Here is a 57,098-nt window from a genome sequence, read left to right as displayed (position 1 = left end):
CGCCACCGTCGGCATGGTTGTCCTGATGCTCACCACGTCGATCGCGGTGCTCGCGTTCTTCCTGCGCGGGCGAGCAACGGGCTCACTGTGGACCACGCGTGTGGCGCCGGGCATCGCGGTGCTCGGCTTGCTGGGAAGTCTGTGGCTGGTGCTGTCGAACTTCACGCTGGTCACCGGCGGCAGCGCCACCTTGAGCACCATCTTGGCCGCGATCCCGTTCATCGGGCTGATTGTCGGTGCGCTCGCCTGGCGGCCGTCGAAGTCGCTGGCACCCTCGACGACCTGATTTCGGCCGCGGGGGCTGTCGAACCCGCCCTGCCGCACGGCCTCTGGCGTTGACGAGGCCGCGCGGTAGGACACCCGGGTCCTAGAAGTTCCAGTCCTCGTCTTCGGTGACGACGGCCTTGCCGATGACATAGCTGGAGCCCGAACCGGAGAAGAAGTCGTGGTTCTCGTCGGCGTTCGGCGACAGCGCCGACAGGATCGCCGGGTTGACCTCGGTCTCGTCGCGCGGGAACAGCGCCTCGAAGCCCATGTTCATCAACGCCTTGTTCGCGTTGTAGCGCAGGTACTTCTTGACGTCCTCGGTCAGCCCGACCGAGTCGTAGAGATCCTGGGTGTACTCAATCTCGTTCTCGTACAACGCGAACAGCAGCTCGTAGGCGTAGTCCTTGAGGTCCTGCTTGCGCTCGTCGGTCTGGACTGCGTAGCCCTTCTGGAACTTGTAGCCGATGTAGTACGCGTGCACGGCCTCGTCGCGGATGATCAGCCGGATCAGGTCGGCGGTGTTGGTGAGCTTGGCCCGGCTCGACCAGTACATCGGCAGGTAGAAGCCCGAGTAGAACAGGAACGCTTCGAGGAAGACCGAGGCGATCTTGCGCTTCAGTGGATCGTCGCCGCGGTAGTAGTCGAGGATGATCTGCGCCTTGCGCTGCAGGTTGACGTTCTCCTCCGACCAGCGGAACGCCTCGTCGATCTCGGCAGTCGAGCACAGCGTGGAGAAGATCGAGCTGTAGCTCTTGGCGTGCACCGACTCCATGAACGTGATGTTGGTCAGCACCGCTTCTTCGTGCGGGGTGAGCGCATCCGGGATCATGCTGACCGAGCCGACCGTGCTCTGGATGGTGTCCAGCAGCGTCAGACCGGTGAAGACGCGCATGGTGAGCTGCTTCTCGTCGGCGGTCAGCGTGCCCCACGACGGGATGTCGTTGGATACCGGCACCTTCTCCGGCAGCCAGAAGTTACCGGTCAAGCGATCCCAGACTTCCGCGTCCTTCTCGTCAATGACACGGTTCCAGTTGATCGCCGTCGCCCGGTCGATCAGCTTCGTTCCATCGCTCACCGAAACCCCACTTCACCACGCTGTTTGCCCCGTTTCCGGCTGACGCCCAAAACACTACCCCTGGGGTGTGACAACGCGCCGCAACACAACAACTTGTGTTGCCGCGGTGTCGAACCCACAGGTCCGACGCGCGTCGAGGCGGCGCTCGGCGTGTCGGCTCATCGCACCCCGGAGAAGCGGTATTCCGAGCGCTTCAGCGACCGGGTGGACAGCCAGTACTGCCACGTCATGCCGCTCCACAGCGTCCGGTTCTTCCCGTGCTCGTCGAGGTACCAGCTGCTGCAGCCGCCGGTGCTCCACACCGCGCCCTGCAGGTCGTCCTGCAGCTCGGCGTTGAAGGCGTTCTGGGCCGAGCGGGTCGGCGCCAGCGCCTGCGCCCCGGCCTTGTCGACGGCGCCGATCGCCTGGCCGACGTAGCGGATCTGCGACTCGATCATGAAGACCACCGAGTTGTGCCCCAGCCCGGTGTTCGGCCCGAGCAGGAAGAACAGGTTGGGCATGTCGGCGACGGTGATCCCGCGGTGCGCCTGCACACCCTCGCGGTTCCAGCGGTCCACCAGGTCCTCTCCGCCGGGGCCTTTGATGCCGACGTAGGTGTAGGAGTCCGTGACGTGGAAGCCGGTCGCGAACACGATGACGTCCACCGCGCGCTCGGTGCCGTCCTCGGTGACGATCCCGTGCGGGGTGATCCGGGCGATGCGATCGGTCACCAGTTCCGAATGGGGCTTAGCAATGGCACGGAAGTAGTTGTTGGAGAACAGGACTCGCTTGCAGCCGACCTGATACGACGGGGTCAGCCGACGGCGCAGCTCCCGATCGCGGACCTGGTGGCGGATGTTCCACGTGCCGGCCTTCTCGCCGAGCACCAACAGCTCGGGGCGCTTGGTCATCGCGAAGCCGAGGGCTTCCTGGAACCAGTAGATGCCGGTACGCAAAGCCGCCCGGGTGCCGGGCACCGTGCCGAACGCGTTGCGCATCCACTGCGGGATCGGGTTGTTGGAGCGCGGCAGCACCCACGCCGGAGTGCGCTGATAGAGCTGCAGTGCGCCGACTTTGTCGACGATCTCCGGGACGAGCTGAATCGCGCTGGCGCCGGTTCCGATGACGGCGACCTTCTTGCCGGTGAGGTCGACCCCGTGGTCCCACTGCGCCGAATGGAACGCCTCGCCTTCGAAGTCGGCGAGGCCCTCGAAATCGGGGATGGACGGGATGTGCAGCGCACCGGCGCCCGAGATCAGAAATTGTGCGATGTATTCGCGGCCGTCTTCGGTGAAGACATGCCAGCGGAACTCGGCGTCGTCCCAGTGGGCGCGTTCGACGCGGGCGCCGAAATGGATGTAGCGGCGCAGACCGTACTTCTCGGTCACACCCCGCAGGTAGTCGAGGATCTCCGGCTGTAGCGACCACATGTAGGTCCAGTCCGGCTTGGGCTCGAAGGAGAACGAATACAGGTGCGCCGGAATGTCGCAGGCGCAGCCCGGGTAGCTGTTGTCCCGCCAGGTGCCGCCGACGTCGTCGGCCTTCTCCAGGATCAGGAAGTCGACGCCGCGCCGCTGTAGTTCGATCCCCATTCCGAGCCCGGAGAAGCCGGTGCCGATGACGAGCGCCCGGGTGTGGACGGGCTCGGTGGTGGTGTCGGCGACGGTCGGTTCGGCAACGGTCATGCCACCAAAGTACCCAATACCGTCGGTATCGCCTAGATGTCCGGCGCTCAGCCGGCGGCGGCGCGGCGCTGCATGGCGTCGTGAATCGGGCGGTCCGGATCGAGGTTGACGCCCAGGACGTCAGCGGTGCCGTTGACGGTGCCGAGCATGATCGTGGTCAGGTGATTGATGAACTCGTCCGTCGGCATCCTGCGCTGGCTGTCCGGGTCGGGACCCAGCCACCAGTCGGTGGCCGCCGAGCACGCGCCGAACGCAGCCGCCGCGGCCAGTTGCAGCGCAGCGGGATCGAGCTGCATGCCACGCAGCTCGTTGTTGAACGTGTCGGCGAACGCCATGGTGATCTCGCGGCCCTCGTTGAGCGCGCGCTGCGTGGACTCCGATTGTTCCGGGAACCGCCCCTGCAGCATGAATCGCAGCACGTTGGGGTGCTGCTCGACCAGGTTGACGTACTCGGCCACGCCACGGCGGACGACCTCCCTCATCGGGTCGGTGGCGGCGTCGATGTTCGAGAAAATCGCGCTCCAGAGCATGTCGCGCAGCCGCTTGCCGATCGCCTGGAACAGGTCGGACTTGTCGGTGAAGTGCCGGTAGATCTTCGGCTTGGCGGTGCCGGCCTCTTCGGCGATCTCGCGCAGGCTCACCTCGGGGCCGTGCTTGTCGATCGACCGGAATGCGGCGTCGACGATCTCGGCGCGCACCTTCTTGCGGTGCTCCCGCCAGCGCTCACTGCGCGCGTCGACCTTGCCGGGCTCGGACCCCGACCGCGATCTGGACGCTCTGCGCACGTCAAGCACTGTACCCGCAGCGCAGGCTGACCAGGGCCGACCTTGGGTGACGACTATTACATCGGTCTGACGCGGGCCATCGCCGGGCAGAGCGGGTGGGCGATCTCCGATAGCATCGTCGCATCCGATTATCGAAGCGAGACGAGACGTAGTGACCGAGCGATTCGACCTGGTGGTAGCCGGCGGGGGGCCATCAGGATCCGCGGCCGCGTGGCAGGCCGCGCAGACCGGCGCGAAAGTGGTGGTGCTGGACAAGGCGCAGTTTCCGCGGGCCAAGCCCTGCGGTGACGGCCTGACCGCCCGCGCCGTGAGCTACCTGCAGAAGATGGGCTTGGCTGACGAGGTCAACACTTTCCACCGGGTCAACCGCGTGACGGTCTTCAGCCCGTCGCAGTGGGAGCTTTCGTTCCCCAAGCGCCCGGGGATGCCCGACCACGGCCACACCGTCAGTCGCGAGCATCTCGACACGTTGCTGCTCAAGCACGCCGAATCGGCGGGCGCGACGGTTCGCCAGGGCGCGGAGGTCGCCGGTCCGGAACTCGACGAGCGCGGCCGTGTCATCGGCGTCGTGCTAAAGAGCGGCGAGAAAGTCTTCGGCGACGCGGTGATCGCCGCCGACGGCGCCTACTCCCCGATCAAGCGCGCGCTGAAGATCGACTCCGAATACAACGGCTACTCGGCGATCGCGATTCGCTCCGAGATGCCTGCCAACCGGCCCGACTCGGACAGTCTCGACATCTATTTGAAGCTGGCGTTCCAGGGCGATCAGCTGCCCGGTTACGGCTGGGTGTTCCCGATGGGCAACGGTGTGTTCAACATCGGCCTCGGCTACGTCAACAGTTACAAGAACTGGCAGTCGATCAACGCCACCCAGTTTCTCGGTGATTTCCTGCGCACCCTTCCGCCTGAGTGGGAACTCCCGCCGATCGAGGAGCTCAAGAAGAACAAGAGCGTGCGGGCCTGGCGGTTGCCGATGGGCTTCACGGCGTGGCCGCCGTGGCGGCCCGGCGTGCTCTTCACCGGTGACTCTCTCGGCGCCGGAAAGCCGGCCTCCGGAGCGGGCATCTCGAAGGCCTTGGAGTCAGGCCTGGCCGCCGGCGAGTGCGCGATCGCGGCGCTGCAGAACGGCGGGCCCGACGACTTCACCAACTACGGGCAGCGCATGGAAGCCGCGTGGGGCCGGGAGTACAAGCGCGGCCGCTACTTCCACAAGCTGCTGGGGTACCCGCAGGTGGCCAACGCCGGGATCAAGCTGATCGACAACGCCCCCTTCCGGGACGCGATGCTCAAGGCGCTGTACAAGAAAGCCCAAGGACCGCAGCACAAGTACTGATTCCGTGGTGACGACGGCGGCCGGCCTCAGCGACGAGGAGCTGGCACGGATCGAGGGTGACTTCGGCTTCGAGTTTGCCGACGACCATCGAGCCTTTCTGTCTTCTGGTCTGCCCGTTGGAGATTCGTGGCCGGACTGGCGCTGCGCGCCGCGCCGAAGTCTGCACCAGCGATTGCGGCTGCCCGTCGACGGCATCCTGTTCGCTGTCGAATGGCGAGACTTCTGGGGTTACGGCTGGGGTGTGCGCCCGGCCCGGATGAAGGACGCGCTGCGCAGTGCGAACTACCACCTGGCGCGAGTGCCGCAACTGGTGCCGCTGCACGCGAACCACTACCTTCCCGCGGGGCGCGGCACGTCCGGGCACCCCGTGCTGTCGATCTATCAGACCGACGTGAGTTGTTGCGCCGCAGACATATTCGACTACATCAATCCTGATCCGTCCCGGGTGTCGACGCCGACGGTGCCGTTCTGGTCCGATCTGATCGGCTAGGCGCCTAGTGGATTGAGCTGATCCGCGGTGGCGTCGTCTGCTGCCGTCGAGACACTCAGCGCCTCGTAGCGTTCGTCGGCGGCAAGCAGATCACGGCCGGCAGCGGTGGCGTAACGGTAGGCATCGGGGCCGACGAGTAACCGAGCCGGCGGGGCATCCATGTCGACGATATCGAGAACCAGCGCAGCGACTTTCACCGGATCGCTGGCACCTAGGTGCGCAGACCGGCTCAGCTCAACGGCAGCCCCCACGGTTGCTTCGTACTCAGGGCGGACCGGTGCGATGCGCATCGACGAGCCCGACCAATCGGTGCGCATCCCGCCGGGTTCGAGCACGCTCACCTTGATTCCGAGCGGGGCGACCTCCTCGGCCAGGACCCCGGAGTAACCGGTGACCGCCCACTTGGACGACTGATAGGCGGCCAGCCCCGGCCGCGCCAATCGGCCACCGACCGAGGATATTTGGACGATATGGCCCGCACCCTGTCGACGCATGATGGGCAGCACGGCCTGGGTGAGCCGGACGACACCGAAGAAGTTCGCCTCGACCTGTGCGCGAAAGTCGTCGAAATCGACGTCTTCGGCGGCAGCCATATTGGCGTATCCGGCATTGTTGACCAGAACATCGAGGCGCCCCCACCGCTCGATCGCGGTTTCCACGGCGGCGCGGACCTGCTCGTCGTTGGTGACGTCCAGTTCGACGACGGCCAGACGCTCGGGTTCCCGAGCCGCGAGGTCGTCGAGCGACGTCGCGGAACGAACACCCGCGACGACGCGATGCCCGGCGGTCAGGGCCGCCTCGGCGATGGCGCGTCCGAGTCCGCGAGATGCTCCGGAGATGAGAATGACGTGCGACATGATGATGACCTTTCGTTGCAGTGGTGGGTTTCAGCTGACGTTGCGGATGGTGCCGCCGTCGACGCGTAGATCGGCGCCGCTGATGTAGTCGGCGTGCGCACTGGCGAGGAAGCACACGGCGGCCGCGATCTCCTCAGGCCGTCCGAGCCGGCCGATGTCGTTGGGGAACCACGTTGTCGCCGCGGCCTTTTCGATATCAGCCCACGTCGGTCCCCAGCCGTTGGCGGTAGCAGCCTGCAACACCATGTCTCGGGTGCTGTCGGTGAGGATCGCTCCCGGGGCGACGATGTTGGCTGTGACGCCGGTGCCGGACAAGTCCCGCGCGAGTGACACCGTCAGGTTGTGACGAGCGGCGAGGGTGGCGCTGTAGTGCGGCTGCTCCGCGACCGGTTGTAGGGCAAGACCGCCGCCGATCTGGATGACCCTGCCCCAGCCCCGTCGGCGCATGCCGGGGACCACGTGAGAAATCATCCGCACGACCGAGACGACGTTGATCTGGTGGATTCGTGTCCATTCCTCGGTGGAAAGGTCCGCCCAGGACGCACCGTCGTAGTAGCCGGCATTGTTGACCAGGATGTCGATGTCCCCGGCTGCCTGCGCAACGGCGGCAGCTCCCTCGTCGGTCGCGAGATCACCGAGTACGGCGACGGCATCGCCGTGGTCCGCGCGGATGGCGGCGACCACGGCGTCGGTTCGGTCGGCGTCGCGTCCGTGCACCACCACCGAGGCCCCCTCCGCGGCCAGCATCTCAGCGATCGCGCGGCCGAGTCCCGTGCTCGAGCCGGTGACCAGCGCCCGCTTGTTGGCCAATCCCAGATCCACAACGGCCTCCTTGTCTACACCTGTATACCAGCGACGTGTATACGAACGTAGACTTAGTCGGCTTAATTCCCGACGAGCGCAGCGATCATCGGTTCCAGCACGCGTGCGATATCGGCGGCCTTGCCCTTGCTGAGGGCGCGGGTCCCGACCACCCCGCGCATCATCAACATTCCGCCGATCACAGCGAGCAGGATCTCGCTGCGTAGTTTTCTATCGGGCGAGTCGAGTTGACGTGCCAAGCGCGCACCGACGTGGCGTTCAATGGCGGCCCGCACGATCGCCGTGGCGACCGGACTTGATGCCGATCTCACCATGATCAAGAACGGCTGCGGCGCTTCTTCATGGGGCCCGCTCTTTGCCACCAGCACCTTGACGATGTCGCCGACGAGGTCGTCAGACTGCTCACCGATGAACACTGGTGTGGCGAAAGATGTTTCGACCGCCTCAGCGAACAGCCCCTCCTTCGAGCCGAAGTATCTGTTCACCAACATGGCGGTGACACCAGCATCCTGTGCGATCTGGCGGACTCCGACGCCGTCATACCCCGCGCGGGCGAAGTTTTCGATCGCGGAGCGCAAGATCGCGTCGCGGGTCGCCGCCGCATTGCGCGTAGGTGGCGGGGATGTGGCCATGGGGATCTCCTCCGTTACTGCAGCGGGGAACTCGTAATTGGTTGAAGCGTTTGCGTGTGGGTCGCGACGATGAGCGCCGGGTCGAACTGCCGGTGGTCTTCGACGAAGTCATCACTGCTGCGATAACTCTCGGCCAGGGCGCGGGGATCGTCGCCCGAATAACCGACAAGCGCCATGACGCGGAACTCTCGCGCCGCAGGTTCGGTCCACACGCCATGCACGGTGATGCCGTACCGGCGCAACGTGCGAATGTGGCGTGGCCAAAACTCCGCAACGTAGCTCTCCAGAGCGGCCGCGTCAGCCAACGTATAGGTCCGCAACTCCATCACGCAGCAAGTCTACGGGTGTAGATCGACTAGATGTTGGATTCGTCCACAGGCACGCCGCTGGCCGGTGCCGCCGCACCGTCACCGTCATCCGCGGTGGGTAGGCCGTCGACGCCGAGGGTGTACGACGTCATCGATAAGGATCCGTAGGCGCACCCGTCAGTCAGCACCTCGGCTCGATCACCGCTCGCGGCAGCCAGTCCCGCGAAATAGAGTAGGGGCAGGAAATGATGCGGGGTCGGCACCGCGGCCGCGTAGTCACCGTGTTCGCGTAGCCGGACCGCGTCGCTGGGGTCGGCCAGCACCTGCGCCCGCGCGTCGTCATCGAACCGCTGGGCCCAATCAAAAGCTTTGTCTTCCAACGTCGGGTCCATGCCACCAAGATTGTGGACGACGTTGCCCGACCCCAGGATCAGCACACCGCGCTCGCGCAGCTTCGCCAGTTTGGCGCCCAGCGCCAGGTGATACTCCAGCGGCTTGTAGGCGTTGATGGCCAATTGCACGACGGGCACCGATGCCTCCGGGAAGGCATGCACGAGCACCGACCAGGTCCCGTGGTCGATCCCCCAGCTGTCGACGTGGGCGCCCACCCAGGTCGGCTCGACGACGTCGGCGATCTCGTCGGCAAGTTCCGGCAGACCCGGTGCCGGGTACTGCACATCGAAGAGTTCCGTGGGAAAGCCGTAGAAATCGTGGATGGTCCGCGGCACCGCCATCGCGGTGACCGCCGTGGCGTTGATGTACCAGTGCGCACTGACGACGAGGATCGCCCGCGGGCTGCCGAACGAGCCGAGCACCGACCGGCCGAACGCCCGCCATGCCGACGTGTAGCGGTTGAGCTCCAGGGCGTTCATCGGGCTGCCGTGCCCGATGAACGCGGCCGGCATCAGTGCGGACATAGGTCTAGTTAACCGCAGGGCGCAGCGTCACTCACTGTGGGTGAGCTGGTCGGCGAATGCCGCGCCCGCATCACCGGTGAGCTTGGCCGCGTCGAATCCGTAGCCGACACGGTCACCGCGGATCGCGCGCAACGGGTCCTCGAAGTCCCGGAAGTACCCCATGGCCCACGCGCCCTCTTGATAGCCGATCAGCTTCAGCAGATCATCATCGAGCTCACGGGCGACTTCCATTGGCACTGAGAGGAATTGGTTCTCCTCCTGACGGACCCAGCCGACACAGTAATTCACGTTGATGGCGCGGCGGACCTGATCACTGCGGTTCGCGGCACCGCTGTGCACGATCTTGCCGGAGTAGAGCAGCACCGAACCGCGCGACATCTCGGCCTGCAGGCACTCGTCGTCGCCGTAGTCCGTCGGCTTCTTGTCGCCGACCTGACTTCCCGGCACCACGCGGGTGGCGCCCATCTCGGCGGTGTAGTCGGTCATCGCCCACAAGGTGTTGCACTGCACGTGATAGTCGTCGGGGAATGGGTAGAAGTCGAAGGCGTTCTGGTCGCGGTGCAGCGACTGATCGGTTTCGCCCGGCTCGATCGAGATCACCTGGGTGAGCATCAGCTGAAATGCGCTGGCGTGGCCGAGAAAATCCTGGCACACACCGAGGATGGACGGGTTCTGAATCAGGGTGCGGCAGGCCGGCGAGCGGGCGATCAGCGCACCGGTGCGCCGGGTCTTGCGCCCGATCATCGCGTTGTAGCCCATCGGTGTCGCGTCGAGGTAGGGGGCCAGTTCGTCACCGATCGTGTCCATCACGGACTCCGGAACCAGGTTGTCGACGATCACGTAGCCGTCGCGGCGCAGATGGTCGGCAAGGTCCGCCGGGGAGGTGGTGGCCGGAACATGCGTGAGCACGGTCATGGCTCGAGTATCGCGGAGCAGATGTGTTGACCAGGTAAAAAGGCGTCACACGACGGTTAAGGCCGCCGCCGCTTGCCCGGCTTACTGGCGACCTTCCCGGCGGCAGCGCGGGCGGCTTGCTTGGCAAGCGTCTTCTCCCGCGCGGTGCGTTTCGGAGCCGGCTGCGCCTGCCCGCGTGACGAACTCGGCTTGCGTCCCCGCACTATCCCGGTGAACTCCTCGACCAACGCCGATGGTTGTCCCGCCGGGAAGGCAAGCGCCACTGGACAAGTCGGTGCGTCGGCGATAGGGCGATACGTGAGGTCGCGGCGGTGGTACAGCCGAGCCAGCGACTGCGGGACGATCAACACACCCAATCCTGCGGCGGCGAGTTCCATTGCGGCCTCGGTGGTTTCCGGGCGGTGGTCGATGGGCATCCCCGGGGCGTCGGCCCAGGCGACGACGTCGTCGAGTGGCAGCAGGATCGGCTCGTCGGTGAGGTCGGCCGCGGTGATCTCGTCGGCGGCGCTCAGAAGATGATCGGTCGGCACCACGGCCACCGTCGTCTCCGCGTAGAGCGGGATGACGGACAACCCTGAGGTCTCGGCCGACGGGCGCAGCAACGCGACATCGACGGTCCCGTCCCGCACCTCGGCGGGCGCGTCCGCCGCAGTGACGGCGCACAGCGTCAGCCGAACATTGGGATGCCGCTGCGCCCAGGTCCGCACCCACTTCGCAGGCGTCGCTCCGGGGACGTACCCGACGGTGAGCGAGGACTGGGTCACCGACTCAGGCTACCGATAGGCTCGTGCCATGAGCAGGCCGAACGCGCAGTCGATGAAACCCGCAACCGCGGCGAAGAAGCTGGACGTGTACCTGCCGGCGACGCCCGCGGAGTTCCAGGCCAACGCGATCACCCGCGACGAACTGGCCGCTCTGCAGGCCGATCCGCCGCAGTGGCTGACCGATCTCCGCAAGAACGGTCCGCACCCGAAGAACCTCGTCGCGGCCAAGCTGGGTGTGTCGATCGCGGGGCTCGCGCGCGGTGGAGTGACCGATGCGCTGACGACCGAACAGATCGACGCGCTGCTCGCCGACAAGCCGGACTGGCTGGTCGCCGAACGGGAGAGCTACCAGAACGTGCTCGCCGAGCAGCGGCGGGTGAAGGCGCTGCACGCGGAGAAGGCGCGCTGAGGCCTCACGCCGCGGCGTCGGTCCAGAAGATCTGCCAGGAATGGCCGTCGAGGTCGTTGTAGCTGCGGCCGTACATGGACCCGTGATCTTCGGAATCCCCGTCGGTGCCGCCCGCGGCGATGGCTCGATTGACCAGAGCGTCCACCGCGTCCCGGCTGTCGACGCTGAGGCAGACGACGCATTCTTTGACCTTGGTGGCGTCGGCGGTCTCCACCGGATGGAACGAGTCGAACAGGTCGCGCTGCACCAGCATCGCGAACTGGTTCTCCCCCAGCACCAACGTGACTGCATTGTCGCCAGTGAATTGGTCGTTGAAGGCGTATCCGAGGTCGGAGAAGAACTGACGTGAGCGCTCGACACCGGCGACGGGCATGTTGACCAACATCATTGCGTGCACGGGTGCCTCCAAAGGTGTTGCGGGATCCGGCTGGATGCCGTCGGAGAGACAGACCGGCCGGGCGTGTGAAACTCATCGGCAAACGCCATCGAGTCAGAACCGAGAGCGGCCATATCGCCGTCAATCTCGCCGCCAGTTCTGACTCGATGCGACGAGCCGTACCCTGCCCTCTATGACCTACCTCCCCACGTGGGTGCGTGAGCACCCCATCGCCGTGGCCGCCGCCGGCTACGTGGGCTACTCCGCGGTGATGCTCCGGTTGGATCGCCAGATGCAGGCCACCGGCGGGCCCGGCATCATCCCGTTCGAACTCGCGGGCTCCGCCGCCAAAGCCGAAGGCATCATGGCCCGATGGGGCGCGGACGGAATGCGCGCGGCCCGCAGATCGATGTGGCTCGACTTCGGCTACATGACGAGCTACGGAATCTTGTTGGCACTACTCGTGGAGCGTCGGCGTCGGCGCCGCGCGCATCCCTCCTGGCTTCCAGCCTTGGCCGCCGGTGCGGTCGCGGGCGACGCGGTCGAGGGCGTCGCACTGCTGCGGGTGCTCGACCGCAGGGATGTCGCAACGAACGCGCGCATCGCTCAGGTCTCGGCGTCGGTGAAGTTCGCCATCCTCGCGGCGACTCTCGCATACGCCGTCTACCCAGGAAAAAAGTCAGGCCAGGGGTAATACTCCCTGGCCTGACTTTTATTTAGCTCAGCTTACAACATGCAGCTGACGCAATTTTCCACCTGCGTCCCCTCCAGAGCCATCTGGCGAAGGCGGATGTAGTACAGCGTCTTGATTCCCTTGCGCCAGGCGTAGATCTGCGCCTTGTTGACCTCACGGGTGTCGGCGGTGTCCTTGAAGAACAAGGTCAGCGAAAGCCCTTGGTCCACATGCTGAGTGGCCGCGGCATACGTGTCGATGATCTTCTCGTAACCGATCTCGTACGCATCCTGGTAGTACTCCAGGTTGTCATTGGTCATGTAGGGCGCCGGGTAGTAGACGCGGCCGATCTTGCCTTCCTTGCGAATCTCGACCTTGCTCGCCACCGGGTGGATCGATGATGTCGAGTGGTTGATGTAGGAGATCGATCCCGTCGGCGGCACCGCCTGCAGGTTCTGGTTGTAGATGCCGTGAGTCTGCACCGATTGCTTGAGCCGCAACCAATCCTCTTGGGTCGGAATGCGAATGCCCGCCTCGGAAAACAGCTCACGCACGCGCTCGGTCGCCGGCTCCCACACCTGCTCGGTGTACTTGTCGAAGAACTCACCGGAGGCGTACTTCGACTTTTCGAAGCCCTTGAACGCCGAGCCACGCTCGATGGCGATCTTGTTCGACGCCCGCAGCGCGTGGTAGAGCACCGTGTAGAAGTACATGTTGGTGAAGTCGATGCCCTCTTCGGATCCGTAGAAGATCCGTTCGCGCGCAAGGTATCCGTGCAGGTTCATCTGGCCGAGGCCGATGGCATGCGAATCGTTGTTGCCCTGCTCGATCGACGGGACCGACCAGATGTGCGTCTGATCGCTCACCGCGGTCAAGCCGCGGATGGCCACCTCGATGGTCTGGGCGAAGTCCGGCGAATCCATCGCCTTGGCGATGTTCAGCGAGCCCAGGTTGCACGAGATGTCCTTGCCCACCTTGGCGTACGACAGGTCCTCGTTGAACAGCGAGGGCGTCGACACCTGCAGGATCTCCGAGCACAGGTTGCTGTGCGTGATCTTGCCCTCGATCGGGTTGGCCCGGTTCACCGTGTCCTCGAACATGATGTACGGGTAACCCGACTCGAACTGCAGCTCGGCCAGCGTCTGGAAGAACTCGCGCGCCTTGATCTTGGTCTTGCGGATCCGCGCGTCGTCGACCATTTCGTGGTACTTCTCGGTGACCGAGATGTCGGCGAACGGAACGCCGTACACCCGCTCGACGTCATACGGGGAGAACAGGTACATGTCCTCGTTCTTCTTCGCCAGCTCGAACGTGATGTCCGGAATCACCACACCCAGCGAGAGGGTCTTGATGCGGATCTTCTCGTCGGCGTTCTCCCGCTTGGTGTCCAGGAAGCGGTAGATGTCGGGGTGATGTGCGTGCAGGTAGACCGCGCCGGCACCCTGGCGCGCACCGAGCTGGTTGGCGTAGGAGAACGAGTCCTCCAGCAGCTTCATGATCGGGATGACGCCCGAGCTCTGGTTCTCGATGTTCTTGATCGGCGCGCCATGCTCACGAATGTTGGTCAGCAGCAACGCAACTCCGCCACCGCGCTTGGACAGCTGCAGGGCGGAGTTGATCGAACGGCCGATCGACTCCATGTTGTCCTCGATGCGCAGCAGGAAGCAGCTCACCGGCTCGCCGCGCTGCGCCTTACCCGAGTTCAGGAATGTCGGGGTGGCCGGCTGGAACCGTCCGTCGATGATCTCGTCGACCAGCTTCTCGGCCAGCGTGGTGTCACCGGCGGCCAGCGTCAGCGCCACCATCACCACCCGGTCCTCGAACCGCTCGAGGTAACGCTTCCCGTCAAACGTCTTCAGCGTGTAGGAGGTGTAGTACTTGAACGCGCCGAGGAAGGTCGGGAACCGGAACTTCTTGGCGTACGCGCGGTCGGTCAGCGTCTTGACGAAGTTGCGCGAGTACTGATCGAGAACCTCACGCTCGTAATAGTTCTCGCGGATCAGGTAGTCGAGCTTCTCGTCCTGATTGTGAAAGAACACGGTGTTCTGGTTCACGTGCTCGAGGAAGTACTGACGCGCGGCCAGGCGATCCATCTCGAACTGGATCTTGCCGTCTGCGTCGTACAGATTCAGCATCGCGTTGAGCGCGTGGTAGTCGGTCTCCCCCGGCAACGCGTGCCCTGACGTCGTTACAGGCTCAGCAGCTGTGACTGTAGGTGGCACGTGTCCTCGTCCTTCCAGAATTTCGTTAACTCCGCACGAACGGCTTCCACGTCCTCTGCGGTGCCCATCATTTCGAAGCGATATAGGTTCGGCACCCTGCACTTGTGCGCGATCAGCGTCGCCGCGAAGCAGTATTCGGCACCGAATTGTGTGTTGCCTGCCCCGATCACGCCGCGGATCAAGGACCGATTGTGCGGATTGTTCAAAAACTTGATGACCTGCTTGGGGACGTACCCCTTCGCCTCGAGGTGCGGGCTGTCGCCCCGACCCCTGCCGTACGTCGGCAGGAGGAGGACGTACGGCCGGTGCACCTCGATGCGGTCGTGAAGGGGAATCCGGATGGCCGGCTCACCCAGCTTCTGCACAAAGCGGTGGGTGTTCTCCGAGACGCTGGAAAAGTACACCAGCCGCTCCGAGCCCGCCAGGCTGGGGCTGCCATCCGGATTCATCACATCTCTTTCCGTGGCACCCGGGCCGTTAAGCGCTCAGCGCGGCACCGGTGAGGGCCTTGATCCGATCGGGCCGGAAGCCCGACCAGTGATCGCCGCCGGCAACGACGACCGGTGCCTGCAGGTAGCCCATCGCCATGACGTAGTCGCGGGCCTCCGCGTCCTCGGTGATGTCGACGACGTCGTAGGTCAGACCGGACTTGTCCAGGGCCTTGTAGGTCATGTTGCACTGCACGCAGGCGGGCTTGGTGTAGACGGTGATGGTCATCTGCGGTATGGCTCCTCAGCGAAACATAGAGATGTACTCAGGCGAACTGACTGTGCGCAGGCACTCATGAACTTTCAGCGAGCTGTCGGACCGTGAAATTCCTGACCGGCGGAGCCGCTCGGACCGACATCTCAGCTTCGGTTCCGGCGATCCGGCGGACCTGTGACTTTCTGGTCTGTCGGCCTGTCGAACACTACACCTAGTGTCCGACAGCACGAAGAGATACAACATGTTCTGAATAACAATTTTGAAATTCCCTGGTCGTAAGCCCTTCACCCCTTCTCCGCCCGGCGTGTCGCATGTCACAACACGCCGCACGCCACCAACTAGGCCTAGATGTACCACCGGGTACCGACAGGGCGGCCGACCGCAGACCTGACGGGCAACTGCATAGCAAAAGGCCGCCGGCGCACAGCACCGGCGGCTTTCTGCGAGCGGAACGGAGGGTCAGCCCACCTCGGCGGCGAGCTTGCCGACCACGTCACGCACCGCGGCGGACACCTCGGAGTTTTCCCGCGGATGCTTGCCGTCGAAGGTCGTGGACGGCACCGACAGCTTCAGCGACTCCACCACCCGGGGGCCGGCGATACCGAACGACTTACGTGTCTCGTCATGCGCCCACACCCCGCCGTACTGACCGAGGGCCGACCCGATGACCGCCACCGGCTTGTCCTTCAGCGCGCCGTTGCCGTACGGCCGCGACAACCAGTCGATCGCGTTCTTGAGCACACCGGGGATGCTCCCGTTGTACTCCGGAGTCACCACCAGAGCCGCATCGGCCTGCGCCGCCGCGGTCCGCAACGCCACCACCGGCGCGGGGGCGTCGTCGGTGTCGAGGTCCTCGTTGTAGTGCGGCAGGTCCCCGAGCCCGTCGTACACGGTGACGGTGACACCGTCGGGCGCCGCCTCCGTCGCGAGCTCGGCCAGTTGGCGATTGACCGAGGCTGCCCGCAAGCTGCCTACCAGTGCCAGCACATTGATATCCGCCATGTCGCAATCCCTTCAATCGTTCGCGATCCTCCCACGGCAGAACCGGACCATGGTCCGGTTTATTTCCCGCTGAGCTAAAGTGTGGGAGTGAGTGCGATCTACGGGGCCAATGAGCTGCCGGTTTCCGCGCCGCAAGAACGAGGCGACGCCGCCCGGAACCGGCTGCTGCTGCTCGAAGCGGCCCGCACCCTGATCGCCGAACATGGCGCCGATGCGGTCTCCATGGACGACATCGCCACCGCCGCCGGGGTGGGCAAGGGCACATTGTTCCGGCGCTTCGGCAGCCGCGCCGGGCTGATGATGGTCCTGCTCGACGAGGACGAGCGCGCCATCCAGCAGGCCTTCCTGTTCGGCCCGCCGCCTCTTGGCCCCGATGCTCCTCCGCTGCAACGACTCCTGGCCTTCGGCCGCGAGCGGCTGCGCTTCGTGCAGACCCACCGCGACCTACTCCTCGACGCCAACCGCGATCCCGATTCCCGCTACAGTGCACCGTTCGCCGTCATGCACACCCACGTCCGGGTGTTACTGCAAGCCGCGGGCAGCACCGGTGATCTCGATGCTCAGGCCGATGCATTGATCGCCCTCTTGGATGCCGACTACGTCACTCATCAACTCGCCGAACGCGACCGCTCATTGGACCAGCTGGGCGATGCGTGGGACAGCGTCGCGCGCAAGTTGTGCGGGACGTGACCGCACCAGCCCCGCGCGACTGGGTCCTGCACGTCGACCTCGATCAGTTCCTGGCCTCGGTCGAACTGCGCCGCCACCCCGAACTCGTGGGTCTGCCGGTGATCGTCGGCGGCAGCGGCGACCCCACCGAGCCGCGCAAGGTCGTGACATGCGCGTCGTATGAGGCCCGCGGCTTCGGCGTACACGCGGGGATGCCGTTGCGTAGTGCCGCGCGCAAGTGTCCGGACGCGACGTTCCTGCCGTCGGACCCCGCCGCCTACGACGAGGCGTCCGACCAGGTGATGGGTCTGCTGCGCGATCTCGGTCATCCGGTGGAGGTGTGGGGCTGGGACGAGGCCTACGTCGGCGCCCGGGTCGCCGACCCGGTGGAGTTGGCCGAGCGGATCCGCACCGTGATCGCCGCCGAGACCGGGCTGGTCTGCTCGGTGGGCATCAGCGACAACAAACAACGGGCCAAGGTCGCGACCGGCTTCGGAAAACCGGACGGCGTCTACACCCTCACCGACGCCAACTGGATGGAGCAGATGGGCGCCCGCCCGGTGGACGCGTTGTGGGGGGTCGGGCCGAAAACTACGAAAAAGCTTGCCGGTCTCGGTATTACGACGGTGCGAGAGCTTGCTTCGACCGACGCGGAATCACTCACCGCGACGTTCGGACCGCGCACCGGCCTGTGGCTGCTACTCCTGGCCAAAGGCGGCGGCGACACGACTGTCAGCGCCGAGCCGTGGATTCCCCGATCCCGCAGTCACGTCATCACATTTCCGCGCGACCTGACCGAGCGCGCCGACATGGACGCGGCGATCGTCGGTCTGGCACAGCAGGCGCTCGCCGACGTCGTCGCCCAGTCGCGCATCGTCACCCGGGTTGCGGTCACGGTGCGCACCAACACGTTCTACACCCGGACCAAGATCCGCAAACTCGACGAGCCGACTGTCGACCGCGAGGTGATCACGACCGCTGCACTGCGGGTACTCGACCTCTTCGAACTCGACCGCCCGGTGCGCCTGTTGGGCGTACGCCTGGAGCTCGCGCCGATTTAGTCGGTGCGGGTAACAGCCCCGCGCGGACGCAACACGCGCGTGAAAAAGACGTTGACCCGGGTCATGGCGACGCTGTACGGCCACCACGCCAGCCGTTTGAACGCGTAGAAGGCACGGATGTCGACCGAGGTGTAGATCAGGAAACGGTTCTTGACGACACCGGCCAGGATCTTGTCGGCGACTCTCTCCGGGGACACGGCATGCCCACTGAAGCGCTTCACCCACCGCTGCACCTTCGGATGGTCGCGATCCACCCCGGCGATCTGGACCGTCTGCACCAAGGGGGTGTCGACCGCGCCCGGCACCACGAGTGAGACCCCGATCTCGTGGCGGGCCAGATCGAAGCGCAGCACCTCCGAAAGTCCGCGCAGGCCATACTTACTCGCGCTGTACGCGGCGTGCCACGGCAGCGCGACCAGTCCCGCCGCCGAGGACACGTTGACCAGTTGGCCGCCTCGCCCGGCGGCGACCATCGGTGGCAGGAACGTCTCGATGACGTGGATCGGGCCCATCAGGTTGACGTCGACCATCGACCGCCAGTGGTGGTGGGTGAGCTGATCGACGGTTCCCCACGCCGAGATCCCGGCGATGTTCATCACGATGTCCATCGCAGGCCGGCGGGTGTGGATGTCGGCGGCGAACCCGGCGACCGCGTCGTAGTCGGAGATGTCCAGCGCGCGATGCTCGGGGACCTCTGCACCGAGCGCACGGGCGTCGGCGACGGTCTGCTCCAGTCCGTCGGCGTTGACGTCGGTCAGATACAGCTCGGCCCCCTCGCGGGCCAGCCGAAGCGCGGTGGCCCGGCCGATGCCGCTGGCTGCGCCCGTGATGAAGACCCTCTTGCCCGCGAAGCCGTCAATCATCGATCTAGTCGCCGACCCGTCCACCCCACAGCGCGTGCAACCACAGCTTCTCCAGGATGCGCACCGCGCGGTCCAGGTCGCGGTCCGGTCCCACGAATGCCGTCTCCGCCGACAGTGTCAATGCTGTTGTCGCCGTGAGGATCCGGACGAGTCCGTGGATATCGTCGCTGATCGGGTCCGCGGTGCCGTTGCGGATCTCGGCTTCGACGATCGGCACGATCTGATCGATCACCGTGTCGTTGTACCGGTCCAGGATCTCGCGGATCTCGGCGTCGGTGTGGCGGGCGGCGTTGCACGCCGACATCACCGGGTCGTTGTGCGCGTAGACGACGGCGGCGCTGCGCACCATGCGTTCGGCGAACGCCGTCGGCGTCTCGCCGGGTCCGCGCGGGGCGAACGAGTGGGTGAGTTCCTCGAGTTCGTGGGCGGCCTCGCCGACGATGTGGGCCAGCACGGCGTACTTGGAGTCGAAGTAGAAGTAGAAGCCGGAGCGCGCGACCCCGGCACGATCGCTGATCGTGCTGACCGAGAGTTCGGCGAAGGGCTTCTCTTCGAGCAGCTCGCGAACGGCTTGGACGATGGCGTGCCGCTGCTTGTCGCCACGGCGACGCGGCGCCTCGACGGGGTCCTGCGCAGCGGTCACCCGTTCACCTTGCACCACGCCGGGGGCGAAGTGAAACTTGACATGCGTCAAGAAAGTTGGCCAGGATGGAGGAAACCTGTGGTGCCGGCCACACCTGGCCGGCAAGAATGCCTGTTCTCTGTTTCCGAGGAGCGTCGATGGCGACCATCAGTACCCCCCACTACCTGCTGGATCAGGCTCGTCGCCGGTTCACGCCCACCCTGAACACCATCCCGGGAATGGGTGCGGTCGAGAAGCGGCTGCGTGAGCGCGATTGGCCCCAGTTCGAGTTGGCCCAGCCGCCCGCGGGCAGCGGCCTCAAGACCGTCATGGGCGATTCGGGGCTTCCCCTTCTCGGCCACATGGTCGAGACCTTCCGCGGCGGTCCCGAGTATCTGCTGCAGGTCTACCGCAAGTACGGACCGATCCACTACGCCTACTCCCCGGCCCTGCCCGCGGTGACCGCGCTGGGACCCGATGCCACCCAGGCGGTGTTCTCGAACAAGAACAAGGATTTCTCGCAGAAGGGCTGGCATCCGGTCATCGGTCCGTTCTTCAACCGCGGCCTGATGATGCTCGACTTCGACGAGCACATGTACCACCGGCGCATCATGCAGGAGGCGTTCACCCGCACCCGGTTGTCCGGCTACGTCGAGCACATCGACCGGGTCGCCTCCCAGGTCATCGCCAACGACTGGGTGACCAACGACCCACGCTTCCTGTTCCATCCGGCGGTCAAGGAACTCACCCTCGACATCGCCTCGGTGGTGTTCATGGGCCACGAGCCCGGCTCCGACCACGACCTGGTGACCAAGGTGAACGCGGCGTTCACCACGACCACCCGCGCGGGCGGGGCGATCATCCGCACATCCGTTCCGCCGTTCAAGTGGTGGCGTGGATTGCAGGCCCGCAAGGTGCTGGAGGACTACTTCAGCGAGCGCCTCAAGGAACGCCGCAACGCCGAGGGCACCGACATGTTGACGGTGCTGTGCCACACCGCCGACGACGAAGGCAACAAGTTCACCGACGACGACATCGTCAACCACATGATCTTCCTGATGATGGCCGCGCACGACACCTCGACGTCGACGCTCACCACGATGGCCAACCAGCTCGCCGCCAACCCCGAGTGGCAGGAGCGTTGCCGCGACGAGTCCGACCGGCTCGGCGACGGGCCGCTGGACATCGAGGCGCTCGAGAAACTGGAGACCCTCGACCTGGTGATCAACGAGTCGCTGCGGATGGTCACTCCGTTGCCGTTCAACGTTCGGCAGGCGGTGCGCGACACCGAACTACTGGGCTTCTTCATCCCGGCCGGCACCAACGTCAACGTCTGGCCCGGACTGAACCACCGCCTGCCCGAGCTGTGGACCGATCCCGAGAAGTTCGACCCGGATCGCTTCGCCGAGCCGCGCAACGAGCACAAGCGGCATCGCTACGCGTTCGCGCCGTTCGGCGGCGGCGCGCATAAGTGCATCGGGATGGTCTTCGGGCAGCTGGAGATCAAGACCGTCATGCATCGGCTACTGCGCAAGTACCGGCTCGAGCTCCCGCACCCGGGCTACCAGCCCCGCTACGACTACGCGGGAATGCCGGTGCCGATGGACGGTATGCCGATCGTGCTGCGCCCGCTGCACTGACCGGCGGTCAGCCGATCAGCCGGTTTGCGCAGGCGATGACGGCGCGCAGCGCCGACTGGGTGGGATCTTCCGCCCATCCCATCGCCCATTCCCGGCTGCGTCCGTCGCTGCCTTGCACAAAGGTCGCGGTGTGCGGTCCGGATGCCAGTTGGTGGAAGCGGGTCATCTCGACGCCGATCCCGCGCTCGTAGAGCATCGCGGTCAGCGCCGCGACCGGACCGCTGGCGTGCACGGTCGCGTTCTCTATGCGGTCACCGATCGCGAGCGTCGCACAGAACCGGCGGGGCTGCGGGCCGAGGCGGGCGAGACGGTCATCGCATTCCCACGCCCACAACTGGACGGGGCCGTCGGTGGCGCTGAACGTGGCGGTGAAGTCGCTCCACGGCATGGCTTCGGCATGTTCACGCAGCTCAAAGGGCAACGGAGCGCAGAACCGCGGTAACGGTTGGGAAATGGTGCTGGTCATGTGAATCGGTCTTCTCATCCGAACGGAGGCTGACCGACGTCGTAGCATTCGACCCACAGCGGGGGGTCGGTCTGGATCAGACCCCGCTGCGGGTAGCTACTACGACAAGCACACGATGCATGGCCGCAAGGCTAGTCCTCGGCGGCCCAGCGATGCAACCGAGATAATCTGCCGACCAGAAGGAGTTGATATGTGTTACCCCGTTGAATGCCCCAATTGCCACAAGACCACCTGGGCGGGTTGTGGCGAGCACGTCGACCAGGTGATGCGCGACGTGCCACCCGCCCAGCAGTGCACCTGCGGCCAGGGCAGCCGGCCCGGCCACTAGACGAACGGGTTGTCCCCGGTGGCGACCTGGACGCCGAGACCGATCAGCCGGCTAGCCGAATCATGCAGCCGCTCACCGGCTTCGCGATGTGCTTTGCCGGCCAGATATCGCGAGTACGTGCCCTCGATGACGATCGCCAGCTTGAAGCACGCCATGGCGATGTACCAGTTCAGGTGTTCGGTGGGCCGCCCACCGGCGCCGGCGTAGGCGGCGACCAATTCTGTGCGCGACGGCAGCCCACCGAGCGCGGCCAGTTCGCGCCCGGCATTGATCGGGTCGGGATCATCCGGCCAGCACACCAGGATCCAGCCCAGATCCAGTAACGGATCGCCGATGGTGCACATCTCCCAGTCGACGAACGCCGCGACCTCGGGGGCGTCGCGGCGCAGCAGCACGTTGTTGAGGTGCGCGTCGCCGTGCATGATGCCCGGCTCACCGTCGGGCGGCCGATGCTCACCAAGCCAGTCCGCCAGCCGGCCAACCTCCAGCATTTCCGGTCGGTAGCTCTCGTGGCGGTAGCTGTCGAGCAGCCCGAGGAAGTTCGGAACCTGGCGCGCCAGAAACGATCCCGGACGATGCAGCTGCTGCAACGGGCGACCCTGCCACGGCGCCGCACTCAGGCGGGCCAGATCTGCCACGTAATTCAGGCCCACCTGATGCCGCAGCCGTGGGTCGGCGACGTACGCGGGGGCCACCTCGGTGGCCGGGTTGAAGCCGTCGACATCCTCCATCAGATAGAAGACGACACCCAGCACACCGAGGTCGTCACAGCCGGCCACGAATCGGGGATGGGGCACCGGGCTTCCGGTCAACGTCTGCAGCACTGCGATCTCGCGCTGCATGGTGCGATTGCTGTTGGGGCGCGGGTGGGGCGGCGGCCTCCGCAGCACCAGGCGACGGTCGTCGACACGTAACCGCACAACGACGTTCTGAGTTCCGCCGGTCAGTGGTTCGACATCGTCTACGCCCGAACCGATTCCGTTGTCGCGCACCCAGGTGGTCAGCGCACGGACGGCGGCCGGGTCAAGTGTTCCGGGAACCTCGGCGGCCCGGTCCTCGATGTTGCTCAATGGTCAGTGGATTCCTGAAAGTTGTTGTTGCTGATGCCGGCTCCGAAGCGGACGGCGACCGCGCAGACATCGTCGTTGCGGGGTGGCGGCGCCAGGGTGTGGGTCAGTTCCCGGCATGCCGAGGGCAAAGCCTCGTCCCCCCGCCAGTCGGCGACGATGTGCTCGACGCGCACCATTCCCGATTCGATGTCCTGGCCGCGTCGCTCGATGAGACCGTCGGTGTACATGACGAGGATGTCCCCCTCTCTCACCGTGACGTTGCCTTCGCTGTAGGACGCCCGCTCGACCGGGCCCAGTACGGGGCCGTGCGCACCGGCCAACCGGATGACCGTCCCGGTCGACGCTCGCCGCAGCAACAGCGGCGGGTGCCCTGCCGAGGCGTAGCACAAGGTGCCCGAGGACGAATCCAGAAGCACCACACTCATTGTCGCGAATTTTCCGTTGCTGGCGTGACGGGTGAACGCGTTGAGCGCCGTCAGCAACTGGGCAGGAGCCAACCCTTGTAGGGCCAGTGCTCGCCCAGCACTGCGCAGTTGAGCCATATCCTCCACCGCGGGCAGCCCGTGGCCCACCACATCGCCAACCGCCAGATAGGTTCGGCCGTGCGATAATTCGAGCGCGTCGTACCAGTCGCCGCCAAGACCCTGCACCAGGTCGGCGGGTTCATAGCTCACCCCGACGTCCACTCCGTCGATCGGAATCGGGCTGGTCGGCAGAACGGCCGCCTGCAGCACCGCCGCGCGGGCGTGTTCATCGGCGTACATTCGTGCCCGCACCAGCGCCTGGCCGATCATCGTCGCAACCGCCGAGGTATAGGCGAGCTGCGCGGTGTCCAGCGGCTGGGTGTCGGCCCACGCCAACACCAGCGCACCAATTGCCTTACCGCCCACAGTCAACGGCCAGCTCACAACTGCCGCGCCGCCGCTTGCGACCATCCACTTGGCGTTGTCGGGGTATCGCCGGCGATACTCGGCGACCGTGCGGATCACCACCGGCTGACCGGTGCGGACCGCATCGGTGGCTGCGGTGGACTCACTGACCGCCACATCCTCGTGGAACTGGTTGACCATGAATTCGGGATAGCCACCCATCGCCACCCACTCGAGGATGGCGCCCTCATCACTGACCAGGCCCACCGCGACCGCTTGCGCGCCTGCGTCATTGATCACCTGACCGATGACCGCGTCACCGATCTGTTTCTGGGTGAACGCCCCCGACAGCAGTCGGCCGAGGTTGGCGAGCGTCTCCAGACGGGCCCGCTCACGCTGTTCGGCCTGGTGTTGCCTGACCGCTGTGACGCGTCCCCCGGCTTCCTGCGCGGTCAGCATCGCGACCAGCACCACCACCGCGATGAACGCCTGGGCTATCGCCAGCTGACCCGGTCGGTGCAGATCAAGGTTCTCGAAGGTCGAGTATCCGGCGTTGGCCATGCCGTTGGCGGTGAACGCCAGCGCGCCACCGCACAGGGCGGCACCGATCATGTCCAGACGCAGGGCCGCCCATGCCATCACCGGCAACAGGAACAGAGCAGGAGGAAGCGCGAGACGGAACGACACGAAGGTCAGTACGGCCATGCTGGTGAGGACCACGATCGTCTCCAGCATCCGCGATCGCAGGATGTGGGATTGCACTGGCCACAACAAGATTGGTGCACCGATCATCAGGACACCGACCCCGTCGCCGGCCCACCAGTGCAAGACGGCCAGCGCCCAATCGACCTGCTTGTGCGCAGATGTGGTCAGGCCGCCGATCAGGCCACCCGCCAGCGGGCCCAACACCATGGCTCCGGCCACGAATCGTGCGAGGTCCTCGCGCTTGCGCAGATCAGGCGGTCCCTTGCACCACGCCAGCACCAGCGAGGCTCCGACAAGCGGCTCCACTGAGTTGGCCACCGCGAATCCCACCGCCGACTGCCACCCCGCTCCGTAGCGAAGGTCGACGGCGAGCTCCGCCACCACGATCGCGGCGACGATCACCGGCCACATCGTCCGCCGGGTCAGCAGCATGGCCGCCACCGTCACCCCGGCCGGCGGGAAGAACGCGGGTCCGATACCGGCACCGAAGGTCTGCCACGACAACACCGACCCGGCCAGGTAGGGCAAGGCGACCCAGCCGAACAAGCCGGCCGCGAATCCGATCCGATCGCGAGTACGCGAGACGCTCACACGGCCACACTTCGTGATCCGTGGATCAGCCGGGCCGCACGCACGTGACGAGCGTAGCCACCCGTCGGCAAACCTGAGGGATTCTCAGCAAGCCCGCTCGCGTCGTCGTCGGCCGAAGAACTCGACCGCTTCCCGGATGGACTCGTGCACATCGCGCGGGTGCCACCCCATTTCGCGGGTTGCCTTACCGTGATCCATCGGTGCCATGATCCCCATCAGCCGCACGGTGGTCGGATTCAGCGGCAGGTCGCGGCCGGTCAGCGCGGCGACGGCGCCGCCGAGGGCCCCGGCGGCTGTCATCACCGGCTTCGGGATGCCCCACCGCGGGGCAGGCCGACCTGCCGCGAGCGCCGCGGTCTCATAGAGCTCCCGGTAGGGCAGATACCGCTCGGAGATGATGTAGCGCTCCCCCACCCGTCCGTGGTCGGCGGCCAGCAACAGCGCGCGGGCGGCGTCGGTGATACCGACGACCTCCGTCGCCATTCCGTCCATATAGAAGGGCAGCTTGCCGGCCGCGGCGGCAGCCACCAGCGACCCGTGCGGAGTGGGCTGCCAATCCCCCGCGCCGTACGTGTTGGACACGCATAACGCCACCGCGGGCAGTGCCTTGTCGCGGCTGTAGTCCAGCACCAGCTTTTCCGCCGCGATCCGCGAGCCGATGTAGCCGCCGCCCTTGCCGTCCCAGTTGACCGGGGTGTCCTCGTTCACGACGCCACCGGTACCTAATCCGATCGTCCCGATGGTGCTGGTGAAAACGAACTTCCGCAGATCGGCGTTCACGGCAGCATCGAGGACGTGACGCAGGCCTTCGACATTGGTGCGGTACAGCGGTGCCGGATCGCGCAGGTGTGCCCGGGTGTCGACGACGCAGTAGTAGACGACGTCGCAGCCGTCCATCGCCTCCTTCAGCCCGGCGTCGTCGAAGATGTCCCCGTAGAAGCGCCGTACGGGCAAGTCATCGAGGCCACGGGTGGAGCTGGATTTGCGGAGCATGACGCGGACGGTGTCGCCGCGCTCCACCAACTGCCGCGTCACATGCGAGCCGAGGAAACCGCTCGCGCCCAGAACCAGTGAGTCGGTGCCTGCCACGTTCCGGAGCATGCCCGAAACCGGTCTCGGAGGACAAGATTGCGGATCTGTTCACCGGGACATTGCGGGCGGCGCTACCCGACGACCGGCGCGAAATCGACGGCATGGTCATGATTGAGGCGCCACCACGACCATGAGGTAGATCTCGGCGCTACCGGCCACAGGCTCAGTCCTTCAGGCAGGCACCCGCTCCGTCGAGCACGCCGGTGTGGAAGTGCCGGATCCTTTCGTAACCGGCACCCTGGCGGTCGACGTCACCGTCGCCGCGGAATACCAGCAGCGCGGTGATGGCCTCGTCGAGGTCGCCGGGCGAGATGCCGAAGCTGCTGGTGTCCTTGCGGTTCTGCAACAGGACACTTGCCGTGTACGAACCTGCGAAGCAGTCGCCGCGCAACGACTGGGTCTTGTCGTCGGACGTGTCGTTGGCGCGGGTCATCGCGGCGAGCCCGAACTGCGTGGCGATCAGCGTCGCGACCGCGTAGTCGCCACCCTGGTTGTACACGGTGCGCATCGCGTCGTTCTCCCAGCCGATGTAATCGTCTGGGACACAATAGAACAGCGCGTAGCCCTCAGCGCGAGTGTTACCGCACATCGGCGGGTTGGACGGGTCGAACGGCTCCAGGCCTTTCACCGGCACCCACGCTTCGCCGTTGGTCAGTTCCGGATAAACGTGCGCCCAGTAGTCCTCGATGTCGTAAGGCACGTCGTTGACCATCGCGTCGTACGGCATGTCGCCCCCGGCGGCCTCGTCCTCCGCGCTCTGGAAGGGCAACTCGACGACGACCGGGTTGTCGTCCCGGTAGGCCTTGCAGGCGGTGGGCCCGTTGTCGTAGCCGTCCTGGAAGGCGCCGACCCGGTCGAAGCCGCTGCCGTGCGCCGAGGGATCGATCTTGCTGGTGCCTGGAGAATCTCGAAGCTCGAGGATGCCCGCAAGAGCGTTGTCCATCTCGGCGGCATTCACCTTGTAGAGCCCGGAGTCCTTGGCGTGCTTGGCCCAGCCACCGGCAAAACAGTCAGCCTGCAACTCCTGGGTCACCGTCCGGGCGGTGAAATTCGACCGGGCCTGGATGGCATGGCCCCACTCGTGGGCCAGCACGATCGGAATGACGAAATCGCCGAATTTCGACTGCAGATCAGGCAGCAGCCCGGCGGAGTCCCAGGCCACCACATCCTTACTGGCGCAGTAGAACGCGTTGCCGGAGATGTCGCCGACGGCCGACGCGCACGGCGGCAAGTCGCCGGATGACGGGACCACCGCGAAGAAGCCACCCGCCACCGGCTTGTATTCGCTGCCATAGAGCTTGGGGTATTCGGTGGCCCAGTACTTCTGCAGGTCGGCGATCGCCTGAACGGCGATCTTGTTGACCGACGTGGATGCATCGCCGGTGATCTTGATGTCGCCCGGCGCCGTATTGGCAACCTGTGTGTTCTGCGCGAGGGACTGGGGTTTGTCGGGCTTGGGCCCCCCACCGCACGCCGCCAGAACGATCGCGAGGGTGGCCGATACCAGACCTGTGAATCGCATGCACGAACATTAGCCATTACCACAGCTTTCTGCGGTGAATACCACAGAAACGGTTTGCCAACGGCGTAGCGTCGCGTCGATTACTTGATCAGCGGGTCCCGCGGCATGCCGAGGATGCGCTCGGCGATCTGGTTGCGGGTGATCTCCGACGTGCCGCCGGCGATGGACAGTGCACGCGAACCCAGGGCCGCCCGCCCTGCCAGTTCGCCCTCGCCACCCTCGAGTGCCGCATCCGGTCCGACCAGTGCCGCAGCAATGGTGCCTTGCTCCTGGAACTGTTCGGCCAGAATGAGTTTGGTGATGTTGCCTTCCGGGCCGGGCCCGGCGCCCTCCAACGCGCGAACAACGCGGCGTAGGTTCAGCAGACGCAGCGCCTGGTCTCTGGCCAGGAACCGGCCGACCCACTGAATTGCACCGGCGACGCGGTCGCCGTGAGCCTTGGTCAGCGACACCAGCCACGCCGCCGCCGGAGCGATCGTGCCTGCGCCGCCACCGATGCTCACCCGCTCGTTGCCCAGCGTGGCGCGCGCGACGGTCCACCCGGCGTTCGGCTCCCCGACCACATCCTCGTCGGGGACGAACACGTCATCGAAGAACACCTCGTTGAAGTCGGCGCCGCCGGTGATCTGGCGTAAGGGCCGAACCTCCACCCCTGGCGCCTCCATGTCCAGGATCACTGTCGTGATGCCGGCGTGCTTGGGCACCTCGAAATCGGTGCGCACCGTGGCCAGGCCGCGCTTGCAGTAGTGCGCACCGCTGGTCCACACCTTCTGGCCGCTGATCTTCCATCCGCCGTCCACGCGAGTGGCCCGGGTCTTGACCGCCGCGGCGTCCGAACCCGCCGACGGTTCGGAGAACAGCTGGCACCAGATCTCGTCCTTGCGCAGTGCCTTCTCGACGAATCGCTCGATCTGAGAAGGAGTTCCGTGCTGAACCAGGGTCAGGATCACCCAGCCGGTGATGCCGTAGTCCGGCCGCTTGACACCGGCGGCGGCGAACTCCTCTTCGATCAGCAATTGCTCGACGGCACCGGCAGCCCGGCCCCACGGCTTCGGCCAGTGCGGCATCACATACCCCGTCGCGATCAGCTCGTCGAGTTGCGCCTTCTCATCCAGCTTGGCGAGTTCAACGGCATCAGAGCGGATTTGAGTGCGCAGCTGCTCGGCCTCGGGCGGCAGGTCCAGGCTGTTGGCGCGGCCGTGGCCGGCGTCGGTCAGGGTGAACACGTCGGTGGCCGGGCCGTCCCCGCCGAGGACCGCCTGCACGGTCAGCGCCCGCCGAAGATGCAGATGCGCGTCGTGCTCCCAGGTGAAGCCGATACCGCCGTGCACCTGAATGTTCAACTCCGCGTTGCGGACATAGGCCGGAAACGCCAATGCGGCCGCCGCCGCTGCGATCAGTTCGAACTGCTTCGGATCGTCGGCGAAGGCACGGGCGGCGTCCCACACGACGGCGACCGCCGATTCCGAGCCGACGATCATGTCAGCGCAGTGATGCTTGATCGCCTGGAAGGTCGCGATGGTGCGGCCGAACTGCTCACGGACCTTGGCGTATTCAACAGCGGTGTCCACACAATCCGACGCTCCGCCCGCGGCCTCGGCTGCGAACAGCGTGCGCGCCAAGGCCAGCGCCACGCTGCGCGCCCCGGTGAGCACGTTGCCTGCCACCGCGACGTCGCGCAGCGTCACCCGCCCGGAGCGCCGCGCCCGGTCGAGGCTGCCAGGCAGTTCGACCGAGACCCCGTCTGCGCTTCGCTGCACCAGCAGCACATCGTCGTCGGCGACGAGCACCAGCAAGTCGGCGAGTCCGGCGCCGAGGACCACGCCCGCGTCGCCGCCGGCGGTGTCACCGGACAGGGTGAGGTCGCCGCCGAATCCGACTGCGGCAGTGACGGATCCATCGGCCAGACCGGGCAGCAATCGCGCCTTCTGCTCGTCGCTGCCCGCCGCCGACACCACCGCCGACGCGACGACGGTGGGGACGAACGGGCCTGGCGCCACCGCGCGTCCGAGCTCGTCGACGACGACCACCAGCTCCGGCAACCCGAAACCCGAACCGCCGTACTGTTCGTCGACGTGCAACCCGAGCCAGCCCAACCCTGCCAGCTCGGCCCAGAACGGTGGAGCCGTCTCCTCGGCGTCGTCGGCGAGCAGTGCGCGTGCGGCCGCCCTCGCCTTCTGCGTGCTCAGAAATGAGCGCGCCACCTCACTGAGTTCACGGTGGTCGTCGGTCAGTGCGATACCCATCGGATCCTCCTCGAGGCGGCGGTGCCCGGCCCAATCCCTATTGCTCTAATGCCTTACCACAGCCGGTTGACCGCAGTACGGCGCCCGGATCACTTGGGGGCGAACCGCTGCCCGGCGTCGAGACGGATGCACTGCCCGTTGAGCATCGGGTTGTCGACGATCGCGGCGACCAGCTTGGCGAATTCTTCGGGGCGGCCGAGTCGCTTCGGGAAGGCGGCGTCCTTGGTCAGCGCCTTGGCGAACTCGTCGGGAATGCCCTTGGTCAGGCCGGTGGCGAACAGGCTGGGCGCGATTGCGAGCGCGCGAATGCCGACCGGGCCGAGGTCGCGAGCCATGGTCAGGCACATGCCGGCGATGCCGGCCTTGGCGGCCGTGTAAGCAACCTGGCCGATCTGGCCTTCGAACGCGGCGATCGAGGCGGTGTTGATGATGACGCCGCGCTCTTCGTCTTCGGGCTCGTTGTTGGCCATGTGCGCGGCCGCGAGGCGGCTGATGTTGAAGCTGGCGATCAGGTTGAGGTTGATCGTGCTCTGGAAGGTCTCCAGGGCGTGCGGGCCGTTCTTGCCGAACGTCTTCTCCGCGACACCGCCACCGGCGGTGGTCAGCACGACGTGCAGGCCACCAAGCGCCTCGACCGCGTCGGCAAGCACCTTTTCGGTGCCGGCGAAGTCGGTGACGTCGACCGGGATGAACGGGCCGCCCACACTGGACGCGACCTCGGGGCCGTCGGTGCCTTCGCGGTCGAGAATCGCCACCTGAGCTCCGCGGGAGGCCAGCAGTTCAGCGCTTGCCCGCCCGAAGCCCGACGCGCCGCCGATGACGACCACCTTCTTGCCCGAGATCTCCATCCGATACTCCTGTCCGTTGACGCGGCTCGGTTCCCGTGCCGCTTACAGTTCGCAGTTCAATTCGCGGGGACACCCCGGTGGCGCCCAAGCCGGTACGCACGTTACCGCTCGTCATCAAACGGTCACGGACAGGGTGTCTACCCAGCGGTAGGTTGGCCGTATGGCCCAAACCTCGACCGGTCTGCGCATGGGCGCCGGCGTGGCGGCCGCCGCCGTCGCTCTCGGCGTGGTCCAGCTGAGCGCGGCTTTCTTCTCGCCGGCAGCCGATGCGCGGACCGCCGTGGGCACCGCGGTCATCAACGCGACGCCCGGGCCGGTGAAGGAATGGGCGATCCTGACCTTCGGCACGGCCGACAAGTTGTTCCTCTCCGTGGCCGTGATCGCGGTGATCGCGGTGCTGGCCGCCGTCGCCGCGATCTGGGAACGGTCCCGCATCCCGGTCGGCTCGGTGGCGTTTCTGCTCGCGGCCGCCGCCGGCAGCGCGGCGGTGCTGGCCCGGCCGGGCGCTCGGCCGGTCGACATCATTCCGACCCTGCTCGGCGCGGTCTGCGGGATCGCGGTCTTGCGGCTACTGACTTCGGGCCGCATCGCCGAAAGGCGTGCCACCGACACCCCCGACGAAGCCGAAGTAGATCCAGGCCGCAGGCTGTCGCTCGCGACGCTGGGGTTTGCCGGACTCGGGTTGCTCGGAGGCGTTGCGGGCGTGGTGATCACCCGGCGACTGCACTCGGTGTCCGGCGACCGGGACACCTTCGCGCTGCCCTCGGCCGCGCCGCCGTCGCCGGTTCCCGCCGATGTCACACCGGCCGGCGTCCAACTGCCCAGCTTCATCACCGGCAACGGCGACTTCTACCGCATCGATACCGCTCTGAGCGTCCCACAACTGTCCCGTGCCGACTTCCGGCTGCGCATCCACGGGATGGTCGACCGCGAAATCACCTACACCTTCGACGACTTGAAGAAGTTCGAGCCGATCGACAAGGTCGTGACGTTGACGTGCGTGTCCAACCCGGTCGGCGGTGATTTGATATCCAACGCCACCTGGACGGGTTACCGGGTCAGGGACCTGTTGCGGGACAGCGGAATCCACACCGATGCCGACATGGTGCTCTCGACGTCGGTCGACGGGTTCACCGCAGGCACCCCGGTGGAGGCGCTCACCGACGGCCGCGACGCGATCCTCGCGATCGGGATGAACGGCGTGCCACTGCCGGTCGAACACGGCTACCCCGCGCGGCTCGTGGTGCCCGGGCTGTACGGCTACGTCTCGGCCACCAAGTGGGTGGTGGACCTGGAACTGACCCGCTTCGACCGGGTGCAGGCCTACTGGACCAAGCTCGGCTGGTCCGAGCGCGGTCCGATCAAGACCGAGTCACGGGTCGACGTGCCGCGCGACGGTCAGAAGGTGGCCAAGGGGCCGGTGACCTTCGGCGGGGTGGCGTGGGCGCAGAACCGGGGCGTGAAGGCCGTCGAAGTCCGCATCGACGACGGACCGTGGCAGCAGGCGCAGCTGGGTGCGGCCTACTCGAACGACACCTGGCGACTGTGGAGCTTCCCGTGGACGGCCACCCAGAACGGGTTCCACACGATCACGGTCCGCGCCACCGACAACACCGGTGCGGTGCAGACGCAAGACCAGGCGCCTCCGGCACCCGACGGTGCGACGGGCTGGCACTCGGTGTCCTTCGAAGTCTCCTGACGCCGTGGTTGTCCCGGGCGGGTTGTCGTAGTGCCGTGCCAACCTGGAGCCATGTTGCTCGGCGATGTCGTGGCCGCCTCCGCCGATGTGTCGGCGACGTCATCGCGGCTGGCGAAGGTGGCGCGGATCGCCGACCTGTTGTCAGGCGTCGGAGATCCACGGGTGGTTCAGGTCGTGGTGTCGTGGCTGTCCGGCGATCTCCCACAGCGCCAGATCGGGGTGGGCTGGGCGGCGTTGCGGTCATTGCCCGCACCGGCCGAGGAGTCCACGCTGACCGTGGCCGCAGTCGATGTGACGTTCACCGAGATCGGCGCCGTCGCGGGCAAGGGCTCGCAGGCCCGGCGGGCCGAGCTGCTCGGCGGTCTGTTCGGCACGGCAACCGACACCGAGCAGGTGTTCCTGCGCCGGTTGCTCGGCGGTGAGTTGCGTCAAGGCGCACAGGCCGGGGTGATGGTCGACGCGGTGGCGAAGGCGGCCGGCCTGCCCGCCGCGGCCGTTCGCCGGGCAGCCATGCTCGGTGGCGATCTGCCTGCGGTGGCGGCCTCGGCGCTGACCGGCGGAGCCGAAGCGCTCGGCGCATTCACGCTGACTGTGGGCAAACCGGTGGGTCCGATGCTGGCCCAAACCGCAACCGGCGTGGCCGACGCGCTCGAACGCCTCAGCGGCGACGCGATTTTCGAGGCCAAGCTCGACGGTGCTCGCGTACAGATTCACCGCTCGGGTGACGACGTGACCGTCTACACCCGCAGCCTCGATGACGTGACGGCCCGGTTGCCCGAGGTGGTGGACGCCGCGCTGGCGTTGCCGGTGACTTCCCTGATCGCCGACGGGGAGGCGATCGCTCTGCGCCCCGACAACCGTCCGCACAGATTTCAGGTCACCGCTTCCCGGTTCGGCAAGAGTGCCGACGTGGCCGCAGCGCGGGCGGCACAACAACTTTCGGTGTTCTTCTTCGACATCCTCCACCTCGACGGCGTCGACCTGCTCGACGAACCGACGCATGCCCGGCTCGCCGCGCTGGACGCGATCGTGCCCGCCGATCAGCGCGTCGACCGGCTGGCCACCACGGATGCCGCCGCGGCACAGCAGTTCCTGGATGTGACTCTGGCGGCCGGGCACGAAGGCGTGATGGCCAAATCGCCCGCCTCGCCCTACGAGGCTGGACGCCGCGGAGCAGGCTGGCTGAAGGTCAAGCCGGTGCACACCCTTGATCTGGTGGTGCTGGCGGTGGAATGGGGCTCGGGCCGGCGGACGGGCAAGCTGTCGAATATCCATCTGGGCGCCCGCGATCCGGACAGCGGTGACTTCGTGATGCTGGGCAAGACATTCAAGGGCATGACCGACGCGATGCTGGACTGGCAGACCGCGCGGTTCAGCGAACTGGCGACCGGCCCGCTCGACAAGTACGTGGTCCCGGTGCGGCCCGAGCAGGTCGTCGAGATCGCCTTCGACGGGGTACAGGGCTCCACCCGGTATCCCGCCGGAATGGCGCTGCGCTTCGCGCGGGTGCTGCGATACCGCGACGACAAGAGCCCTGCCGAGGCCGACACCGTCGACACCGTGCGCGCGTTCTACGAGCGCGACTGACCGGGCTCGCGCGCCCACCGAGCCTGTCGTTACCGCGCCGTGTTCTGCGAAAAGGCCAACAGCCAACCGTCGCCGGTACGTACCGCGACGCTGGTGTTGCGACGGGTCCGTCGCCGGATTGGTCCAGTGATCGCCGTGCGGGCTTGGATCAACGCCACATCGGGCGTGAGATAACGCAGTCGGGTGATCTGGGTTGGCGCCCGGCGGCGATGTGTCTGACGGTCGACAAGCGCACGGATGGCCTGTTCGTCGGTTCCGTTGAGCGACGAGTGCGAGGTGGCAGGCGAGCTGAAGAGTGTCGCTCGCGGATGGCGGAGGTTGGCGAGCAGGACTCGGACGAGGAACCGCCGCTCCCGCAGCCTCGCGGGCGAATCGATGAGGCCACGAACCCGCAGAATTTGTTCAGCCACAGCGATATCCGTGCCGGCAGCCCGCAGCACTGCACGCTGCATCCACGCCTGGGTGTGGTGGCCTGAAGCAGGCTGGGGCTGGTCGTTGGCCCTATTGACCGCCCACACCGGGCCGATGTGTTCGGCCGCGGCCCGATAGAAGCGCCGGGGCGAGTCGGCGGCGCCTGCGCGCAGACAGTCGCGTAATGAAAGGGCCTGCAGGGCAGCCATGGTCATACCTTGCCCGTGAAGCGGGTTGAGGCTGCACAGGGCATCACCGAGGACAACCAGTCCCGCCGGCAGGTCCGCGGCCTGGTCATAGCGTCGCCACACAGCACCCGTATTGCGCGAGATCGAGATCTCCCCAATACACGTAGCGTCACGCAGCCCGGCCACCATCTCGGTAGGCAACATCGGCTCGACGGTTCGCATCATCTCGGCGTAACTGCTTGGCGGAGGCCCGCATTCATCCGACCGGGAGACTGCCAGCATCCAGGTATCGCGCTCATAGGCGACGAGCATCGCTCCCGGCGCCCGCCTGCCCTGGTTGACGAAGGCCAAGCGGTGCCGAATGCGCCCTGGCGGGATATGCAACAGCTGACTGGAATATCCCCCGGTCGACGGGACCCGCTTCTCGGGCACCACACCGAAGCCCTGGTTCGCCAGGAAGCGCGCGGAGCACGCTGCACGCCCGGTGGCGTCGACCACCAGATCGGCGCCGAGGATCGCCGGGCTGCCGGTCTCGCGATCGATGACCCGCACCCCGGCGACTGAACCGTCCGTCAATACCGGTCCCACGATGTTCCGCTGCCCGACGAGGGTGACATTCGGCAGCCCATTCACGCGTCGGCGCAGATGGAACTCAAGGAACGGCCGGCTGGCTTGGTAGGCGGCGACCGCTTGCGGATCTGCCAGGTGACCAACGGGATTGAGCTCGTGATCGCCGATCCGGACATAAACCCGCGACAAGTCGTTGCCGTCGTCGACGACGGCCCCGTCCGCTCCCATCTCAGCCAGGATTCCGGGAAACAGCTCACCGATCGCCTGCGTGCCGCGACTCAGCAAGCTGTGCAGATGACGTCCCTGCGGCACCCCGGTCCGCTGCTCGGCGCATTCCGGCAAGGTGTCGCGTTCCACGACGGTGATGGACGAATAGAACTCCGACAAAACCCGCGCCGCAAACAGTCCCGCCATACCCGCTCCGAGAACCACCGCGTGCGAACCCAATTCGGTCATGTGGTCGCCTCCGTCCCGCTGCGCCGACGGCGTCATCCGCAGCCATGGGTGGTGACCCTAACACGAGATTAAGAAAAATAAGGGAAAGTTATGGGAATTCTAAGGAAGCGCCTAACTGACGCGGATCGCGCTCACCGAGCCTGTCGTTACCGCGCCCTGTACTCGCACTTCGTGTCGGCAACAACAGCTTCGGCGACCCCACCGCGTGAACGGCACTACACGCGAGCGAAATCGGTTTTGCCGCGGTCGAATTCGGCCAGCATGTCGGCGGTCAGTGTCGGCCTGACCTCGCCGATCGCAGCAAGGTAGTCCTCGGTGGTGGCCGGCTGGCCGAGCCCGTGGCGCATCTCGCGTTCGAAGGCGGCCTGCGAACCCTTGCGCGCGGCGAATTCGATGTCGGCTGGGGTGAAGAACTCCGAGGCGCCGACAAGACGGTCGACGTCGACGTGGACCAGCGCCTTGCCGAGGTAGCGCTGCCACACCGCCCGGCGAGCCGGCTGATCCGGGGGACCGACGGGGATCACGTAGTCGAAACGGCCGGGCCGCAGAAACGCCGAGTCCAGGGAATGGACCGCGTTGGTGGCGCACACCAGCAGCCGGTTGTCCTTCTGCCTGAATGCCGGAATCAGCTTGAGGAGTTCGTTGGTGACACCCAGCTCGGCCGTGGTCGCGCCGGACCGTGCGGTCGCGATCTCCTCCACCTCATCGATGAACAACACCAGCTCGTCGAGTTCGGCCAGTTCGGCGAAGGCCTCCCGCAGCGAGGCCGCCAGGCCGCCGTTGCCGGTGGCGGCCAGCCGCGACGGGAAGAGCTCCACGAACGGCCAGCCGAGCCGCGACGAGATCGCTTTCGCGAAGCTCGTCTTGCCGGTTCCGGGCGGTCCGAAGAGGATCACCGCTTTGGGCGGCTGCACCCCGTAACGCTCAGCGACGTCCGGGTGCGCCAGCGGGTCGACGATGCGGCGTTCGATGATCTGCTTCTCCTGCTCCATGCCGGCCATCTCGTCGAACAGGCCGGGCGGCAGGAACTGGCCGCCGAGTTCGTCGAGCAGGTTCGCCTGGTCCAGGCCCAGATGCTCGACCATCTCGAAATAGACCAAACCCTCCCGGCGGGTGTAGCCGGAGTTCTCCATCGCCGCCGCCCCGGTGGCCCCGTCGGGCAGCACCGCACAGATCCGGCGCACCCCCTGCGCGCGCAGCCGCCGCTCCAGGTCACCGAGCAGGGCACTCCCGATGCCGCGATAACGCCACCGCGAACCGAGCGCGACCAGCAGGATCCACGCCCGTTCGCCCTGCGTCTGCGCCACGGCCATGGCGACCACCTCGTCGCCCACTTCGGCCACCACGGCAGGCTGCCCGGAACGCGCGGCGGCCATCACCTCGGCGACGGTGAACACCGGCTCGCCCGACCCTGGCGCGCGGCTCTGATCCCACACCTGGATCGCCTGGTCGATGTCGTCATCGCGGTAGTCCCGCAAGCGCCATGGTGGCATGGCCCACCTCCTCGGTTGCGATAGAGGGTGACGGCAGAATCCGCGGGCGGCATCCCCCAAGCGGGTGGAATTCGGGTGGGACGGACTGGTCGCAGACCCGCCGCAATCCGCCCCAATTGAAGACCGGCCGAACCTGTGAATGAAAGGATCACCGCACGGCCCGACACTGCACATCTGGCGCAAGGGAGAAACACTGTGGCTGCACCGACCGGCGCGCCGTCGGAACACATGGAAGAGACCAGGGGCGACGTCACCTACATCCGCACCGACCCTGAGCTACCGCCGGTGGCCATCGTCGACCGGTCACCGATCACCCTCCGGCACAAGCTGATCTTCGGGGCCGTCGCGGTGCTGGGAGCAATCGCGTGGGCAATCATCGCGTTCTTCCGCGGCGAGACCGTCAACGCGGTGTGGTTCGTCATCGCGGCGATCTGCACCTACGTCATCGGATACCGGTTCTACGCGCGGCTCATCGAGATGAAAATCGTGCGGCCCCGCGACGACCATGCCACGCCGGCCGAGATCTTCGAGAACGGCACCGATTACATGCCCACCGACCGGCGGGTGCTGTTCGGTCACCACTTCGCCGCCATCGCCGGGGCGGGTCCCCTTGTCGGGCCTGTGCTGGCCATGCAGATGGGCTATCTGCCCGGCACGATCTGGATCATTGTCGGCGCGGTGTTCGCCGGCTGCGTCCAGGACTATCTGGTGCTGGCGATCTCGACCCGCCGCCGGGGACGTTCTCTTGGCCAGATGGCCCGCGACGAACTCGGCGCCTTCGGCGGGGCGGCGGCGATCGTCGCGGTGCTGGCCATCATGGTGATCCTGCTCGCGGTGCTCGCGCTGGTCGTGGTCGGCGCGCTCGCCGAAAGCCCGTGGGGGGTGTTCTCCATCGCGATGACGATTCCGATCGCCATCTTCATGGGTCTCTATTTGCGTTTCCTGCGGCCGGGACGAGTCTCCGAAGTGTCCTTGATCGGTGTCGCCCTACTGCTGCTTGCCGTGGCCAGCGGCGGGTGGGTCGCCGGAACCGATTGGGGCACAGACTGGTTCACGTTGTCCAAGGTGACTCTGTCGTGGTGCATCATCGTCTACGGTCTTGCCGCCTCGGTGCTGCCGGTGTGGTTCCTGTTGGCGCCGCGCGATTACCTGTCGACGTTCATGAAGGTCGGCACCATCGCGCTGCTTGCGGTCGGCATCCTGCTGGCCCGCCCGATCATGGAAGCCCCGGCGGTCTCCAAGTTCGCCGAGAGCGGCTCCGGCCCGGTGTTCGCCGGCTCGCTGTTCCCGTTCCTGTTCATCACCATCGCCTGCGGCGCACTGTCGGGTTTCCACTCGCTGATCTCGTCGGGCACCACGCCCAAGCTGCTGGAGAAGGAAAGCCAGATGCGCCTGATCGGCTACGGCGGCATGCTCACCGAGTCGTTCGTGGCGATCATGGCGCTCATCACCGCCGCCATCCTCAACCAGCATCTCTACTTCGCGATCAACGCGCCGTCGGCCCAGACCGGCACGACGGCCGAGACGGCAGCCAAATACGTCAACGGCCTTGGACTGTCCGGCGCCCCGATCACCCCGGCTGAGATCAACGACGCCGCCGCGAGTGTCGGTGAGCACTCGATCATCTCGCGCACCGGTGGGGCGCCGACGCTGGCGTTCGGCATGTCCGAGGTGCTGCACAAGGTGTTCGGCGGACCGGGGCTGAGGGCGTTCTGGTACCACTTCGCGATCATGTTCGAGGCCCTGTTCATTCTGACCACCGTCGACGCAGGCACCCGAGTCGCCCGGTTCATGCTGTCCGACGGGTTGGCCAACCTCGGCGGGCCTTTCGGGCGGCTGCGCAATCCGAGCTGGCGGGTGGGGGCTTGGATCTGCAGTGTCGTGGTGGTCGCCGGCTGGGGGTCGATCCTGCTGATGGGTGTCACCGATCCCCTCGGCGGAATCAACACGCTGTTCCCACTGTTCGGCATCGCCAACCAGCTGCTGGCCGCGATCGCGCTGACCGTCGTCACGGTCGTGGTGATCAAGCGGGGTCTGCTGAAATGGGCGTGGATTCCCGCGATTCCGCTGCTGTGGGATTTGACGGTCACCCTCACCGCGTCGTGGCAGAAGATCTTCTCCGGCGATCCCAAGGTGGGCTACTGGACGCAGCACTTCCAGTACCGCGCCGCCGCGGAGGCGGGCAAGACGGCGTTCGGATCGGCCAAGAACGCCGACCAGTTGCATGCCGTCATCCGCAACACGTTCATCCAGGGCACCCTGTCGATCGTGTTCGCCGCAGCGGTGGTCATCGTGTTCGCCGTCGGCGTGATCGTGGCGGTGCGGGCCATCCGGGGCGGCGGTCCGCCGCTGAGCGACGACACCCCGGTGCCGTCGAAGATCTTCGGGCCGTCAGGTCTGATATCCACCTCCGCGGAGAAGGAGGTGCAGAAGGAATGGGACGCGCTACCCGCGCAGCACGCCAAATCCGTTGGTATGTCGGCGCATTGATGGGCGACAGTCATTACCGCCGCTACGTCGAACATCACGCCCGCGCGCATCCGGGCGAGCCTGTGCTGACCGAGGCACAGTACTGGCGCAAGCGGCACAGCGATGCTGACGTCAACCCGAGTGCTCGCTGCTGCTAGCCGTTCGGCGCGCGTCAGCAGCCGTCGACGACGAGATCCGACCGCGGCTTGGCGGTCGCGATCAGTCGGGCGTTCGGCTCGTCGACGGCGTCCACCCAGGCGGCCGCGGCCCGCGGGGTGCGACCACCTTCGATGTGCCGCCGGATCAACCGCACCCGCCGCTCCGGCGCCGGGCAGTCGAGGTAGTACAGCCGGGCCAGCAGCGGCCGCACCTGCGCCCATGGCCCGTCGGGCAAACCCAGATAGTTGCCCTCGGTGACCACCAGCCGACTGGTCGCGGGCACCACATGACCCGCGGCCACCGGTTCGTCGAGGCCACGCTCGAAGGCAGGCACGTACACATCTGCGCGGCCGTACTCCTCGGCGATGCGACGCAGGACGGCCAGATAGCCGGCCGCGTCGAACGTGTCGACCGCGCCTTTGCGGTCACGGCGGCCCAACGCGTCGAGGACCGCGTTCGACAGATGGAAGCCGTCCATGGGGACATAGGACGCTCCGCCGAAACGGCTCAAGAGGGCTTGCGCCACCGTCGACTTCCCCGCGCCAGGCGGCCCGGTGATGCCCACCAGAACTCGACCCGGTGCCGTGGCGAGCAGACCGGCGACGTCGGCGGCGAGTATTTCAACGGCGGACACGATGGGCGCAAACCTACCTTGAACGAACGAACGGCCCGGTCCCTTGTGCAGGGACCGAGCCTCTCAGTGTCACGTGTGGGGGAACGCCCGGCGGCGTCCTCCCGACCTGTTCCCCGGCTTCTGGGACCTCAAACCCGAGAGCGCAGAATGAGTGGCACCCAGCGCGCGCCCGGCACCGACAACGGGCTACGGTTACTTCTGAGAACGGCCGTGCGCAGATGGAGGAACAGCTGATGGACCTGTCGTGGTCGGCGAAAGATCTCGAGTTCCAAGACGAGGTGCGGGCGTTCCTCGCCGAGAAGCTCACCCCCGATTTGCGGCAGGCAGGCCGGCTGATGACCAGCGTCTACGCCGACCACGAGGCCAGCATGGCCTGGCAGGCGATTCTTCACGAGCGCGGTTGGGCCGCTCCGGCGTGGCCGGTCGAGTACGGCGGCTGCGACTGGACCCTGACCCAGCACTACATCTTCAGCCGCGAGTCGACCCTCGCCGGTGCGCCCGCGCTGTCGCCGATGGGGATCTCGATGGTCGCGCACGCCATCATCGCCTACGGCACGCCCGAGCAGAAGGACTACTTCCTGCCCCGGATCCTCACCGGCGAGGTCTTCTTCTGCCAGGGATATTCCGAACCCGAGGCCGGTTCGGACCTGGCCTCGCTGTCGATGTCGGCGGTGCGGGACGGCGATGATCTCGTCTGTACCGGCAGCAAGATCTGGACTACCCATGCCGGCGAGGCCAATTGGATCTTCGCCCTGGTTCGTACCTCGCGAACGGGCCGCAAGCAGCAGGGCATCACCTTCGTGTTGATCGACATGAGCACCCCGGGCATCGAGATCCGGCCGCTGGTGATGACGTCCGGCGAGCAGGTGCAGAACCAGATCTTCTTCGACGGGGTGCGGGTGCCCACGTCGAATGTGATCGGACAGATCGACGACGGCTGGACCGTGGCCAAGTATCTGCTGGAGTTCGAACGCGGCGGCGGCGCGACGGCACCTGGGCTGCAGGCGATGGCCCGGGCCATCGCCACCGCGGCCACCGAGCAGCCCGGGCCTGACGGGGGCCGGCTGATCGACAGCCCGGCGTTCGCCGCCAAGCTCGCCGATGTCGGGATCCGCGCGGAGGTACTCGAGATCCTCGAATTCCGGGTCCTCACAACGGTTGCCGGAGGCGGTCATCCGGGCGCGGCGTCGTCGATGCTGAAGATCCTGTCCACCGAGCTGTCGCAGGCGATCACCGAGCTGGCGATGGAAGCGGCAGGCCCACACGGCCGGGCATACCAACCGCACGCCACCAGGCCGGGCGGTCCGGTGGCCGACTTCGAGCCGCCGGCAGACGGTTACGTCAGTGGTCAGCCGTGGCAGGCGGTGGCACCGCTGCGTTACTTCAACGACCGGGCCGGCTCAATCTACGCGGGCAGCAACGAGATTCAGCGCAATATTCTGGCCAAAGCGACCCTGGGGCTGTAATGGACTTCAACCTGAACAAAGAACAAGAGCTCCTGCGCGACGGCCTGGCTAAGTTCCTGGCCACCCGTTACGACCTCGAGAAGAGCCGCACCGCTGCGAAGATCGGGCCGGGCTGGCAGCCCGAGATCTGGCGTGGCCTCGCCGACAACCTCGGCATTCTCGGTGCCGCCTTCCCGGAGTCGGTCGGTGGAATCGGGGGCGGCCCGGTCGAGATCATGGTGATCGCCGAGGAACTCGGCCGCGCACTGGTGATCGAGCCCTTCGTCGACACGGTCGTAGTGGCCGGTGGACTGCTGCAGCGCGCCGACCACCGCTGCGCCGCGGCACTATTGGCGCGCATCGCCGACGGCAGCGCGATCGTCGTGCTGGCCGGCACCGAGCCGGACAACGGTGCCCATGCGATGTCCACCACCGCGGTCCGCACCGGCGACGAGTGGGTCATCACCGGCGACAAGATCGTCGTCACCGCCGCCCCGCTGGCCACCCATCTGCTGATCACCGCACGAACCTCGGGGGAAACCACTGACGCGCATGGGGTTTCACTGTTTCTCACCGAGTTCGACCCCGCCAGCCCGCCCCCCGGGGTCGAGGTACACGGCTACCGCACCATCGACGACCGGCGCGGAGCCGACCTGACCTTCGACGGGCTGCGCCTGCCCGCTGATGCGCTTCTCACCGAGGACGCGGCAGGCTCGTTGGCCCGGGCTCGCGACGAAGGTGCGGCCGCGGTCTGCGCGGAGGCGGTCGGCAGCATGCGAAAGGTGTTGTCCGACACGGTCGAATACTGCAAACAACGCCAGCAGTTCGGTCAGCCGATCGGCACCTTCCAGGTTCTGCAACACCGCATGGTCGACATGTACATGGAGCTCGAGCAGTCCGTCGCGGCGGTATACCTTGCGATGCTGAACCTCGATGCCGAGCCGCAGGTTCGGGCCAGGGCCGTCTCGGCGGCCAAGGCGACCATCGGGCGAGCCGCGCGGTTCATCGGACAGAACGCCGTCCAGCTTCACGGCGGCATGGGAATGACCGAGGAATTGGCGATCGGCCACTACTTCAAGCGACTCACCGCGCTGCAGTACGAGTTCGGTTCCACCGATGAGCACCGCGCTCGGTACGCGAAACTGACTCGTCCTTAGGCGTTTTGGGCGGCCACTCGGGCTCGTTCGCGCATCGAGGCGATCACGCCGCCGTCGTTGAGGATGTCGGTTCCGGTCAGATAGGTGGCCCGCTCGCTGGCGCAGAAGGCGAACAGCTCAGCCATCTCCTCGGCCTTCCCCCAGCGGGGCACCGCGGCGTTGGCGACCATCGCGCCGGCGCCGGCGTCGGCCTCCAGCAGACCCATCTCGGTGTCCACAGATCCCGGCGACACCGAGACGATGCGCAGCCCTTTGGCGTTGAACCGTTCGGCCTGTGACGAGCTGTACCACCGGACGAAGGTCTTGCTCACGCTGTAGGCCAGCCCGGAGCGCATCTCCTCCCCCGCGATGTCGCACGCCGCCAACATCTCGGTCAGGAACCGTTGCTCATCGGTGAAGGCCAGGTCGAAATGCTGAGCCGGGACGAGTTCGTCGGGCAGCATGTGCGACGCCATCGACGCCACGTTGACGATCGCCGATCCGTCACCGGCCGAGGCGAAGAACGCCTCGTTGACCCGCAGGGTGCCGATGGCGTTGGTGGTCATGACGTAGTCGGCGTCGCCCATACTCGGGCTGACGCCGGCGGTGTGGATCACCGAGGCGATCGGCCCGATTGCGGCCGCGCTCTCGAACAGGCGCGCGACGGCATCCCGGTCGGTGACATCGCAGTGGACCGGCGTTGCCGAGACTCCCAGGCTCTCGAGCTCCGCGACGGCCCCGTCCAACCGGTCCTTCCGGACGTCGCAGAGCACGACCGTGTGGTCCCGGCCGACGATCCTGGCGGTGGCCCGACCCATGCCGCCCGCGCCCCCGGTGATTACCGAAACCCGTGTCATGCCCGGACGATATCTGGCCGACTCGCGCGGGTGGGCAGCAGGGCAGAAAGTGCGTCAGAAACAGGTAATCGACTTTCACCTGCCGGGAGGGTATGCCTGCAAGAGAACAAGGAGGCGCTCGTGTTGAAGACTGTTGCGGGAGCGGTGGTGCAGGTCGCCGAAGGCGTGGGCAACATCGTGGGAATTCGGGTTGGCACCGAGGAGCCGGCCTTCACCGTCGAGCGCGTGATCGACGGCGTGGAGATTCGCCGGTACGGACCCCGCGTCGCGGCCGAGACGGCGATCGATGCCGATGAGGAGTCAGCCCGCAATCAGGGTTTCCGGCTGCTGGCGCGCTACATCTTCGGCGGCAATTCCGGCAGCGCCAAGATCGCGATGACCGCGCCGGTGGCCCAACAGCCCAGCGAGAAGATCGCGATGACCGCGCCCGTCGCGACCCAACGTAATGCCTCGGGCGAATGGGTGATCCGCTTCTTCATGCCGTCGAAGTACACCCTCGAGACCTTGCCCACCCCGAACGACGACCGGGTGCGGCTCGTGGTGGTTCCCCCCGAGACCGTCGCGGTGCTGCGGTTCAACGGCAGCATCGGCCCCGACGCTGTCTCCGCGCGCACCAGCCAGCTCATGAAAGCGTTGCACCGCAACGACATCGAGGCCACGGGTGAGCCGCTGGCGTGGTTCTACGATCCGCCGTGGACGCTGCCGTGCCGTCGCCGTAATGAAGTGGTGGTCGGCGTCGCCGACAGTGCGTGATCGGCTGACCTGCTTCATACCGCACGCAAGACGCGTCCAGGTGCCACAATTCCGGGCGTGCCCACCACCGCACCTCCTACCTGGCTGGCACCGGCCATCCGGCCGTATCGTGCGCACTGGCTGAGAGCCGACCTGCTGGCCGGGCTGAGCACTGGCGCGGTGGTCATTCCGCTGGCGATGGCGTACGCGACGGTCGCCAACATGCCCGTCCAGATCGGCTTGTACACCTGCATGGTCCCCGTGGTGGTGTACGCCTTCATCGGCGGCTCCCGCGTGGCCAGTGTGACCACGTCGTCGACGGTGTCGACCTTGACTGCATCGACGATGCTCGCCGGCGGCGTTCTCATCGGCAGCGACGACCAGCGCGGCGACCTGGTGACCCTGACGCTGCTCGTCGGGCTTTTCCTATTGCTGGCCAGGCTTTTTCGATTGGGCATGCTGGTCGACAACATCAGCGACATGACCCTGGTCGGCATCAAGGTCGCCGTCGGACTCACCGTGATGGCGGCGCAGCTGCCCAAGCTGCTGGGTGTGGCTCCCCACCCGCACACCACCGGGTTCTTCAAGGTGGCATGGTCGGCGCTGTCCGATATTCCGCGGGCCAGCCCGCTCACGGCGGCGATCTCGGTCATCTGTCTCGCCGCACTGCTCGTGTTGGCGAAGGTGGCCCCACGCGTTCCCGGCCCGCTAGTGCTGATAGCTGTCGGCATCGCGGTGAGTGCCGTGGTGGCACTGCCCGCGCACGGCGTCGCTCTCGTTCCGACGGTGCCGTCCGGGTTCCCGATGCCGAACCTCCCCCACCTCGATCACCACATCGTGCCCCTGGTCCCGGGCGCCTTGGCGATCGCCGTGATGGCCTTCCTCGAGACGATCGCGGTGGCACGAACCTCCCGGCGCGCCGAGGAGAACCCGACCGAACCGGACCGTGAACTGTTCGCCCTGGGTACGGCGGCGGTCGCGGGTGCGTTCTTCCATTCATTGCCTCCGGCCGGTGGTTTCGCCCAGACGTCGGTGAACCTGCGCTCCGGTGCGCGCAGTCAGATCAGCGGCCTGGTGATGGTCGCGCTGGCCGTGCTCGTCGCGCTGTTCATCGCGCCGGTCCTGAGCCTGCTTCCCCAGGCGGTGCTCGGGGCGGTCGTGGTCGTCGCGGTCACCCGGCTGGTCGATGTCGCGGCGCTGCGCCGGCTGTACCGCCTCAACCCGCGCGAATGCTTCGGCGCGGTCGGGGTTGCGTTGATCGGGTTGGCGTTCGGGCTCATTCCCGCGGTGGCGGTCGCGGTCGCGGTCACTCTGTTGTTGGTCCTGCACGTGGTCAACGCACCGCATGTCGTCCAGGTGATCCGTCACGACAACCGAGCGTGGGTCGAGCAGCCGGAGAACGCGACGCTGATACCGGCCGATCCATTGGTGCTGCGTTGCCTGGTGCCGTTGTACGCGGCCAACGTGCGTCCCAATGTCGCCGCGATCCGGGACGCGGCGCTGGAGTTGGAGCCGTGCGCGGGGACGTTGGTGCTCGACTTGGTTCGCCAGACGGTGCTCGAGTCGACGGTCCTGCACATCCTCGTCGAACTTGACCTCGAACTCTGCGGGGCAGGCATCCGGCTGATGATCACCGCGCTTCCCGACCGGACCCTGCAGACGCTGCAGCGCACCGAATGGTGGCATGAGTTCGACGCCGAGGGACGCTACCAACCCGACCTCGACGCGGCCCTCGAGGCGGTTGGGCGTTACTAGCCCGTCGGCGCAGCCGGGTCGGCCGCAGGAGGTAGGGCCGAGGTTCCGACCGGTCCGGTCGGAGTCGACGACATGCCAGGCGGCGGGGTCGCGTTGGCGTCGAGCGGTCGTTGGGTGAGCAACAACAGTGCGTCGCTGCCCGACACCTCCTGGGTGCGCATCGCGTGCAGCAGGTCGCGCAGGTAGCTCAGCCGGCCTTCCGGCGGGGTGCCGGTACCGGTGGTGGTCGTGCCGGGCGGCGGATTGTCCGGGCTGGACAGATGCTGGACAGGCACGGGCGTCGGGGCGGGGGCAGGTGCATCCGCCGGCGCGGCGCTGGTGTCGCCGGCCACGATGAGCGGGGCGACAGGATCAGCGGGATCGGCCGGGTCGGCGCCTGCTACGGGAGCCGACGCAATGGCGGCGACCACGCCCAGAGCGCCGATTCCCAGACAGGCGCTACGGGCCCAGGCATGTGCGTTCGTTGTGAGCTTCACCGTCGTATCCTCCGCGGCTCGCAGGGCGGCGTCCCCGTGCCGTGAACGCCCTGTACCGGTGTTGTCGGACCCGAACGGATTTTGTTACATCCGTCACTCGTGTCACCACAGCCTCAGGAACTCGTCATTGCCCGTGCACGGCAGGAGGTCGCTTGAAAACGAACGGGCGGACGGTGTAGAAAAAAATGCCCGCAGAACCTGGGATGGCGATGGGTTCTGCCTACATGGCACTCGTCGGCGTCCGAAGTCCTGCGGAAAATCGTGGAGGGCGACAACCGAACGGTTGTCGGGCGAGGGGTGTGAATGGTTGCGGATCAAGATCCGGCAACGGAGAGCGACGGCGGCTATGGACTGGCCGACGTCCGTCCGCAGCAGGTGGGGCAGTTTCGGTTCTACTTCGCCGACGAGCGCTGGGAATGGTCGGACGAGGTCCAGATGATGCACGGCTACGAGCCGGGCACAGTGTCGCCCACCACGGAGCTCGTGCTGTCGCACAAGCACCCGGACGACTATCAACAGGTGGCGACCACCCTGGACGACGTCCGACAGCACCACCAGGCCTTCAGCACCCGGCATCGGATCGTCGACACCTCGGGCCAAATTCACCACGTGATCGTGGTGGCCGACAAGCTGCTGGACGACACCGGTGAGGTAATCGGCACCGAGGGCTTCTACGTCGATGTCACGCCCAGTGAAGACCGGAATCAGAAGCAGTTCAGCGAGGCCATCGCTGAGATCGCCGAGAACCGGGCGACCATCGAGCAGGCCAAGGGCATGCTGATGGTGGTGTACGGCATCGAGTCGAACGCGGCCTTCGACCTGCTGCGCTGGCGATCCCAGGAGGCGAACATCAAATTGCGGGTATTGGCCGAGCAGGTCGTCGCCGATTTCGTCGCCCTCTCCCAGTCGGACAGTTCACCGTCACGGGCGGCCTACGACAACCTGTTGCTCACCGCCGATCGGCGGCTGCAGACTCCACAGCAGACTCAGTCACCCTGATATGAAAGCGATTCGGACGCTGCCGACTCTCGCAACAGTCGTTGCGGTCGGCGTGGGGGCGGCGGCGCCGGCCGCTGCCGCGCCGGGCCTCGAGGTCCCGCCGGTGAGCCCGCAGGCCGCGGCGGCCGGATTCGTCGATGTGCGGACGGTGGTGCCTGACGCGGTCATCGATCTGCGGTACGCGACGGCGAACAACTTCGTCGGTGTGCCGCTCTACCCGGCCGACGCGCGGTGCCTGGTGCACAACTCGATGGCGCCGGGCTTGGCCAAGGCCGCCGACGATCTCCGCGCCCAAGGAGACGTGCTCGTGTTCTGGGATTGCTACCGCCCGCACGACGTCCAGGTACGGATGTTCGACGCGGTGCCCAATCCGGCGTGGGTGGCCAAACCCGGTCCCTATGCGCGCAGCCACGAGGCGGGACGTTCCGTCGATGTGACGATCGCCGAGCGCGGCCGGCTCGTCGACATGGGCACCGATTTCGACGACTTCTCCGCCCGCGCACAGGCATACGCCACCGACGGGGTCAGCGCGGTGGCTCAGGCCAACCGCGAGCGGCTGCGTGCGGCGATGGGAGCCGGCGGGTTGGCGGTCTATTCCGGCGAGTGGTGGCATTTCGACGGCCCCGGCGCCGGGGTTCAGCGACCCATCCTCGATGTACCGGTCGACTAGCTCCGGGTTCAGGCCGCCACGAGGCGCAACGGAAGACGTTCATAGCAGCGGATGATGTTGTTGACGGCCCAGGTGGGTTGGCCGGCGAGTTCGATCCGGCTGACGCTCTCACACAGCGCGCGAAGCATCGCCTGCATCTCGAGCCGCGCAAGCGCCTGTCCTGCGCAGGCGTGAGTGCCGTGGCCGAACCCGAGGTGGCGCCCCGAATTGCGACGGATATCGAAGGTGTCGGGCTGCTCCCATTCGCGCTCGTCGCGATTGGCCGAGGCATAGAGCACCAATACCCTTGATCCGCTAGGCAATTCGACGCCCGAGAGCTCGATGTTGCGGCGAACCTTGCGGCTGAACGCCCGCAGCGGCGATTCGTAGCGCAGCACTTCGTTGACGGCGCCGGGCACCAGCTCCGGGTCGGCGCGAAGCAGATCCCACTGTTCGGGGTGGCGTGCGAACAAGGCCAGCGCGTTGGCGATTCCGCTGATGGTGGTGTCCAACGAGGGCACCAGGTAGTCCACCATGAGCGCGGAACACTCCCGCGTGCTCATCGCACCGCCTTGGGCCGCCTCGAGGATTTCATGACCCATGCTGCCCGGCATCACGCTCCGGGCGCGGACCACGGCCCGCGCAAACCGCAACATCTGAATGCTGGCCGGCACCGACCGGGCGGCATGGCGATTCATCGGACCCAGCACGTCGAAAGTTGCCCCACCCCAGCGCAACAGGTGCTGTCGCCGATCCTTGGGCCAACCGACGAGATCGGGTACCACCGATACCGGAAGCGCCGTGGCGAGGTCGGCGACACCGTCGACGCTGCGTCGGCGAACCGCACTCGCGACGAGATCTCTGGCCTGGCTATCGACAACCTCGTCGAGCTCCCGCAAGGCTCTCGGGAGCATTCGGTGGGCCAGCAGCTTGCGCCGCCGATCGTGCTCCTCACCGTCGCTGTTGAGCGTTGTGCCCCGGGACAGCTTGTTGAACACCGCGGACAGACCGACGCCGTCACCGGAGATGAAGCCATCGTCGTTGCGCAAGACCGCTTTGCATTCGGCGTAGCGCGCCAGGGCGTACACCCGCTGTTTGGGCAACCAGACCAGCGGGCCCAGCTGTCGCAACCGCGCGTAGTGCGGGTACGGGTCGAGGATGGCACGCGTCGAGTACAGGTCCGGCTCGTAGGTCGGGACAGCGACCGCCGGCCTAGACATGGGCAACCTGGGCGTGCGGCGCGAAAGCCGGCACTGCTTCAAGCACATTCGCCAGGCTCCGGCCGGCTGTCAGCACGGTCCGGTCCGGGCGGACCACCGCGGCCGTAGCCCGCCCGGTGCGAAGCCAGGACGCCAATTCCGTACCGGGGTGAGCCGCTATCACAACGGCACCACGCCGATCCATCTCGTCGCGTTGCGCTGTGGTGAGCGGCGCCGCGGTCACCACCGCGAAGCCGCGGCCCACGATCTCATCGAATCGCTTGTCGTCGGCGACGATCCGGTTCGGGCATAGGCTGCCGGCAAGCTTGCGTCCGGGTGACTTCATCACCAGTTCGCTGCCGCACAGTGCGGGAGTCGCACTGTCCACGGCCTTGTCTCGTGCGCCGGGGATCAGATGCAGACGGGGCACGACCATCCTGCGCAGCACATCTCCGATGCGACCACCAGCGGTCATCGCGGCGCCGATAACCAGTGCGAACCGGATGAGATTGCGGGCGTGCGGCTTTCGTTCGGTCTCATAACTGTCGAGCACGGCCTCGGGGAGCCAGCCGTTGAGCACGCCGGCCAGCTTCCACGACAGATTCACCGCGTCGCGCAGACCCGCGCACAATCCCTGCCCGATGAACGGCGGGGTCAGATGGGCGGCGTCGCCGAGAATGAATACGTTCGACCGGCGCCACCGGGTGGCGATCTGAGCCCGGAACGTGTATTCGGCGACCCGCACGAGGTCCAGTTCGTCGGGGGCCACTGCCCCTACCCAGGGGCGGATGAGCGGATGTAGCGCCGTGAGCGTGGCATAGTCGTCGGCGGTTTCCTCGTCGAGCAACCGGAACTCCCAACGGTAGCGAGCTTTTCCGATGCGCATGTAGGTGGCGGCGCGCTGCGGGTCGCAGACTTGGTGCACTCCATCCCACTGGCCGAGGTCGGCGTCGGTCGTCACGTCGGCGACGAGCCACCGTTGCTGAAACTTCAGGTCCTCCATGTGCGCACCGATCGCTTTGCGCACCAGACTGTTCGCACCGTCGCAGCCGAGCACATATCGCGTCTCGACACAGCGCTGCTCGCCGCTGGACCGGTCGGCGAAGGTCACGCGCGCGCGCTCGGCACTGATCTGCACGACGTCGACGACCTCGGCGTCACCACGTAATACGACCTTCGGATACTTCTCGAGGTTGGCGCGCAGCACTCTTTCCAGCTCCGGCTGGTCGAACATGTTGGCCTGCGGATAGCCGTTGGCGCTGAGAGCGTCTTCGCGGCGGAATTCGGCCAGCACGCGCATGTTCGGATCGCGGAGCTGGAGCCCACGGGCCGGGCGGGAGATCGCCGCGAACTGCTCGCCGACCCCCAATCCCGCCAAAAGCCGGAACACTTCGTCGTCGAGGTGGACCGCGCGCGGTTGAGGGTAGACATCGGCCCAGCGGTCGAGCAGCAGGCAATGAATGCCGTATTGGGCGAGGGTGGTCGCCGCCGAGACTCCGGTGGGGCCGGCACCGACGATCACCACCGGGATGAAGGCGGGCAGCGCACTCATGCGAATTTGATTGGGTTGCGCTGACTTCCGAGATCGATCTTGCCGTCGGCGGTTCCGACCGTGGCCTCCACGACATCGCCGTCATGCAGGTAATTGGTGTTCTTGGCCTGGCCCTTGAAGAACAGTTTCCACTTCAGCTCGTCGGGCAGCAGGCCGGAGATTTTCTGCACCACCTTGGGGGGCGCGGACAGTGCCGTACCGACCGGGGTGCCGGTCAGTATCAGGTCACCGGCGGACAACGCCTGGAAGCGGGTCAATGCCGCCAGGGCCTGGACCGGCTTGTAGATCATGTCGGCCTTGACCGTGCTGTCCTGCCGGAGTTGGCCGTTGACCTTCAGTTGCAGCCGCAGGTCGTCGAAGCGGGCCAGCTCGTCGCGGTCCACCAGCACCAGAGCCGGTCCCACCGGTGTGAAACCCGGGTACGACTTACCCTCGTAGAACTGGGTTTTGGTCAATTGGACATCGCGTGCGCTGACATCGTTGGTCACCACGAGTCCGCAGACATAGTCGGCGAGATTGTCGGCAGTGACAGTGGTGCCGACGGGGACGTCGGTCCCGATCACCAGGCCGATCTCCACTTCGTAGTCCAGCAGTCGGACGTGGGCGGGCTTGACGATGTCGCCGACGGGTCCGGTGATGGACCCGGATGCCTTCCGAAAGAAGGTCAGCGGCACCGACTTCGGGTCGCCTCCGGTGTCGATGACATGCGACGCGAAGTTCGTCATCTGCGCAACGACGCGACATGGGGCGGTGACCGGCGACAGCAGCTCGAGCGTCGCCGGCGCCACCGTCTCGGTGCTGGTGACCGCGGCATCGACCGCCGACCGGTCGGCCAGCAGCGCAGCGGTGGTTGTCGCCGTGGTGGCGACCCGGGCGACGGCGTCGGCTGTGCCGGCCCACCATCCGTCAGCCGTGCGATAGACCGAAATTGTCATGAGCGTGTCACTTTCAGTAGTCCGCGCAAGCGGGTGAGGTCGAATTCGTTGTCGTCGCGGACGGCGTTGAGTATCGAGCGCAGCTCGCGTAGAGATTCCTTGCCGGGGGCGATGCCGAGGAAGTCCTTGGTCACCGGCGGCCCCCACTGGGCGAGTCCGGAGGCCGTCATCGGCGCCCAGCCTGGTTCCAGGGTGTTGTCGAACAGGTCGCCGTCGCTGAAGTGTTCGACCAGAAAGCCGTCCGGATCACGCCAGTAGTCGAAGATCTGACTTCCCTGAATATGTCGACCGATACCCCATGACCGGTGGAAGCCGCGCTGCCGCAGGTACTCTCCGCCGGCCGCGATCGCGTCGAGATCGCTTACCTGGTACGCGGAGTGGACGTAACGGTCCGACGGGCCGAGCACCATGGCCATCGTGTGATGGTCGGTGGGTGTCGCCCCTTGGTCGCACCGGATGAAGCTCATGGTCGGCCCCCGCTCGCGCTGGCCCGGGTAGTAGAGGAAATCGCTGACTATCAGACCGAAATGCTCCAGATACCAGTCCAGCGACCGCCGGTACGTGGTGCTCTGCAGGACCACGTGCCCCAGCCGCTGAACCCGCGCCGGCTCGCGCGGCGGCCGCTGAGTTGCGTTCGTACGCAGCACCTCTCGACCGAAGTTGAACGTATGAACTGGCTGCGCCGGCTGTTCCGGAAGGTCACGCATGCCGGCCACGACCCGCACCGGCATTCCACCCGGGTCCACGAGCTCGACGGTCACGCCGCCGATGCCGTCCGGCGATTCATGGGTCAGTGACCCGCTGGCCGCCGCCAGCCGCTCGACGTCAGCGACGTCGTGCGCGGCGAATGCGGGACCGACGAATCGCGAGCGCGGCCCGCGGCGGATGATCACACACACCGTGCCGCTGTCAGCGCCGCGCAGATGCAACTCACGATCGGTGCGCAGCTCGGTGGTGAAGCCGAATGCGTGCGCGAACGTCTCGGCACGGACCAGGTCCGGCTTCTCGAACTCCAACCACGCGAGATCGCGCACTTTGATGATGGGATTCTTCGCCCGGCCCGGATGTTCACCGCGTAGCGCACCCTGGTCGCTGTGCAGATCCCGGTGAGTGTCGAGGTGCTGCATCTCAGCGCCCCCTTCCGTCGACTGTCGAAGACTGACGAAATCATCACTTACGAAGACATCATCAGTCAAGGTTTCTGACGAAATCCTCAGTAATGAGATCAGCTGTTAATATCTGCTGATGGCAAGTGATGCCGCGGCGGGAAATCGCCTGGAACGACGCAAGATGCAGACCAGGGCTGCGCTCGTTCGGGCAGCTCAGAGCTTTATCGCTGCCGGAAAGTTGAATGCGCCGGTGCTGGAGATCACCCAGGCCGCCGATGTTGGGATGGGCTCCTTCTACAACCACTTCGACAGCAAGGAACAGCTGTTCGAGGCTGCGGTCAACGACATCCTGGATGCGCTGGGCGCACTGTTGGACAAGCTCGCGGTGGACGGCGAGGACCCGGCGCTGACCTTCGCCCGCAGCTTCCGGATCGTCGGGCGGTTGTTTCGCCAGCGGCCCGAGACCTCACGCGTACTGCTCAACGCGGGCCTGACGTTGATGTTCGCCGACCGGGGGCTGGGCCCACGTGCGCTGCGCGACATCACTGTCGCGGCCGAAGCAGGCCGGTTCACGGTGACCGATCCCGAGTTGGCCCTGTCGGTGGCTGCGGGGGCACTGATGGGCCTCGGCCAGCTGCTGCAGAATCAGCGCGAGCGCAACGGCGCCGAGGCCGCGGACAGCGCCACCCGCAGCGTCCTGGTAATGCTCGGTGTCACTCCGAGCGAAGCCGAGGACATCTGCCGTCTGCCGCTCCCGGATCTCGACGAACTGATGGGGTCGGACTCGGCTGCGTAGCCGGAATACTCACGCGAATCTCACGGACACCGCGCCCAAGCCGCTGATCCTGGCGCCCGCGACATCACCGGAACGGACGAACGCCGCCGTGGTGAAGGAACCCGACATCACGAATTGTCCTGCCGCCAGCTCAGTTCCGAACTCGCTGAGCGAGTTGGCCAGCCAGGCGACGGCATTTGCCGGGTCACCGAGCACCGCTGAGCCCAACCCGGTGTCGACCTCGTGTCCATTGAGCCTCAGCGATGCTCTGCTGGAGGCGAGGTCGAGATGTTCGGAGTAGGGAACCCAGTCACCGATGACCACCGCCCCGGAACTGGCGTTGTCGGCAACGGTGTCGCGCAACGTCAGCTTCCAGTCACGGATCCGACTGTCGACGATCTCGAGCGCCACCGCTACCGCGCCGGTCGCCGAACGCACGTCCTGGACCGTGACGTTCGGTCCGCGCAGCGGGGCCCGCAGCAGGAAGGCCACCTCGGGCTCCACCCGGGGCGCGCAGAAGCGGGCACACTGCGCCGTGGAGTCATTGGCCAGCACCATGTCATCGAGGACGTAACCGAAGTCGGGTTCGTCCACACCGAGAAGGGTCTGCATCGGCTCGGAGGTCAACCCGATCTTGTGGCCGACCACATGGCGGCCGATACCGAGGTGGCGAGTCAGGTTCACCTTCTGGATAGCGTAGGCGTCGCCGACATCCATTCCGGGATATCGCTCGGTCAGCTGATCGGTCGGGCGGGCGCGCTCGGCGGCAGTTGCCAGCACGCCGGCAGCTTCTTCGATTTCCCTGTGTGACAGCATCATCGAGCGTTTTCTTCAACCATCCGCATCGCGGTCGCGTACAGCGCCCGGCCGTGCACGGTGAACAAGGACACCAGATCGACCGCGTCTCCCCCGATCTCCTTGGCGATGAACAGCCCGTCCGCACCGGCGATCGCATACGTCGCGAGCTCGCGGACCTGCGCCTCGGTCAGTCCGATCGCCAGCCCATCGAGGCTGCGGCTCAGTGCATCGAAGGCCTGTTCGCGAACCTTGACGAACATCGCCCGCGCCCGCGGCTCGACCGGCCGGCGCTCGAGTGCCAGCATGAGGCCCAGGCGCAGGAAATCGGGTGACTCCATCAACGCCTTGGCGGTCCCCGTCGCCACGTCCATCAGACGGTCGACCGCGACCAGATCCTCCGGCAACTGCCACACCGTCATCCAGTTGTTGAAGCTGCGTTCGATCACCGCGGCGATCAGGTCGTCCTTGTCTTTGAAATGCCAGTAGATCGAGCTGGCGGGCAGGCCGCATTTTGCGCTCACCGCACCGATACTCGTTCCCTCGTATCCGCGTTCGGCTGCGATCTCGGTGGCCGCGTCAAGGATTCTGGTGCGCGACAGCTCGCCGTCCACCCGCTTGGCCCGGCGCTTCGGCTTGTCCGCTGTGGCCATTTCCGCCTCATCTGTTGACTCTGTAGTGATCACTACACTACCGTAGCGATCACTACGGAACAAGTGCCCGTCACCGTGGACGCGGCAGCCGGATCGGAGACAGCTATGAACAGCGCCTCGACCTACGACGTGGCGATCGTCGGCTACGGCCCGGTGGGCGCGACCGCCGCCAACCTCCTCGGCCAACTTGGCCTGAGAGTCGTTGTGGTGGAACGCGACCCCGATGTCTACTTCCGGGCCAGGGCCATCTCCACCGACGAGGAGGTGCTGCGGATCTGGCAACAGGTCGGGTTGGCCGATCAGCTCAACGCCGACATGTTGCCCGGTGCCGGCGCCGACTTCGTCGATGCCCGGGGCGTCAGCATCGTCAAACTGCTGCCGGCGGATCGCGGCAACGGCCACCCGCCGCAGCAGTTCATCTACCAGCCCGCAGTCGAAGGCGTCCTGCGAAAGGGCGTGGCCCGGTTCCCCAACGTGTCACTTCTTCTCGGACACGAGTGTCTACGTCTGACCCAGCGGTCCGACTCGGTCGAGTTGATGCTGGCCGACCTCGACCACGATCAGTTCAAACGCATCAGGGCCAGCTACGTGATTGCCGCCGATGGCGGTTCGAGCGCCATTCGCGGTCAGCTGGGCGTCGGTTTCACCGGCCGAACATATTCGCAGCGCTGGATCGTCATCGATACCAAGGTGATCGAACGCTGGCCGGGTCATGACAAACTCCGCTTCCACTGCAACCCCGAACGCCCGACGGTCGATTGCCCGACTCCACTGGGCCACCATCGATGGGAATTCCCGGTGCGCGAGCACGAAGATGAGGACGACCTCCTCACCGAGGAGGCGATCTGGAAAGTGCTGCAGCATCAGGGAATAACACGGGCGAACGTCCAGATCATCGGGTTCGCCTGCTACAACCACCATGTGCGCTTCGCCGACCGGTGGCGGGTGGGCCGGGTCTTTCTCGCCGGCGATGCCGCCCATGCGATGCCGCCATGGATCGGCCAGGGTATGTGTGCGGGTATCCGCGACGTCGCGAACCTGTGCTGGAAACTGCACGCCGTGCTGACCGACTGTCTACCCGATTCGGTGCTCGACACCTATCAGGAAGAACGACTGCCACACGTCAAGGAAGTCACCAGCCGTGCGGTGAAGGTCGGCAATATCATCATCGAGCACAGCCGCATTCGTGCAGCGGTGCGGAGTCGATTCTTCCGTTTTGCCTCCAAGCTCCCCGGCTTCACGGCGTGGTTGCGCGATCATCGATGGCTTCCTGACGCGCGCTATCGGACGGGCCTGCTCGCGCACAACGGCAATGCGGCCACCGGCTGGCTACTGCCGCAGCCGTGGGTCCTCGACGAACACGGTGCCATCGCACGCCTCGATGACGTCATCGGAGGCAGGTGGACGATCGTGCACACCGGGACCGAACAGTCCTGGCTGCCTTGGCGATTAGCTGGCGTACCAGTCGTGAGGATCGCTGCGGCCGGTGGCGCTCCGGGGACAGACTGCATCGTCGACCGCGACGGCAGGCTCCTCGCCTGGCTGGCGAAGAGGAAG

General features: G+C 66.4%; 56 protein-coding genes (2 of these 56 cut by a window edge). 21 read left to right on the top strand and 35 right to left on the bottom strand.

Annotated elements, in window-relative coordinates; genetic code table 11:
- Positions 1–286: the 3' portion of an APC family permease gene (locus BST42_RS00845; protein ID WP_110918447.1), read on the top strand. Its footprint begins 1,064 nt before the window's first position; the window shows 286 of its 1,350 coding nt (coding positions 1,065–1,350); the start codon falls outside the window, past its left edge; the stop codon is at positions 284–286.
- Positions 287–367: 81 nt separating this feature from the next.
- Here BST42_RS00845 and nrdF read toward each other — a convergent pair whose 3' ends face one another.
- The 3 genes from nrdF to BST42_RS00830 form a co-directional block, all read right to left on the bottom strand.
- Positions 368–1,342 (bottom strand): class 1b ribonucleoside-diphosphate reductase subunit beta, encoded by a 975-nt coding sequence (gene nrdF / locus BST42_RS00840; RefSeq protein ID WP_083116674.1) that lies wholly within the window; start codon positions 1,340–1,342, stop codon positions 368–370.
- A gap of 158 nt (positions 1,343–1,500) precedes the next feature.
- Entirely contained in the window at positions 1,501–3,006 is a 1,506-nt protein-coding gene (locus BST42_RS00835) for a flavin-containing monooxygenase (protein WP_083116673.1), read from the bottom strand.
- Between the two features lie 47 nt (positions 3,007–3,053).
- Entirely contained in the window at positions 3,054–3,791 is a 738-nt protein-coding gene (locus BST42_RS00830) for a TetR/AcrR family transcriptional regulator (protein WP_083116672.1), read from the bottom strand.
- Between the two features lie 151 nt (positions 3,792–3,942).
- Here BST42_RS00830 and BST42_RS00825 point away from each other — a divergent pair, with 151 nt between their 5' ends.
- Positions 3,943–5,124, top strand: a complete 1,182-nt coding sequence (locus BST42_RS00825; protein WP_083116671.1) for a geranylgeranyl reductase family protein — start codon at positions 3,943–3,945, stop codon at positions 5,122–5,124.
- Between the two features lie 7 nt (positions 5,125–5,131).
- Positions 5,132–5,614, top strand: coding sequence for a hypothetical protein (locus BST42_RS00820; RefSeq protein WP_237159150.1), 483 nt, complete (start codon positions 5,132–5,134; stop codon positions 5,612–5,614).
- Here BST42_RS00820 and BST42_RS00815 read toward each other — a convergent pair.
- The 7 genes from BST42_RS00815 to BST42_RS00785 all read right to left on the bottom strand — a co-directional run bounded on the left by BST42_RS00815 (position 5,611) and on the right by BST42_RS00785 (position 10,829).
- Positions 5,611–6,471, bottom strand: a complete 861-nt coding sequence (locus BST42_RS00815; RefSeq protein WP_083116669.1) for an SDR family NAD(P)-dependent oxidoreductase — start codon at positions 6,469–6,471, stop codon at positions 5,611–5,613. The genes BST42_RS00820 and BST42_RS00815 overlap by 4 nt on opposite strands.
- 30 nt (positions 6,472–6,501) lie before the next feature.
- Positions 6,502–7,293 carry an SDR family NAD(P)-dependent oxidoreductase gene (locus tag BST42_RS00810; protein WP_083116668.1) on the bottom strand — a complete coding sequence of 264 codons (792 nt, stop codon included), beginning with the start codon at positions 7,291–7,293 and terminating at the stop codon, positions 6,502–6,504.
- 62 nt (positions 7,294–7,355) lie between these two features.
- Positions 7,356–7,871, bottom strand: coding sequence for a TetR/AcrR family transcriptional regulator (locus BST42_RS00805; protein WP_237159149.1), 516 nt, complete (start codon positions 7,869–7,871; stop codon positions 7,356–7,358).
- A gap of 68 nt (positions 7,872–7,939) precedes the next feature.
- Entirely contained in the window at positions 7,940–8,251 is a 312-nt protein-coding gene (locus BST42_RS00800) for an NIPSNAP family protein (protein WP_083116666.1), read from the bottom strand.
- A gap of 29 nt (positions 8,252–8,280) precedes the next feature.
- Entirely contained in the window at positions 8,281–9,138 is an 858-nt protein-coding gene (ygiD, locus tag BST42_RS00795; RefSeq protein WP_083117215.1) for a 4,5-DOPA-extradiol-dioxygenase, read from the bottom strand.
- 39 nt (positions 9,139–9,177) lie between these two features.
- On the bottom strand, positions 9,178–10,065 hold the full coding sequence (locus BST42_RS00790) for a phytanoyl-CoA dioxygenase family protein (RefSeq protein ID WP_083116665.1): 888 nt from the start codon (positions 10,063–10,065) through the stop codon (positions 9,178–9,180).
- Positions 10,066–10,121: 56 nt separating this feature from the next.
- The gene (locus BST42_RS00785; protein ID WP_083116664.1) at positions 10,122–10,829 is read right to left on the bottom strand and encodes a LysR family substrate-binding domain-containing protein; all 708 of its coding nucleotides are present in this window, start codon (positions 10,827–10,829) and stop codon (positions 10,122–10,124) included.
- Positions 10,830–10,857: 28 nt separating this feature from the next.
- On the opposite strand from BST42_RS00785, the gene BST42_RS00780 reads away from it, so the two are divergent.
- Complete coding sequence (locus BST42_RS00780) at positions 10,858–11,238, top strand: DUF5997 family protein (RefSeq protein ID WP_083116663.1); 381 nt, start codon at positions 10,858–10,860, stop codon at positions 11,236–11,238.
- A 4-nt stretch (positions 11,239–11,242) separates the two neighbouring features.
- On the opposite strand, the gene BST42_RS00775 is transcribed toward BST42_RS00780, so the two are convergent.
- Entirely contained in the window at positions 11,243–11,626 is a 384-nt protein-coding gene (locus BST42_RS00775; protein ID WP_276010052.1) for a VOC family protein, read from the bottom strand.
- A 181-nt stretch (positions 11,627–11,807) separates the two neighbouring features.
- On the opposite strand from BST42_RS00775, the gene BST42_RS00770 reads away from it, so the two are divergent.
- Positions 11,808–12,308 carry a hypothetical protein gene (locus BST42_RS00770; RefSeq protein WP_083116662.1) on the top strand — a complete coding sequence of 167 codons (501 nt, stop codon included), beginning with the start codon at positions 11,808–11,810 and terminating at the stop codon, positions 12,306–12,308.
- Between the two features lie 32 nt (positions 12,309–12,340).
- Here the strand turns inward: BST42_RS00770 and nrdE are convergent, their stop codons facing one another.
- The 4 genes from nrdE to BST42_RS00750 form a co-directional block, all read right to left on the bottom strand.
- Positions 12,341–14,509: a class 1b ribonucleoside-diphosphate reductase subunit alpha gene (gene nrdE, locus BST42_RS00765; RefSeq protein WP_083116661.1), complete on the bottom strand. Its 2,169-nt coding sequence runs from the start codon at positions 14,507–14,509 to the stop codon at positions 12,341–12,343.
- Positions 14,476–14,958 carry a class Ib ribonucleoside-diphosphate reductase assembly flavoprotein NrdI gene (gene nrdI / locus BST42_RS00760; RefSeq protein ID WP_083117213.1) on the bottom strand — a complete coding sequence of 161 codons (483 nt, stop codon included), beginning with the start codon at positions 14,956–14,958 and terminating at the stop codon, positions 14,476–14,478. The genes nrdE and nrdI overlap by 34 nt, the downstream gene beginning before the upstream one ends.
- A 28-nt stretch (positions 14,959–14,986) precedes the next feature.
- A complete protein-coding gene (locus BST42_RS00755) occupies positions 14,987–15,226 on the bottom strand; it encodes a redoxin NrdH (protein WP_083116660.1) in 240 nt (79 codons plus the stop codon).
- A 447-nt stretch (positions 15,227–15,673) separates the two neighbouring features.
- Positions 15,674–16,216, bottom strand: coding sequence for an NADPH-dependent FMN reductase (locus BST42_RS00750; protein ID WP_083116659.1), 543 nt, complete (start codon positions 16,214–16,216; stop codon positions 15,674–15,676).
- A gap of 87 nt (positions 16,217–16,303) precedes the next feature.
- On the opposite strand from BST42_RS00750, the gene BST42_RS00745 reads away from it, so the two are divergent.
- Together BST42_RS00745 and BST42_RS00740 are read left to right on the top strand one after the other, a co-directional pair.
- Positions 16,304–16,906: a TetR/AcrR family transcriptional regulator gene (locus tag BST42_RS00745; protein WP_237159148.1), complete on the top strand. Its 603-nt coding sequence runs from the start codon at positions 16,304–16,306 to the stop codon at positions 16,904–16,906.
- Positions 16,903–17,946 (top strand): DNA polymerase IV, encoded by a 1,044-nt coding sequence (locus tag BST42_RS00740; RefSeq protein ID WP_083117211.1) that lies wholly within the window; start codon positions 16,903–16,905, stop codon positions 17,944–17,946. The genes BST42_RS00745 and BST42_RS00740 overlap by 4 nt, the downstream gene beginning before the upstream one ends.
- On the opposite strand, the gene BST42_RS00735 is transcribed toward BST42_RS00740, so the two are convergent.
- Positions 17,943–18,809, bottom strand: a complete 867-nt coding sequence (locus BST42_RS00735; RefSeq protein WP_083116658.1) for an SDR family oxidoreductase — start codon at positions 18,807–18,809, stop codon at positions 17,943–17,945. The two genes, BST42_RS00740 and BST42_RS00735, sit on opposite strands and share 4 nt — an antisense overlap.
- 4 nt (positions 18,810–18,813) lie before the next feature.
- A complete protein-coding gene (locus BST42_RS00730) occupies positions 18,814–19,452 on the bottom strand; it encodes a TetR/AcrR family transcriptional regulator (protein ID WP_110918446.1) in 639 nt (212 codons plus the stop codon).
- 137 nt (positions 19,453–19,589) lie between these two features.
- Here BST42_RS00730 and BST42_RS00725 point away from each other — a divergent pair, with 137 nt between their 5' ends.
- Complete coding sequence (locus tag BST42_RS00725) at positions 19,590–21,071, top strand: cytochrome P450 (RefSeq protein WP_083116656.1); 1,482 nt, start codon at positions 19,590–19,592, stop codon at positions 21,069–21,071.
- Positions 21,072–21,078: 7 nt separating this feature from the next.
- Here the strand turns inward: BST42_RS00725 and BST42_RS00720 are convergent, their stop codons facing one another.
- Positions 21,079–21,537, bottom strand: coding sequence for a homocitrate synthase (locus BST42_RS00720; RefSeq protein WP_165760756.1), 459 nt, complete (start codon positions 21,535–21,537; stop codon positions 21,079–21,081).
- A 190-nt stretch (positions 21,538–21,727) separates the two neighbouring features.
- Between BST42_RS00720 and BST42_RS29500 the strand changes: the two genes are divergently transcribed.
- Positions 21,728–21,865, top strand: coding sequence for a DUF8730 family Cys-rich protein (locus tag BST42_RS29500; protein WP_165760755.1), 138 nt, complete (start codon positions 21,728–21,730; stop codon positions 21,863–21,865).
- On the opposite strand, the gene BST42_RS00715 is transcribed toward BST42_RS29500, so the two are convergent.
- The 6 genes from BST42_RS00715 to BST42_RS00690 form a co-directional block, all read right to left on the bottom strand.
- Positions 21,862–22,926 (bottom strand): phosphotransferase family protein, encoded by a 1,065-nt coding sequence (locus BST42_RS00715; RefSeq protein ID WP_083117210.1) that lies wholly within the window; start codon positions 22,924–22,926, stop codon positions 21,862–21,864. The two genes, BST42_RS29500 and BST42_RS00715, sit on opposite strands and share 4 nt — an antisense overlap.
- Before the next feature lie 5 nt (positions 22,927–22,931).
- Positions 22,932–25,100 (bottom strand): SpoIIE family protein phosphatase, encoded by a 2,169-nt coding sequence (locus BST42_RS00710; protein WP_083116654.1) that lies wholly within the window; start codon positions 25,098–25,100, stop codon positions 22,932–22,934.
- An 84-nt stretch (positions 25,101–25,184) separates the two neighbouring features.
- Positions 25,185–26,189, bottom strand: a complete 1,005-nt coding sequence (locus BST42_RS00705; RefSeq protein WP_237159147.1) for an NAD-dependent epimerase/dehydratase family protein — start codon at positions 26,187–26,189, stop codon at positions 25,185–25,187.
- Between the two features lie 166 nt (positions 26,190–26,355).
- Positions 26,356–27,714 carry a neutral zinc metallopeptidase gene (locus BST42_RS00700; protein WP_083116652.1) on the bottom strand — a complete coding sequence of 453 codons (1,359 nt, stop codon included), beginning with the start codon at positions 27,712–27,714 and terminating at the stop codon, positions 26,356–26,358.
- An 80-nt stretch (positions 27,715–27,794) separates the two neighbouring features.
- Positions 27,795–29,960, bottom strand: a complete 2,166-nt coding sequence (locus BST42_RS00695; RefSeq protein ID WP_083116651.1) for an acyl-CoA dehydrogenase family protein — start codon at positions 29,958–29,960, stop codon at positions 27,795–27,797.
- 89 nt (positions 29,961–30,049) lie between these two features.
- Complete coding sequence (locus tag BST42_RS00690; RefSeq protein WP_083116650.1) at positions 30,050–30,808, bottom strand: SDR family NAD(P)-dependent oxidoreductase; 759 nt, start codon at positions 30,806–30,808, stop codon at positions 30,050–30,052.
- Between the two features lie 160 nt (positions 30,809–30,968).
- Here BST42_RS00690 and BST42_RS00685 point away from each other — a divergent pair, with 160 nt between their 5' ends.
- Together BST42_RS00685 and BST42_RS00680 are read left to right on the top strand one after the other, a co-directional pair.
- Positions 30,969–32,507, top strand: coding sequence for a molybdopterin-dependent oxidoreductase (locus tag BST42_RS00685; protein WP_083116649.1), 1,539 nt, complete (start codon positions 30,969–30,971; stop codon positions 32,505–32,507).
- Positions 32,508–32,558: 51 nt separating this feature from the next.
- Positions 32,559–34,094, top strand: a complete 1,536-nt coding sequence (locus BST42_RS00680; protein ID WP_083116648.1) for an ATP-dependent DNA ligase — start codon at positions 32,559–32,561, stop codon at positions 34,092–34,094.
- Positions 34,095–34,123: 29 nt separating this feature from the next.
- On the opposite strand, the gene BST42_RS00675 is transcribed toward BST42_RS00680, so the two are convergent.
- Positions 34,124–35,719 carry an FAD-dependent oxidoreductase gene (locus tag BST42_RS00675; protein ID WP_083116647.1) on the bottom strand — a complete coding sequence of 532 codons (1,596 nt, stop codon included), beginning with the start codon at positions 35,717–35,719 and terminating at the stop codon, positions 34,124–34,126.
- Positions 35,720–35,934: 215 nt separating this feature from the next.
- Positions 35,935–37,212 (bottom strand): ATP-binding protein, encoded by a 1,278-nt coding sequence (locus BST42_RS00670; protein WP_083116646.1) that lies wholly within the window; start codon positions 37,210–37,212, stop codon positions 35,935–35,937.
- A 195-nt stretch (positions 37,213–37,407) separates the two neighbouring features.
- Between BST42_RS00670 and BST42_RS00665 the strand changes: the two genes are divergently transcribed.
- Both BST42_RS00665 and BST42_RS00660 read left to right on the top strand, forming a co-directional pair.
- Entirely contained in the window at positions 37,408–39,702 is a 2,295-nt protein-coding gene (locus BST42_RS00665) for a carbon starvation CstA family protein (RefSeq protein ID WP_083116645.1), read from the top strand.
- Positions 39,648–39,839, top strand: coding sequence for a YbdD/YjiX family protein (locus tag BST42_RS00660; RefSeq protein WP_083116644.1), 192 nt, complete (start codon positions 39,648–39,650; stop codon positions 39,837–39,839). The genes BST42_RS00665 and BST42_RS00660 overlap by 55 nt, the downstream gene beginning before the upstream one ends.
- 14 nt (positions 39,840–39,853) lie before the next feature.
- Here BST42_RS00660 and BST42_RS00655 read toward each other — a convergent pair whose 3' ends face one another.
- Positions 39,854–40,474 (bottom strand): nucleoside/nucleotide kinase family protein, encoded by a 621-nt coding sequence (locus BST42_RS00655; RefSeq protein ID WP_237159146.1) that lies wholly within the window; start codon positions 40,472–40,474, stop codon positions 39,854–39,856.
- 233 nt (positions 40,475–40,707) lie between these two features.
- Between BST42_RS00655 and BST42_RS00650 the strand changes: the two genes are divergently transcribed.
- Together BST42_RS00650 and BST42_RS00645 are read left to right on the top strand one after the other, a co-directional pair.
- Complete coding sequence (locus BST42_RS00650; RefSeq protein ID WP_083117208.1) at positions 40,708–41,940, top strand: acyl-CoA dehydrogenase family protein; 1,233 nt, start codon at positions 40,708–40,710, stop codon at positions 41,938–41,940.
- Positions 41,940–43,076 (top strand): acyl-CoA dehydrogenase family protein, encoded by a 1,137-nt coding sequence (locus tag BST42_RS00645; RefSeq protein WP_083116643.1) that lies wholly within the window; start codon positions 41,940–41,942, stop codon positions 43,074–43,076. The genes BST42_RS00650 and BST42_RS00645 overlap by 1 nt, the downstream gene beginning before the upstream one ends.
- Here BST42_RS00645 and BST42_RS00640 read toward each other — a convergent pair.
- Positions 43,073–43,912 (bottom strand): SDR family oxidoreductase, encoded by an 840-nt coding sequence (locus BST42_RS00640; RefSeq protein ID WP_083116642.1) that lies wholly within the window; start codon positions 43,910–43,912, stop codon positions 43,073–43,075. The genes BST42_RS00645 and BST42_RS00640 overlap by 4 nt on opposite strands.
- Positions 43,913–44,032: 120 nt before the next feature.
- Here BST42_RS00640 and BST42_RS00635 point away from each other — a divergent pair, with 120 nt between their 5' ends.
- Both BST42_RS00635 and BST42_RS00630 read left to right on the top strand, forming a co-directional pair.
- Positions 44,033–44,665: an SOUL family heme-binding protein gene (locus BST42_RS00635; protein ID WP_083116641.1), complete on the top strand. Its 633-nt coding sequence runs from the start codon at positions 44,033–44,035 to the stop codon at positions 44,663–44,665.
- A 57-nt stretch (positions 44,666–44,722) separates the two neighbouring features.
- Complete coding sequence (locus tag BST42_RS00630; RefSeq protein ID WP_083116640.1) at positions 44,723–46,399, top strand: SulP family inorganic anion transporter; 1,677 nt, start codon at positions 44,723–44,725, stop codon at positions 46,397–46,399.
- Here the strand turns inward: BST42_RS00630 and BST42_RS00625 are convergent.
- Positions 46,396–46,875, bottom strand: a complete 480-nt coding sequence (locus BST42_RS00625; RefSeq protein WP_083116639.1) for a hypothetical protein — start codon at positions 46,873–46,875, stop codon at positions 46,396–46,398. The genes BST42_RS00630 and BST42_RS00625 overlap by 4 nt on opposite strands.
- A 303-nt stretch (positions 46,876–47,178) precedes the next feature.
- On the opposite strand from BST42_RS00625, the gene BST42_RS00620 reads away from it, so the two are divergent.
- Positions 47,179–47,874 (top strand): PAS and ANTAR domain-containing protein, encoded by a 696-nt coding sequence (locus tag BST42_RS00620; RefSeq protein ID WP_083116638.1) that lies wholly within the window; start codon positions 47,179–47,181, stop codon positions 47,872–47,874.
- A 1-nt stretch (position 47,875) separates the two neighbouring features.
- On the top strand, positions 47,876–48,544 hold the full coding sequence (locus BST42_RS00615) for a M15 family metallopeptidase (protein ID WP_083116637.1): 669 nt from the start codon (positions 47,876–47,878) through the stop codon (positions 48,542–48,544).
- A gap of 8 nt (positions 48,545–48,552) precedes the next feature.
- Here the strand turns inward: BST42_RS00615 and BST42_RS00610 are convergent, their stop codons facing one another.
- The 4 genes from BST42_RS00610 to BST42_RS00595 are packed head-to-tail and all read right to left on the bottom strand — an operon-like array spanning position 48,553 to position 53,336.
- Entirely contained in the window at positions 48,553–49,743 is a 1,191-nt protein-coding gene (locus BST42_RS00610; protein ID WP_083116636.1) for a cytochrome P450, read from the bottom strand.
- Entirely contained in the window at positions 49,736–51,274 is a 1,539-nt protein-coding gene (gene mhpA, locus BST42_RS00605) for a bifunctional 3-(3-hydroxy-phenyl)propionate/3-hydroxycinnamic acid hydroxylase MhpA (RefSeq protein WP_207569418.1), read from the bottom strand. Before mhpA ends, BST42_RS00610 begins: the two co-directional genes overlap by 8 nt.
- Positions 51,271–52,209 (bottom strand): fumarylacetoacetate hydrolase family protein, encoded by a 939-nt coding sequence (locus tag BST42_RS00600; RefSeq protein WP_083116635.1) that lies wholly within the window; start codon positions 52,207–52,209, stop codon positions 51,271–51,273. Before BST42_RS00600 ends, mhpA begins: the two co-directional genes overlap by 4 nt.
- Positions 52,206–53,336, bottom strand: coding sequence for a VOC family protein (locus BST42_RS00595; RefSeq protein WP_083116634.1), 1,131 nt, complete (start codon positions 53,334–53,336; stop codon positions 52,206–52,208). The genes BST42_RS00600 and BST42_RS00595 overlap by 4 nt, the downstream gene beginning before the upstream one ends.
- 115 nt (positions 53,337–53,451) lie before the next feature.
- On the opposite strand from BST42_RS00595, the gene BST42_RS00590 reads away from it, so the two are divergent.
- Positions 53,452–54,114 carry a TetR/AcrR family transcriptional regulator gene (locus BST42_RS00590; protein ID WP_435406003.1) on the top strand — a complete coding sequence of 221 codons (663 nt, stop codon included), beginning with the start codon at positions 53,452–53,454 and terminating at the stop codon, positions 54,112–54,114.
- Between the two features lie 9 nt (positions 54,115–54,123).
- Here the strand turns inward: BST42_RS00590 and BST42_RS00585 are convergent, their stop codons facing one another.
- Positions 54,124–54,912, bottom strand: coding sequence for a 2-keto-4-pentenoate hydratase (locus tag BST42_RS00585; protein WP_083116632.1), 789 nt, complete (start codon positions 54,910–54,912; stop codon positions 54,124–54,126).
- Complete coding sequence (locus BST42_RS00580) at positions 54,909–55,541, bottom strand: TetR/AcrR family transcriptional regulator (RefSeq protein WP_083116631.1); 633 nt, start codon at positions 55,539–55,541, stop codon at positions 54,909–54,911. The genes BST42_RS00585 and BST42_RS00580 overlap by 4 nt, the downstream gene beginning before the upstream one ends.
- Before the next feature lie 105 nt (positions 55,542–55,646).
- Between BST42_RS00580 and BST42_RS00575 the strand changes: the two genes are divergently transcribed.
- Positions 55,647–57,098, top strand: the 5' portion of a protein-coding gene (locus BST42_RS00575; RefSeq protein ID WP_083116630.1) for a bifunctional 3-(3-hydroxy-phenyl)propionate/3-hydroxycinnamic acid hydroxylase. Its footprint extends 123 nt past the window's final position; the window shows 1,452 of its 1,575 coding nt (coding positions 1–1,452); the start codon lies at positions 55,647–55,649; its stop codon lies off the right edge, out of view.

It is taken from the genome of Mycolicibacterium rhodesiae (assembly GCF_002086695.1).
Classification (GTDB): Bacteria; Actinomycetota; Actinomycetes; order Mycobacteriales; family Mycobacteriaceae; genus Mycobacterium; species Mycobacterium rhodesiae.
Note: the sequence above shows the minus strand (reverse complement) of the source record. Positions and strands in the feature narration are given on the sequence as shown.

Bases quoted from the DNA above. Each gene is read 5' to 3' on its own strand.
- BST42_RS00835 (WP_083116673.1), bottom strand. From the start codon at position 3,006: ATGACCGTTGCCGAACCGACCGTCGCCGACACCACCACCGAGCCCGTC.
- BST42_RS00815 (WP_083116669.1), bottom strand. From the start codon at position 6,471: ATGTCGCACGTCATTCTCATCTCCGGAGCATCTCGCGGACTCGGACGC.
- BST42_RS00800 (WP_083116666.1), bottom strand. From the start codon at position 8,251: ATGGAGTTGCGGACCTATACGTTGGCTGACGCGGCCGCTCTGGAGAGC.
- ygiD (WP_083117215.1), bottom strand. From the start codon at position 9,138: ATGCCGGCCGCGTTCATCGGGCACGGCAGCCCGATGAACGCCCTGGAG.
- BST42_RS00790 (WP_083116665.1), bottom strand. From the start codon at position 10,065: ATGACCGTGCTCACGCATGTTCCGGCCACCACCTCCCCGGCGGACCTT.
- BST42_RS00780 (WP_083116663.1), top strand. From the start codon at position 10,858: ATGAGCAGGCCGAACGCGCAGTCGATGAAACCCGCAACCGCGGCGAAG.
- BST42_RS00775 (WP_276010052.1), bottom strand. From the start codon at position 11,626: ATGATGTTGGTCAACATGCCCGTCGCCGGTGTCGAGCGCTCACGTCAG.
- BST42_RS00770 (WP_083116662.1), top strand. From the start codon at position 11,808: ATGACCTACCTCCCCACGTGGGTGCGTGAGCACCCCATCGCCGTGGCC.
- nrdI (WP_083117213.1), bottom strand. From the start codon at position 14,958: ATGAATCCGGATGGCAGCCCCAGCCTGGCGGGCTCGGAGCGGCTGGTG.
- BST42_RS00755 (WP_083116660.1), bottom strand. From the start codon at position 15,226: ATGACCATCACCGTCTACACCAAGCCCGCCTGCGTGCAGTGCAACATG.
- BST42_RS00750 (WP_083116659.1), bottom strand. From the start codon at position 16,216: ATGGCGGATATCAATGTGCTGGCACTGGTAGGCAGCTTGCGGGCAGCC.
- BST42_RS00735 (WP_083116658.1), bottom strand. From the start codon at position 18,809: ATGATTGACGGCTTCGCGGGCAAGAGGGTCTTCATCACGGGCGCAGCC.
- BST42_RS00725 (WP_083116656.1), top strand. From the start codon at position 19,590: ATGGCGACCATCAGTACCCCCCACTACCTGCTGGATCAGGCTCGTCGC.
- BST42_RS00720 (WP_165760756.1), bottom strand. From the start codon at position 21,537: ATGACCAGCACCATTTCCCAACCGTTACCGCGGTTCTGCGCTCCGTTG.
- BST42_RS29500 (WP_165760755.1), top strand. From the start codon at position 21,728: ATGTGTTACCCCGTTGAATGCCCCAATTGCCACAAGACCACCTGGGCG.
- BST42_RS00700 (WP_083116652.1), bottom strand. From the start codon at position 27,714: ATGCGATTCACAGGTCTGGTATCGGCCACCCTCGCGATCGTTCTGGCG.
- BST42_RS00695 (WP_083116651.1), bottom strand. From the start codon at position 29,960: ATGGGTATCGCACTGACCGACGACCACCGTGAACTCAGTGAGGTGGCG.
- BST42_RS00690 (WP_083116650.1), bottom strand. From the start codon at position 30,808: ATGGAGATCTCGGGCAAGAAGGTGGTCGTCATCGGCGGCGCGTCGGGC.
- BST42_RS00685 (WP_083116649.1), top strand. From the start codon at position 30,969: ATGGCCCAAACCTCGACCGGTCTGCGCATGGGCGCCGGCGTGGCGGCC.
- BST42_RS00680 (WP_083116648.1), top strand. From the start codon at position 32,559: ATGTTGCTCGGCGATGTCGTGGCCGCCTCCGCCGATGTGTCGGCGACG.
- BST42_RS00675 (WP_083116647.1), bottom strand. From the start codon at position 35,719: ATGACCGAATTGGGTTCGCACGCGGTGGTTCTCGGAGCGGGTATGGCG.
- BST42_RS00670 (WP_083116646.1), bottom strand. From the start codon at position 37,212: ATGCCACCATGGCGCTTGCGGGACTACCGCGATGACGACATCGACCAG.
- BST42_RS00660 (WP_083116644.1), top strand. From the start codon at position 39,648: ATGGGACGCGCTACCCGCGCAGCACGCCAAATCCGTTGGTATGTCGGC.
- BST42_RS00650 (WP_083117208.1), top strand. From the start codon at position 40,708: ATGGACCTGTCGTGGTCGGCGAAAGATCTCGAGTTCCAAGACGAGGTG.
- BST42_RS00645 (WP_083116643.1), top strand. From the start codon at position 41,940: ATGGACTTCAACCTGAACAAAGAACAAGAGCTCCTGCGCGACGGCCTG.
- BST42_RS00640 (WP_083116642.1), bottom strand. From the start codon at position 43,912: ATGACACGGGTTTCGGTAATCACCGGGGGCGCGGGCGGCATGGGTCGG.
- BST42_RS00620 (WP_083116638.1), top strand. From the start codon at position 47,179: ATGGTTGCGGATCAAGATCCGGCAACGGAGAGCGACGGCGGCTATGGA.
- BST42_RS00615 (WP_083116637.1), top strand. From the start codon at position 47,876: ATGAAAGCGATTCGGACGCTGCCGACTCTCGCAACAGTCGTTGCGGTC.
- BST42_RS00610 (WP_083116636.1), bottom strand. From the start codon at position 49,743: ATGTCTAGGCCGGCGGTCGCTGTCCCGACCTACGAGCCGGACCTGTAC.
- mhpA (WP_207569418.1), bottom strand. From the start codon at position 51,274: ATGAGTGCGCTGCCCGCCTTCATCCCGGTGGTGATCGTCGGTGCCGGC.
- BST42_RS00600 (WP_083116635.1), bottom strand. From the start codon at position 52,209: ATGACAATTTCGGTCTATCGCACGGCTGACGGATGGTGGGCCGGCACA.
- BST42_RS00595 (WP_083116634.1), bottom strand. From the start codon at position 53,336: ATGCAGCACCTCGACACTCACCGGGATCTGCACAGCGACCAGGGTGCG.
- BST42_RS00585 (WP_083116632.1), bottom strand. From the start codon at position 54,912: ATGATGCTGTCACACAGGGAAATCGAAGAAGCTGCCGGCGTGCTGGCA.
- BST42_RS00580 (WP_083116631.1), bottom strand. From the start codon at position 55,541: ATGGCCACAGCGGACAAGCCGAAGCGCCGGGCCAAGCGGGTGGACGGC.